Raw genomic sequence first — 56,329 nt, 5'->3', positions numbered from 1 at the left:
ATCAGAAGAAAGCTCTCCAAGGTCGCGCGCGGGCTGGTCGTATCGGGCGGCGAGATCGGATTTTCGATCATCCGGGTCTGACGAAGCTGGATATCCTCGTCGTCGGTGGCCCCCGGTTGGCCTGCATTTTGCGCCTGGGCCGCGCCCAGAAGGCCCGATAACGCCATGAGGAGGAGCGCAAAGATCAGGCGGCTGAAGCCTGTTGCAGTCGTTCCTGATTGCTTCATCGTCGCCCCCTTGGTTTTTCGCGAAACACCTCAATAGGCTTCTTTTGCGTAACGGAGCGAATCTTTACGGTCAAATCCTTTACTCCCTGTTACGAGTTTGGAACCTCGTCACTGAGAAAGAATTCGACTCGATAAGGTGTATTTTAGACCCTCTTATCAAGTGATCTTGGCGTGCAAATGACTCGGGAAATAGAGCCGCCAGCCGTGCTTGCGGTTTGGTGGTCCTGAAGGATTCTATGCGGTTTCGATCTGGCGGAATCCCTGCGATGCCGTCGCCCGCTGGTAGCCCTTGGTCGTCCGCAGGCATACCCAGAACAGTCTAGCTTGGAAAAATCAAAAACCCCCGGAAACCAAGGGTTTCCAGGGGTTTTTTGCCTATCCGGCAATGGTGCCCAGGAGAGGACTCGAACCTCCACGTCTGTACAGACACTAGCACCTGAAGCTAGCGCGTCTACCATTCCGCCACCTGGGCAGGTGCCGTGAGGCGGGTCTCTAAGGCTCTTCTCGGGGGGTGTCAAACGGAAAAAACACCGCCGTCGACTTTTTTCTGATTTTCTTTTCGGCAGAGGGCGCGGCAACCGCGACCGATCCGGGCAGGATGCGGGGTGGGGTGCTTTTTCCGCCTTGTTCCTATGGGCTTGGGGCGCTAGATCGGGGACGAACCGATGAGCAGGAGCATTGCCATGTCGAAACTGGTCACCATTTACGGCGGATCGGGCTTTGTCGGACGTTACATCACGCAACGGATGGCAAGAGCCGGCTGGCGCGTGCGCGTGGCTGTGCGCCGTCCGAACGAAGCGCTTTTCGTGAAACCCTATGGCGCCGTCGGCCAGGTCGAGCCGGTGTTCTGCAATATCCGCGATGACGCTTCGGTCGCCGCCGTGATGCAGGGCGCGGACGCGGTCATCAACTGCGTCGGCATCCTGGCGAAATCGGGCAAGAACACCTTTGAGGCCATCCATGTCGAGGGCGCCGAGCGGATCGCCCGGCTTGCCGCGCAGGAAGGCGTTGCGCGGATGGTCCATATTTCCGCCATCGGTGCCGATACGGCGGCCGCCAGCGATTATCTGCGCAGCAAGGGCGAAGGCGAAGCCGCCGTGCTGCGGCATATGCCCGACGCGGTGATCCTGCGCCCCTCGGTGATCTTCGGGACGGAAGACGAATTCTTCAACCGCTTCGGCGCAATGACCCGCAAGGGGCCGATCCTGCCGCTGGTCGGGGCAGAGACGAAATTCCAGCCGGTCTATGTCGATGACGTCGCCAAGGCCGCTGAACTGGCCGCGACCGGCGCTGCCGCTCCGGGCGTTTACGAACTGGGCGGGCCGGGTGTCGCCACCCTGCGCCAACTGATGGGTCTGCTGCTGCAAGAGGTCTATCGCCGTCGCATCGTGATCGGCCTGCCGTTCTGGCTTGGTGGTCTGATCGCCCTTGGTGGCGATCTGGTGCAGGGGCTGAGCCTGGGGCTGATCAGCAACAAGACGCTGACTCGCGATCAACTGCGCAGCCTGAAGGTGGACAGCGTGGTGTCCGCCGGCGCCAAGGGGGTCGCTGACCTCGGCATCGAGCCCGCCAATCTTGAGACCGTGCTGCCGGAATATATCTGGCGCTTCCGTCCGACCGGCCAATACGACGATATCACCCGCTCGGCCCGCCAACTGCGGCCCTGAGCGGTTTCGAAAGCCCGTAAGAAAACCCGCGATCCGGCCGGATCGCGGGTTTTTTGATTCTGTGGGGTCTTTTACCTATAGGCGACGACCAGCAGCACCACGCCCAGAATCACCCGGTAGATCACATAGGGGGTGAAGCTGACGCTGCGCAGCAGCCGCATCATCAGGCTGAGCGCCAGCAGGGCGGAGCCAAAGGCGAAGACCGCCGCGATGGCGCCGTCGCGCGCGGCGGCCAGATCGGCATGGGCCGCGACCTCTCCGCCCAGCAGGATGCCCGAGGCGGCGATGGTCGGGATCGACATCAGCATCGACAGCCGCGCTGCCTCGGACCTTGTATAACCAAGCTGACGCCCGGCGGTGATGGTGATCCCCGATCGTGAGGTGCCCGGGATCAGCGCCACCGCCTGCCACAGCCCCATGATCAGCGCATCCTTGAGCCCCCAGTCGGTGCCGGTCTTGATGCTGGCGCCGGTCTGGTCGGCCCAATAGAGCACGATGCCGAAAATCAGCATGGTCCAGCCGATCACCGCGACCGAGCGCATCGCGTCGCTGAGTCCGGTGACATTCAGGATCAGCCCGATGATCACCACGGGAATGGTCGCGACGATCAGGCTGAGCGACAGTTTGGCGCCGGGGGTATCCACCTTGCCGCGCATCAGGCGGGGCAGGCCGGCAAAGCCTTCGGCAACATCCCGCCAGAAATAGAGCGTGACGGCGGCCAGGGTGCCGAGATGGACGGCCACGTCGATCACCTGGCCCTGGTCGGCAAGCCCGGTGAGCTGCGGCAAGAGAATCAGGTGGCCGGAGGAAGAGATCGGCAAGAATTCGGTAATCCCCTGAATCACAGCGATTAGGAGGAGTTGCAGGATTGGCATGGGAGGAAGGGCCCCGATATGGATGGGTTCAGGCCCGGATCATATAAGTATTTGCGCTAAAAAGGAAAGTTTGGATTTAGGTCCGGATTGGTACCTATAATTCGATCAAATTGGTGTGCCCGGGTGGGGTGGAGGTCAAAAAAAGTGAAACAAGGTCAGTGTTGCTGACTTTTAATCTGGATCGGCTTCTCATATACGGTCCCGGCTAAGCTATCATGGAGTCCGAACCGTGGCCAAAGAACCGATGCTGAAATTCGTCGACATCCAGCGGGACATGCCGTCGAAGCGCACTGCGGAAGAGCGCAAGAAGGACTTTCATGAGATCTACGCCGAGTTCGCCGCCGCCAAGGCGACCGAGCAGGCCAGTCGCTGCAGCCAATGCGGCGTGCCCTATTGCCAGGCACATTGCCCGCTGTCGAACAATATCCCCGACTGGCTGCGCCTGACTGCGACGGGTCGCTTGGCCGAGGCCTATGAGATCAGCCAGGCCACCAACACCTTCCCCGAGATCTGCGGCCGCATCTGCCCGCAGGACCGCCTGTGCGAAGGCAATTGCGTGATCGAACAGTCCGGCCATGGCACCGTCACCATCGGCGCGGTCGAGAAATACATCACCGACACCGCCTGGGAAAAGGGCTGGGTCAAGCCGGTCTCTCCGATCACGGAGCGGACCGAAAGCGTCGGCATCATCGGCGCCGGCCCCGGCGGGCTGGCCGCGGCCGACATGCTGCGCCGCGCTGGTATCCAGGTCACCGTCTATGATCGCTATGACCGCGCCGGCGGCCTGCTGACCTATGGCATCCCCGGCTTCAAGCTGGAAAAAGACGTGGTCATGCGCCGCAACCAGTTGCTGGCCGACGGCGGCGTCACCTTCGTGATGAACTGCAACGTGGGCGATGACATCTCGTTCGACGAAATCCGCGCCAAGCATGACGCGGTGATCATCGCCACCGGTGTCTACAAGTCGCGCGATCTCGAAATCCCGAACAGCAGCGCCAAGGGCATCGTCCGGGCGCTCGATTTCCTGACCGCCTCCAACCGCAAGAGCTTCGGTGACGCGGTGGAAGAGCATGACAACGGCACGCTCAGCGCCGAAGGCAAGCGCGTGGTGGTGATCGGCGGCGGCGACACCGCGATGGACTGTCTGCGCACCTCGATCCGCGAGGGTGCGGTCAGCGTCAAATGTCTCTATCGCCGTGACAAGGCCAACATGCCGGGCTCGCAGCGCGAGGTGAAGAACGCCGAGGAAGAGGGTGTGCACTTCGAATGGCTGAGCGCGCCCAAGGGCTTTACCGAAGCGGATGGCAAGGTCGCCGGCGTGATGGTGCAGAAGATGCGCCTGGGCGCCCCCGATGCCAGCGGCCGTCAGGCGCCCGAGGTGATCGAAGGCGCCGATTACATCGAAGACGCCGACCTGGTGATCCAGGCGCTGGGTTTCGAGCCCGAGGATCTGCCCAAGCTCTGGGGGGTCGACGGGCTGGAGGTGACCCGCTGGGGCACCGTCAAGGCGCAGTTCACCACCGGCGCCACCGCGCTCGACGGTGTCTATGCGGTCGGCGATATCGTCCGCGGCGCCTCGCTGGTGGTCTGGGCGATCCGCGACGGGCGCGACTGCGCTCAGGCGATCATCGACCGCCTTGCCGCCCCTGCCGCCGTCGCGGCGGAATAATCACGAAGGACCCCGGGGGGTACGCCCCCCGTCTGACCGGGTCAGGCCGTCTTGCAGCAAAATACCGCTCCGCGGCGATCCGGTCAGGTGAACTGACCTAAGCTTGGGAAACCGGGAATGACGGATCGAAACGGACAATGCATGTGCGGCGCGGTGACGCTTTCCGTGCGCGACGTGCCACGCGATTTCGGTGCCTGCCACTGCACCATGTGCCGCCGCTGGACCGGCTCGGCGCTGTTGGCGGTGACGGTGCCCGAGACCTCGGTGACCTGGACCGGGACCGAGGCCATCCGCACCATCCAGTCGTCGGATTGGGCGGAACGCGCCTGGTGCGACCGTTGCGGCACGGGGCTGTGGTATCGGGTGACCGCAGAGGGGCCGCACAAGGGAAATTACGAGCTGCCGATCGGGCTTTTCGACGATTCCAACGGAATGAACATGAACAGCGAGATTTATATCGACCTCAAGACCGATGCCTTCGCCTATGCCGGCGAGCGCAAGCGGTATACCGAGGTCGAGACGCTGGCCCTGTTCGGTATCGACGGGGGCGCGGAATGAGTTTGCGTCAGCTTGACCGCAGCAGCGATCTGCCGATGGAGCCTGGCCTGCGCGCGGCCCGGGAGCAGGCCTTTCTTGGCGAAATGGACCGGCTTGCCGGCTGGTTTCCCAAGGCATCGACCTGGGGCGAGGATTATCAGAACCTGCGCCCGTCGCTGGATGCCGAGATCGTTTCGCCCGAATATGGGCGCGAAAGCTTCCGCCGCGAGGTGGTGCGGCGCCTGGTCGAAACCGCGGCCGCCATCGCCGCGAACAAGCCCGCCGGTGCCAGCCATGCCCGGGTCGCCGCGATCATCGACTGGCCGCTGCTGGTGGGGTCGGAGATCTGCGTGTTCTTTGATCGTGCCTATGAACACGATTTCGCCCCCGAGACCGAGCGCGAGCATGGCCGCAGCTATTGGCCCGGCGGCTGGGTCAGTTCGGAGGAGCCCGAGGGCAACCTCTTCGACCAGCTAGATATTCCGATGCCCAGCGGATTTGCCGCCCGGGGCATCGCCCTGACTGAATACAGCAAAGATACTGATCACACCTACCGCTATGAACGCTGGGTGGCGATGGAAACCCTGGAAAGGATCGCCTGATGACCAAATTTGATGAAAACTGGGTCCGCGCCGAGGAAGCCAAGCGAAAGTGGATGGCGGAGAACGCTCTCTATTCCGAGGAGGATGAGCATTCCTCCTGCGGCGTCGGTCTGGTGGTGTCGATCAACGGGCAGAAAAGCCGCAAGGTGGTTCAAGCCGGGATTCAGGCGCTCAAGGCGGTCTGGCACCGGGGTGCGGTCGACGCCGATGGCAAGACTGGCGATGGCGCTGGCATCCATGTGCAGATCCCGGTTCCCTTCTTCTATGATCAGATCCGCCGCACCGGCCACGAGCCCAACCATGATGAGCTGATGGCGGTCGGTCAGGTGTTCCTGCCGCGCACCGACTTCGGCGCCCAGGAAACCTGCCGGACCATCGTGGAAACCGAAGTCCTGCGCATGGGCTATTATATCTATGGCTGGCGCCACGTGCCGGTGAACATCGGCGTACTGGGCGAAAAGGCCAACGCGACACGGCCGGAAATCGAACAGATCCTGCTGTCGAACTCCAAGGGCGTTGACGAGGAGACCTTTGAGCGCGAGCTTTACGTGATCCGTCGCCGGGTCGAAAAGGCGGTTGCGGCCGCCGGGATCCATGGGCTCTATATCGCCTCGCTGTCCTGCCGGTCGATCATCTACAAGGGGATGATGCTGGCCCAGGACGTGGCCGAGTTCTATCCCGATCTCAAGGACGGTCGTTTTGAATCGGCCTTCGCGATCTATCACCAGCGCTATTCCACCAACACCTTCCCGCAGTGGTGGCTGGCCCAGCCCTTCCGCATGCTCGCCCATAACGGCGAGATCAACACGCTGAAGGGCAACCTGAACTGGATGAAGAGCCACGAAATCCGCATGGCCTCGGCCACCTTCGGCGAGATGGCCGAGGACATCAAACCGATCGTTCCGGGCGGGTCGTCGGACTCTGCGGCGCTCGACGCGGTGTTCGAGGTGCTGGTGCGCGCGGGCCGCAAGGCGCCGATGGCGAAAACCATGCTGGTGCCGGAAAGCTGGTCGCAGCAGGCGGTGGAGCTGCCCAAGGCCTGGCGCGACATGTATTCCTATTGCAACTCGGTGATGGAACCCTGGGACGGTCCGGCCGCCCTGGCGATGACCGATGGCCGCTGGGTCTGCGGCGGGCTTGACCGCAACGGTCTGCGGCCGATGCGCTATGTCGTCACCGGTGACGGCCTGCTGATCGCCGGCTCCGAAGCCGGGATGGTCGTGGTCGACGAAAAGACCGTGCGCGAAAAAGGCGCGCTGGGCCCGGGCCAGATGATCGCCGTCGACATGGAAGAGGGCAAGCTGTTCCACGATACCGAGATCAAGGACAAGCTGGCCGCCAGCCAACCCTTCGGCGACTGGGTCAGCAAGATCAACGATCTTGATCAAGAACTGGCGCGCGTCACCGAAAAGCCGCTGTTCTCCGGGGCGGAGCTGCGTCAACGGCAGATCGCGGCCGGCTATTCGATGGAAGAGCTGGAACAGATCCTGGCGCCGATGGCCGAGGACGGCAAGGAAGCGCTGGCCTCGATGGGCGATGACACGCCCTCTGCGGTGCTGTCGAAACAATACCGTCCGCTCAGCCATTTCTTCCGGCAGAACTTCAGCCAGGTGACCAACCCGCCGATCGACTCGCTGCGCGAATATCGGGTGATGTCGCTGAAGACCCGCTTCGGCAACCTCAAGAACGTGCTGGACGAGGACAGCAGCCAGACCGAGATCATCGTTCTGGAAAGCCCCTTCGTCGGCAACACCCAATGGGAAGAGGTGGTGCGCCATTTCAACGCGCCGCTGGTCGAGATCGACTGCACCTTTACCGCCGGTGAACCCGGTTCCCTGCGCGAGGAACTGGTCCGCATCCGGGCCGAAGCCGAGGATGCGGTCCGCTCGGGCGCCGGCCACCTGGTGCTGACCGATCAGCATTCGGGGGCCGACAAGGCGCCGATGCCGATGATCCTGGCCACCAGCGCGGTGCACAGCCATCTGATCCGCAAGGGTCTGCGCACCTTCTGTTCGCTGAACGTGCGCGCCGCCGAATGTATCGACCCGCATTATTTCGCGGTGCTGATCGGTTGCGGCGCCACCGTGGTGAACCCCTATCTGGCCGAGGATTCGATCGCCGACCGGATCGAGCGTGGCCTGCTTGAGGGGACGCTGACCGAGAATGTCGCGCGCTATCGTCACGCCATCGACCAGGGCATGCTGAAGATCATGGCGAAGATGGGGATCTCGGTGATCTCCTCCTATCGCGGCGGCCTGAACTTCGAGGCGGTGGGCCTGTCCCGCGCCATGTGCGCCGAATATTTCCCCGGCATGCTCAGCCGGATTTCCGGCATCGGCGTCAGCGGCATCCAGCACAAGATCGAAGAGGTGCACGCCAAGGGCTGGGCCTCGAATTCCCAGGTGCTGCCGATCGGCGGGTTCTACAAGGCGCGCAAGTCGGGCGAAACCCACGCCTGGGACGCGCAGGGCATGCACATGCTGCAGATGGCCTGCAACCGGGCATCCTATGAGATGTGGAAGCAATATTCGGCCAAGATGCAGTCGAACCCGCCGATCCATCTGCGTGACCTGCTGGACATCAAGCCGCTGGGCAAGGCGATCCCGCTGGAAGAGGTGGAAAGCATCACCGCGATCCGCAAGCGGTTCGTGACCCCGGGCATGTCGCTGGGCGCGCTCAGCCCCGAGGCGCACAAGACGCTGAACGTCGCGATGAACCGCATCGGCGCCAAGTCGGACTCGGGCGAGGGCGGCGAGGATCCGGCGCATTTCGTGCCGGAACCGAACGGCGACAACCCCTCGGCGAAGATCAAGCAGGTGGCCTCGGGCCGTTTCGGTGTCACCGCCGAATACCTGAACCACTGCGAAGAGCTTGAGATCAAGGTCGCCCAAGGGGCGAAACCGGGCGAGGGCGGCCAGCTTCCGGGCATGAAGGTGACCGAGCTGATCGCGCGTCTGCGCCATTCGACCAAGGGGGTGACGCTGATCAGCCCGCCGCCGCACCACGACATCTACTCGATCGAGGACCTCGCGCAGCTGATCTATGACCTCAAGCAGATCAACCCGCGCGCCAAGGTGACGGTGAAGCTGGTCGCCTCCTCGGGCGTCGGCACGATTGCCGCGGGCGTCGCCAAGGCCAAGGCCGACATCATCCTGATCTCGGGTCACAACGGCGGCACCGGGGCGTCGCCGGCGACCTCGATCAAATATGCGGGTCTGCCGTGGGAAATGGGCCTGACCGAGGCGCATCAGGTGCTGGCGATGAACCACCTGCGCGACCGGGTCACGCTCAGGACCGATGGCGGGCTGCGCACCGGCCGCGATATCGTGATGGCGGCGATGATGGGGGCCGAGGAATTCGGCATCGGCACCGCCGCGCTGATCGCGATGGGCTGCATCATGGTGCGTCAGTGCCAGTCGAACACCTGCCCGGTGGGCGTCTGCACCCAGGACCCGAAGCTGCGCGAAAAGTTCACCGGCAACGCTGACAAGGTGGTCAACCTGATCACCTTCTACGCCCAGGAAGTGCGCGAAATCCTCGCCTCGATCGGGGCGCGGTCGCTGGGGGATGTGATCGGCCGCGCCGATCTGCTGACCCAGGTCAGCCGTGGTTCGGCGCATCTGGACGATCTCGACCTCAACCCGCTGTTGATCACCGTCGATGGCGCGCATGAGATCGTCTATAACCGCGACAAGCCGCGCAACGTGGTGCCCGACACGCTGGACGCCGAAATCGTCCGCGATGCCGCCCGCTTCCTCAAGGACGGCGAAAAGATGCAGCTGTCCTATGCGGTGCAGAACACCCATCGGACCGTCGGCACCCGGACATCGAGCCTGATCGTGCAGAACTTCGGCATGCGCAACGCCTTCCAGCCTGACCATCTGCATGTGAAACTGCAGGGCTCGGCCGGCCAGTCGCTGGGCGCCTTCGCGGCTCCGGGTCTGAAGCTCGAGGTGTCGGGCGATGCCAATGACTATGTCGGCAAGGGGCTGTCGGGGGGCACCATCGTGGTGCGTCCGCCGATGATGTCGCCGCTGATCGCCGAAGATAACACGATCATCGGCAACACCGTGCTCTATGGGGCGACCGACGGCTATCTGTTCGCCGCCGGCCGCGCGGGCGAACGCTTTGCGGTGCGGAACTCGGGCGCCAAGGTGGTGATCGAGGGCTGCGGCTCCAACGGGTGCGAATACATGACCGGCGGCATCGCGGTGATCCTGGGCGACATCGGCGCCAACTTCGGTGCCGGGATGACCGGGGGCATGGCCTATCTCTATGATCCCGAAGGCAAGGCGGCGACCGTGATGAACATGGAAACCCTGGTGGCCTGCCCGGTGACCATGGACCATTGGGAGCATGAGCTGAAAGGCCTGATCGAACGCCACGCGGCCGAGACCAACAGCCGCAAGGCCACCGCGATCCTGCAGCATTGGGAGCTGGAAAAGACCAACTTCCTGCAAGTCTGCCCGATCGAGATGCTCAAGCACATCCCGGTGCCGCTGAGCCGCGAGACCGAGGCGATGCCGGCGGAGTAATCCGGACGGGCCTGACCAAGATCGGAGAACCCCGCCCCTGTGGCGGGGTTTTTCTTTGCGCCTGAAGCGCGGTCAGATACCCTGTCCCGCAGGCTGCTGCGGCCCGATCCCCAGGCCAGACCCGCAGGGCCCCGCCAACCGGCTTGACCGGCCCGCGCCGGACGGGCAAGCAGGGCGCATGGCGAAACAGGTGACATCGAAAAAGACCGGCAAGGCCTCTGCCCCCGCCCGGGTGGTCAGGCAGCCGCTGCGCTGGCTGCGGCGCTGGGCGATCCGGATCGCGCTGGTGCCGGTGGTGCTGATCGTCTTTCTGGTGCTGCTCTTCACCGTGGTGAACCCGCCGATCACCCTCACCATGTGGCAGGAACACGCGAAATACGGCCGGCTTGAGCGGGAATGGAAACCGCTGGAGGATATCGCGCCGGTCATGGTGCGGTCGGTGGTGGCGGCCGAGGATGCCAATTTCTGCCTGCACTGGGGGTTCGATGTCACCGCCATCCGCGCCGCGCTTGATGACGGCGGTGCCCGCGGCGCCTCGACCATCAGCCAGCAGGTGGTCAAGAACGTCTTTCTCTGGCAGGGGCGCAGCTGGGCCCGCAAGGCGCTCGAGACCCTGATCACCCCCTTGGTGGAAATCGTTTGGTCCAAGCGCCGCATCCTCGAGGTCTATCTGAACGTGGCCGAAACCGGCGAGGGGGTCTTCGGGGTCGAGGCCGCGGCGCAGAAGGCCTTTGGCGTGCCGGCTGCGAAACTCACCGCCCGCCAGGCGGCGCTGATCGCCGCGATCCTGCCGTCGCCGCGGTCACGTTCGGCGGCGAAACCCTCAGATCGGGTCAACCGTCGTGCCAAGGCGATCATGGATGGCGCCGCCACCATTCGCGCAGATGGACGCGCGGCCTGTTTCGAGGATTGAAAATCTGTCCCCATAGGGGCTATTGGTAGTCCACCGCTCCCAACCGATATTGATGTCAAAATGACCACGGCTCGTCTGTTCCACGTTCCCCTCTCTCCCTTCTGTCGCAAGGTCCGCCTGGTCCTGGCCGAAAAACGGATCGAGGTGGAGCTGGTCGAGGAGCGATATTGGGAGGCGAGCCCCGATTTCCTGCGCCGCAACCCAGCCGGCAAGGTGCCGGTGCTGCGTCTCGATGGCCGCACCATGGCCGAAAGCGCCGCGATCTGCGAATATCTCGAAGAAACCCGACCAGATCCGGTGCTGATGCCGCGCGATCCCGCCGAACGGCTCGAGGTGCGCCGGCTGATCGGCTGGTTCGACGACAAGTTCCACAGCGAGGTGACCTCGAAACTGCTCTATGAGCGGGTGAACAAGAAGGTCAGCGGCAAGGGCTATCCCGACAGCGGTAACGTCAAGGCCGGGTCCAAGGCGATCAAATATCACCTGGATTACATGGATTGGCTGCTGGACCATCGCCGCTGGCTGGCCGGCGACAACATGACGCTCGCCGATTTCGCCGCCGCCGCGCATCTGAGTTCGCTCGACTATATCTCGGACGTCGACTGGAACCGCTCCGCCGTGGTCAAGGACTGGTACGCCAAGATCAAATCGCGTCCGGCCTTCCGGTCGATCCTGGCCGATCAGGTGCCGGGGTTCCGCCCGCCACCGCATTACACCGACCTGGATTTCTGACCCTGACCGGCGCCGCCCGCGCAGGAAGCCCGAGGCCGCCTTGTCCGTGACCGACCCGATTGCCCTGAAACAGAGACTGGTTGACCAGGCCCGGGCCGAAGGCTTCGTGGCCGCGCGTATCTGCCGCCCCTGGGATATCCCCGAGGTGCCGGCCCGGCTCGAGGCCTTCCTGCAGGCGGGGTATCATGGCCAGATGGGCTGGATGGAGGAGCGCAGCCATTGGCGCGGCGATCCGCATCAGCTCTGGCCCGAGGCGCGCTCGGTCCTCATGCTGGCCGAAAGCTATACCCCCGACCACGATCCGCGCGCCATCCTGACGCAACCCGACCGTGGCGCGATCTCGGTCTATGCGCAGAACAAGGATTACCACGATCTGGTCAAGAAGCGGCTCAAACGCCTGGCGCGCTGGCTGATCGCGGAAGCGGGGGGCGAGGTGAAGGTCTTCGTCGATACCGCCCCGGTGCCGGAAAAGCCGCTGGCGCAGGCCGCCGGCCTCGGCTGGCAGGGCAAGCACACCAACCTGGTCAGCCGGGACTTCGGCAATTGGGCCTTTTTAGGCTCTGTTTTCACCACGCTGGAGCTGCCCGCTGATGCGCCGGAACGTGACCATTGCGGTTCCTGCACCGCCTGCCAGACCGCCTGCCCGACCGATGCCTTCCCGGCGCCCTATCGGCTCGACGCGCGGCGCTGCATTTCCTACCTGACCATCGAATACAAGGGGCCGGTGCCGGAAGAGCTGCGCGGAAAGCTCGGCAATCGCATCTATGGCTGCGATGATTGTCTCGCCGCCTGCCCCTGGAACAAATTCGCGGTGGCTGCCAGTGACATCCGCTATGCCGCGCGCGACGATCTCAGGGCGCCCCAGCTCGCCGATCTCGCCGGGCTCGACGACGCGGGTTTTCGCGCCCGCTTTTCCGGCTCGCCGATCAAGCGGATCGGCCGCGACCGCTTCATCCGCAACGTGCTCTATGCCATCGGCAATTCCGGGGATCAGAGCCTGATTTCGGCGGCCCAGCCTCTGGCCGACGATCCCGACCCGGTGGTCGCGGAGGCCGCCCGCTGGGCGTTGGCCCGGCTTGGCTCTTTTTCTAGCTGAAAATATCCTCGGGGGGCGCGGGGGGCAGACCGCCCCCCGTCTCCCGTTGTCAGACCTTATTCCGCCGCCCGTTTCGGCAGCACCCAGCCGGGACGCGGGAAATGGCAGGTATAGCCGTTGGGGTGTTTCACCAGATAATCCTGATGTTCCTCCTCGGCCTGCCAGAAATCGCCCACCGGCTCCACCTCGGTCACCACGCGGCCGGGCCAAAGGCCGGAGGCGTCGACATCGGCAATGGTGTCCAGCGCCACCGCCTTCTGCGCCTCGTCGACGTAATAGATGGCGGAGCGATAGCTGAGCCCGATGTCATTGCCCTGACGGTTCACCGTGGTGGGGTCGTGGATCTGGAAGAAGACCTCGAGAATTTGGCGATAGCTGATCTTTTCAGGGTCGAAGGTGATCTCGATCCCCTCGGCATGGGTGCCGTGGTTGCGATAGGTGGCATTCGGGACATCGCCGCCGGTATAGCCGACGCGGGTCGCCATCACCCCGGGCAGCCGCCGGATCAGATCCTGCATCCCCCAGAAACATCCCCCCGCCAGCACGGCGCGTTCGGTCTTGGCCATTCTCTTATCCCTCCACCTGGTCCAGATAGGCGCCATAGCCCTCGGCCTCCATCTCCTCGCGCGGGATGAACCGCAGCGAGGCCGAGTTGATGCAATAGCGCAGCCCGCCACGATCCCGCGGCCCGTCGGGAAAGACATGCCCCAGATGGCTGTCGCCATAGTGCGACCGCACCTCGGTGCGGATCATGCCGTGCGAACGGTCCTCGATCTCGACCACATGGGCCGGTTCGATCGGTTTGGTGAAGCTGGGCCAGCCGCAATGCGACTCGAACTTGTCGGCCGAGGCGAACAGGGGTTCCCCCGAGACGATATCGACGTAAATCCCCGGCGCGGTGTTATAGAGCAGCTTGCCGGTGCCCGGCCGTTCGGTCCCGGCCTCCTGCGTGACGAAATATTCCTCAGGCGACAGGGCGGCGATGGCGGCGGGGTCTTTGCTGTATGTGGTCATGCATGATCTCCTGCGCGTCTTTGATGCATTAGATGGGTCGGTTTCGCCAGAAGCAAAGGGATCTTCGCTAGTCTTTGGTCGGCACGGCCGCGGGGGCCGGCTGGCGGGCGAGTTGCACGGCGAGGATCCCGGCGGTGACGATCAGCACGCCGACCAGATCCAGGGACCCCAGCCGCTCCCCCAGCAGCGCGGCGGCGATGGCGACACCGAAGACGGGGTTGAGGAAATGGAAGGTCGCCGCGCGGGTGGCGCCGATCCGGTGCAAGAGCAGCACCCAGACATAGGTGGCCGCCAGCCCCGGCACCAGGGTGGTATAGGCGAAGGCGGCGATCCAGCGGGGGCTGAGGGTGATGTGGAACTCCTCGGTCAGCGGCGCGGCGATGAACAACAGCGCCGCCCCCACCAGCATCTGCAATCCGACGATCATCATGAAATTCCCGCCTGAGGTCGCCTTGCGCACTGCCAGTGTCGCAAAGGTCAGTGCCAGCACGCCGAAGCCGCAGAGGATCACGCCGTGAAGATCGGCGCCGGCGCCGATCCGCGTGCTCATGATCAGACCGACACCGGCAAAGCCCAGGATCAGTCCCAGAAACCCCAGCGGGCGCAGCCGCTCGCCCAGGATCAGCCAGCTTGCCAAGGCCACCAGCAGCGGCATGACCGAGGCGATGATGGTGGCGAGCCCGGCCTCGACCGTCTGCATGGCGATGAAGTTGAGCCCGAGATAGAGCGCGTTCTGGCAGAGGCCGAACAGAAGGGTAGCGATCCATTGCGGTCGCGTCAGCCGCAGGCTCTGCCCCATCAGTAGGGCGATGATCACCCCCAACAGTCCGGAGATCAGGAACCGCAGCGCCAGCGAGAACAGGGGCGAGGCATCGGCGACGATGATCCGCGCCGAGGTGAAGGCCGAGGACCACATGAAGGCAAAGGCGAGCCCCATGAAGATTGCGCGCGTGTCCACTTGGCCTCTCCCCCCGGTTTCCTCGCCCCGACAGGGCTAGAGATCGCAGGGGGCGAAGGCAAGGGGGGCTCAGGCCGCCTTTTTGCGAAGCACCAGAAGCGTCATCATGCCGAGCGGCGGCAGTGCCTTCTTGTCCTCGATTTCCAGTATCTCTTCGCCCAGCACGGTTTCGATGGCGAAATCGGAATGCCAGCCCAGCACGTTGGCGAAGGGGGCCGAGACGCGTTCGAGCACGGCCAGGGGCCCTTCCTCGCGCTTGAAGTGGTTGGATATCACCACCTGGCCACCGGGTTTGCAGACCCGGGCGATTTCCGACATCACCCGGCGGGGCTCCGGCACCACCGACAGCACGTGCATCGCGGCGACAGTGTCGAAATGGTCGTCGGGAAAGTCGAGCTGGCGGGCGTCCATCTGCCTCAGCTCGGCCACCTGCCTCAGCCCCAGCCGCGTCACCTTCTTCTTGGCCTGGGCCAGCATCTCTTCACTATAGTCGATGCCGGTCACCTGCAGTTCGGGCTTGTAGAACTGCAGCGCCAGCCCGGTGCCGACGCCGACTTCCAGCACCGTGCCCGTGCCGGCGTTGATGTGATCGACCGCGCGACGCCGCCCGTCGTTTGTAATGGCCCCGAAGGTCTTGTCATAGACCGGCGCCCAGCGGGCGTAGGAATTTTGAACGGCTTTGATGTCCAACGAATTAACCCTTGTGGCTCTTGATGGAAGGCTTGGTCAGCACGCCCCAGAGCAGCATGCCGGCATAAGCGAAACTGAGCACCACCAGCGTGATCCAGAAATAGATCAGCAGCGCCGCTGCAAAGAGGGCAAAGGCGACCAGAAAGAATTTCACGTTCTCGCGGGAAATCTTCGCCGTCTTGAACGACCAGGTCGGCATCCGACTGATCATCAAGAGGCCGATCAGCGCGGTATAGAGACCGATAAGCCCTGAGGGCAGCCGCGGCAGGGCGGGAAAGGCGAAGGCCAGAAACAGCGGCAGCATCACCAGCAGCGCCCCGGCGGGGGATGGCACCCCCTGGAAATAGGCGCCCGAACTGTTGCCCTCTTCGGATTTGGACGAGACGTTGAACCGCGCCAGCCGCATCACGCAGCAGACTGCATAGACCAGCACGGCGATCCAGGCGGCGTTGCGCATGTCCTGCAGCGCCCAGTAATAGATCACCAGCGGGGGGGCGACGCCGAAGTTCAGGAAATCGGCGAGCGAATCCAGTTCGGCCCCCATCTTGCTGTCGCTGCCGAGGATACGGGCCAGCCGCCCGTCGAGCCCATCCAGCACGCAGGCGGCCAGGATCAGCTTGACCGCCAGCGCCACGTCGCCGGCGATGCCGAAGCGGATCGCGCTGAGCCCGGCGCAGATCGCCGCGATTGTCAGCATATTGGGCAGAAGCTGGACCAGCGGGAACTTGTCAGCAGAACTTTCCGGCATAGCGCGTCCCCTATTGCGCCGGGGCGACGGTCAGATCGGCGATCACCGTCTCGCCTGCCACCATGGTCTGACCAAGGCTGACCAGCGGGTCCACACCCTCGGGCAGATAGACATCGAGGCGGGAGCCGAAGCGGATCAGGCCGAAGCGTTCGCCGGTCTGCAGCCGGTCGCCCGGCTTGGCGAAACAGACGATGCGGCGCGCCACCAGGCCGGCGATCTGCACCACGGCGATCTGCCGCCCGTCGCCCATGCGGATCGCCAGGCTGTTGCGTTCATTGTCGGTGCTGGCCTTGTCGAGCGAGGCGTTGAAGAACGTGCCCGGCCGATAGGCGATGGCGGTGATCTCACCGGCGACGGGGGTGCGGTTCACATGGCAGTTGAAGACGTTCATGAACACGCTGACGCGGGTCAGGGCCACATCCGGCAGCCCCAGTTCGGCCGGCGGCACGGCCGGTTCGATCAGCGACACGATACCGTCCGCCGGGCTGACGATCAGCCCGGGGCGCTGCGGCGTGACCCGTTCGGGATCGCGGAAGAAGTAATAGCACCAGACGGTCAGCCCGACGCCGATCCAGCCCAGCGGATCCCAGATCAGGAACAGCAGCAGGGTGACGACGGCAAAGGCCGCGACAAATTTGATCCCTTCCCGGTGCATCGGTTTGACGAAGGTATCTAGCATATTCATGTCGCGCTTCCCATGGGGCAACTGGTGGATCACTCATAAGTCGCCAGGATCTGAAGGCAAGTGTATTTCGGAGCCAGGCATCGGGACGTGAGGGAAATTGCCGCCCGAAGTGGCGGCCGGCCGGCGACTGTGGCGTCGGGACGAGCGCGCGGTTGCGGCGCTGGAACGACGTGCCTCGGCTTGAGGCAGAGTCTAATAGACGACGATGCCGCTGCGTTTGGCCTTTTCCTCGGGTTCGACGTGAATGGTGGTGATGCTGCCCGGCAGCAGCCTGTCCAGCGCCGCCTCGACCCGGTCGCAGACTTCATGCGCCTCATGCACGGTCGAATCTCCGGGCACCACCAGGTGAAACTCGATGAAGATGGCGCTGCCGGCCTGGCGGGTGCGCAGATCATGCGCCTGATAGGCTCCGGTGGCCTCGGTGGCGATGACCTTGCGGATTTCCTCCAGCATGTCCTCGGGCAGGGATTCATCCATCAGCCCGCCGACCGATTGGCGCATCACCCCCCAACCGGCCCAGAGGATGTTCAGCGCCACCAGCACCGCCATCAGCGGATCGAGCCAGGGCAGCCCGGTCACGACCGCGATCACCACGCCGAAGGCCACCCCGATGGAGGAGATCACGTCGGTGCGCAGGTGCTTGCCATCGGCCACCAGTGCCGGCGAGCGCAGCTTGCGGCCCTCGTTGATCAGCATCCAGCACCAGAATGCGTTCAGCATGCTGGCGGCGCCATTGACCAGAAGGCCGGCGACCGGCGCCTCGATCACCCGGGGGGCAAAGAAGGCGCCCCAGGCCTCGTGCAGGATGGCGAGCGCCGCGGCGACGATCATCACCCCTTCCAGCACGGCCGAGAACAGCTCGGCCTTGTGGTGGCCATAGGGGTGGTTCGCATCCGGCGGCCGGCTGGCATAGATCACCGCGAGCAGGGCGGCGGCGGCGGTGGCGACATTGACGATGCTTTCCAGCGCGTCCGACATCAGGGCCACCGAGCCGGTCATCTTCCAGGCCAGAATCTTGATGCCCAGCACGGTAATGCCAACGAACAGGCTACCTAGCGCAAGTATGGTCGTGCGGTTCATATGCGTCGCTCCTGCGCTGGGACCGGGGGATCGCGTGGCATCGGATCCTATTGGGCGGGGCGCCGCACCTAAGGGATCGGGACGGCAGAGGCAAGGGCCGCAGGCGCAAGGCCGCCCTGCAAATAAAAAGGGCCGCCTGAGGGCGGCCCTGTAACCTTCGGTCCAGCCGGGCCGATCAGCCGTTGACGCTGTCTTTCAGGGCCTTGGCGATGGTCATCTTCACGACCTTGTCGGCTTCTTTGGTGAACTGTTCACCGGTGGCGGGGTTGCGCACCATCCGCTCGGGACGCTCACGGCAGTAGATCTTGCCAATGCCCGGCAGGGTCACGGCGCCGCCTTCGGACACTTCACGAGTGATCAGCGCGGCGATCGCATCCAGCGCGGCGCCTGCGGTTTTCTTGTCAGCGCCCATTTCTTCGGCCAGGGCGGCGACAAGCTGGGTCTTGGTCATCGGCTTGGTTGCCATTTCTTTATCTCCTTCGACTGCCCGATCTTGGGCCTCATCGCGTGAACTTAGCGCTATGTCGCGGCTTAACACAACGCATGGGAGGGAAAATCAAGCCCAATTCCGCCGGTACGGCCGGTTTTCGCCCTTATAGGAAAGGGGTTTCGTCGAAAGAGCGCAATTTCCGGCTGTGCAGGCGTTCCAATGGCATGGTGCGCAGGATCTCCATCGCGCGGATGCCGATGTTCAGGTGCCGCGACACCTGCGTCTTGTAAAAGTCCGACGCCATGCCGGGCAGCTTCAACTCTCCGTGCAGGGGTTTGTCCGAGACGCAGAGCAGCGTGCCATAGGGCACCCGGAAGCGATAGCCATTGGCGGCGATGGTGCCGCTTTCCATGTCGAGCCCGATGGCGCGCGACTGGCTGAGGCGCTGCACCGGCCCGCGCTGGTCGCGCAGTTCCCAGTTGCGGTTGTCGAGCGTGGCAACCGTGCCGGTGCGCATTACCCGCTTGAGGTCATAGCCCTGAAGTTGCGTCAGTTCCGCCACCGCCTGTTCCAGCGCCACCTGGATTTCGGCCAGCGCCGGGATCGGCACCCAGACCGGCAGATCGTCGTCCAGCACCTTGTCCTCGCGCAGATAGGCATGGGCCAGGACGAAATCGCCAAGCGCCTGGGTGTTCCTGAGACCGGCGCAATGGCCGACCATGATCCAGGCATGCGGCCGCAGCACGGCGATATGGTCGGTCGCGGTCTTGGCGTTCGACGGGCCCACCCCGATGTTGACCAGGGTGATCCCGTTGCCATCCGGCCGCTTGAGGTGAAAGGCCGGCATCTGCGGGATCTTGCCGGCAGGTTCCAGCGCCTCGTCAGGGGCGAAGATTTCGGCATTGCCGGTGCTGACGAAGCTGGAATAGCCGCTGTTCGGATCGGCGAGTTGCGCCCGGGCGTATTCCTCGAAGGCGCTGACATAGAACTGATAGTTGGTGAACAGCACGTGGTTCTGGAAATGTTCGGGATCGGTCGCGGTGTAATGGCTGAGCCGCGCCAGCGAATAATCGACCCGTTGCGCGGTGAAGGGGGCCAGCGCGCCCACCCCGTCGGCGGGTTGATAGGTGCCGTTGACGATATCGTCGTTGGTGGTGTTCAGGTCCGGCACGTCGAAGATGTCGCGCAGCACGAATTGGGTGGCGCCCTCCTGCGGGACCGCGATGGCGGCGTCATTGGCCACGGCGAAATGCACCGGCATCGGCGTGGTCGAAGGCCCCACCGTCACCGGCACCCCGTGGTTGTCCAGCAGCAGGCCGATCTGCTGTTTCAGATAGTTGCGGAAGAGATCGGGACGGGTGATCGTCGCCGCATAGGTGCCGGGGGCGGGGACATGACCAAAGCTCAGCCGGCTGTCGACATGGGCGTGGGTCGTGGTGGTGATGCGGATTTCAGGGTAATAGGCCCTGATCCGTGCCGCTGGCGCCCCCTTGGCCATCACCTGGGTGAAGCGGGTGCAGAGGAATTCCACCGATTGGCGATAAAGCGCCTCCAGCCGGGCGACGGCGGCGGCGGGGTCGGTGAACTGTTCCGGGGCGGCGGTGATGGGGGTGTCGAGTGCGATCATGACAGCGGTTCGAAAAGCGGAATTTTCTGGAAGGTGCGGACGTCGATCAGCCCCAGGTCCGAGATGCGAAGCTCGGGGATGACCACCAGCGCCAGCAGCGAATGCTGCATATAGGCGTTGTTGAGGCTGCAGCCGCAATCCCGCATCGCCTGCATCAGAACGGCGGTCTTTTCGGCGACCTCGGCCGCCGGCGCGTTCGACATCAGCCCGGCGATCGGCAGTTCGACCAGCGCCAGCTCCTCGCCCTCGCGGAACAGGGTGATGCCGCCGCCGACCTCGGCCAGCCGGTTGGCAGCCTGCGCCATCTGGTCGCGGTCAGTGCCCACCACGATCATGTGGTGGCTGTCATGCGCCACGGTCGAGGCCATCGCCATCCGGCCGGTATAGCCGAAGCCCGAGACGAAGGCATTGGTTACCACGCCGGTCGCCCGGTGCCGCTCAACCAGGGCGATCTGGCAGATATCCCCCTGCTCGGCGGTCTCGACAAGCCCGTCGCGCACCGGCAGATCGGCCTTCAGCGCCTTGGTCGGGGCCTGGTTCTCGATCACGCCGATGACATTGGCGCGCACCGCATTGGCGCCTTCGGGCGCGGCGATCTCGAAATCCCCGGGGCTCAGCTCATGGCCCAGATGCACCGTGTTGCGCGCGCTGTCGGGCCAGTCGTAATGCGGGCAATCGACCAGACAGACACCGTTTTCCGCCACCAGCCGACCACGGGCAAAGACCTGCTCGATCGGCAATGTGGTCAGATCCGAGGTCAGGATCACATCCGCCCGCCGTCCCGGCGTCAGCGAGCCCAGTTCGCGCTCCAGCCCGAAATGGGTGGCGGTGTTGATCGTCGCCATCTGCAGCGCCACCAGCGGGTCGCAGCCACAGGCGATCGCATGGCGCACCACCCGGTTCATATGGCCGTCGTGCACCAGCGTGCCGGAATGGCAATCGTCGGTGCACAGAATGAAGTTGCGCGGGTCGAGCCCCTTTTCGGTCACTGCGGTGATCTGGGTTTCGACATCGTACCAGGCGGAGCCCAGCCGCATCATCGACCGCATGCCCTGCCGAACCCGCGCGATGGCGTCAGTCTCGCAGGTGCCTTCGTGATCATCGGCGGGGCCGCCGGCGACATAGCCGGCGAAATCAGGCCCTAAATCAGGCGACGCATAATGGCCGCCCACCGTCTTGCCGGCACGCTGGGTTGCGGCGATTTCCGCCAGCATCTTGGGGTCGGCCGCCGCCACGCCGGGGAAATTCATCATCTCCCCCAACCCGATGATGCCGGGCCAGACCATCGCCTCGGCCACATCCTCGGCCGAAATCTCGTATCCGGTGGTCTCCAGCCCCGGCGCGCTGGGCGCGCAGCTGGGCATCTGGGTGAAGATGTTGATGGGCTGCATCAGCGCCTCGTCATGCATCATCCGCACGCCCCTCAGCCCCAGCACATTGGCGATCTCATGCGGATCGGTGAACATGGTGGTGGTGCCATGCGGGATCACCGCGCGGGCGAATTCCGCCGGCGTCAGCATACCGCTTTCGATATGCATATGCCCGTCGCAGAGACCGGGGATCATATAGCGCCCCCTGGCCTCGACAATGTCGGTCTCGGGGCCGGTGCAATAGGAGGCGTCGGGCACCACGCAGGCGATGCGGCCGGCGGCGATGGCGATGTCATGGCCGGGCAGCACTTCGCGGCTGTGGACATTGACCCAGGCGCCGCCCTTGATCACCAGATCGGCGGCCTCGCGGCCGGTGGCGACCGCGATCAGGCGGGCGGCCACATCGGGCCAGGCGGGAAAAGCTTTCTGTTCCATGGCCCAGTTTGTTGCCAAGTCGTGGGCGGGCGCAAGCCCCGGCGTCACCTGTTGCGAAAGCTTCATCCCTGCTTGCGCGCCTGCCGCAGACAGGAAAATCTGCGGCATGGATTACGAAACCGCATCCCCGCGGCCTTCGGACGATCCCTGCGCGGTATCGGGCTGAACCTGCTCCTCCGCGATGTGGCGGCGGAAGTGGCCTTTCTAGAGACTGTTTTCGGCCTGACATGTCATCGCGTCAGCGCCGATTTCGCCATCGTCACCTATGGCGATCAGCGGTTTCAACTGCACGCGGATCACATCTATCATTCCAATCCGCTGCTGGGGCTGCTGCCGGAGACCCCGCCGCGCGGCGCCGGCATCGAGATCCGCCTTTACGACAGCGACCCCGACCAGGCCGCGACCCGCGCCGGGGCCTTCGGCGCCACGCTGCTGCAGCCGCCCACCGACAAGCCCCACGGCCTGCACGAGGCCTATATCCTCTGCCCCGATGGCTATTGCCTGGGTGCCGAGCCGGGAGATCTAGAGCCTGATCCGGGGGAATTTGATGACGATTGCCCCCACAAGCGCGTGGATGAAATACTGACCCGGCCAAGGCGATCCGAGGGCAGGACATATCTTTCATGCCTCCGGCGGGGATATTTACAGCTAGAAAAAGGCTGGATGAAAAGACGAGGCGCGCCTCTTGGCGACGCCCCGTCGAAAAGCCGATAGGCCTTTTCCTAGCGCGGTCATCGGCGTCCCCGCCTGTACCGCAGATTTGAGCCTGCGCCGCTATGATTAATGCTGGGTTAAAATCAGAGTGCGCCGCTGGCGCCTTTTTCTAGCTTTAAATATCCCCGCCGGAGGCATCGCGCGCGCAACGCGCGATTTTCCGCGGGTGGGGCCCCGATGTCTCTGGTCGGGTGCGTCATGCGGGGCGCGGACCTGAAGACGCTGAGCACGCAAGGCTTGCGCCTCGGCGGACGGTTGCGCATCAAAGGGGGATGATGAGAACACTTCTGTGCATTGGAACGGGCTATTCGGCGCAGGCGCTGGCGCGACGCCTGTTGCCCGAGGGGTGGCGGGTGATCGGCACCACCCGCAGCGCGGAGAAGGCGCGAGTCCTGGCCGCCGAGGGGATCGAGCCGCTGATCTGGCCGGGGTACGGCCCGCTGCCGGCGCTGGCCGAGGCGAGCCATCTGCTGATCTCGGTGGCCCCGGGGCCCGAGGGGGAGCCGGTCCTGGCAGCGCTGGGGGCGCAAATCGCCGCGCAGGCCTCGCGCTTTGACTGGGTCGGATATCTCTCGACCACCGGGGTTTACGGCGATCATCAGGGGGGCTGGGTGGATGAGGGCACGCCGCTGATGCCATCGACCGAGCGGGGGCGGCAGCGGCAGAGGGCAGAGGCTGCCTGGGCGGCGATCCCTGGTCTGCCGCTGCATATCTTCCGTCTGGCCGGCATCTACGGGCCGGGGCGGGGGCCCTTCGCCAAGGTCCGCGCCGGCACCGCGCGGCGGATCGTCAAGCCGGGCCAGGTGTTTTCGCGCGTCCATGCGGAGGATATCGCCCAGGTACTGGCCGCCTCGATCGCGCGGCCGAATCCGGGGGCGATCTATAACGTCTGCGATGACGATCCGGCCCCGCCCGAGGCGGTGATCGCCCATGCGGCAGAGCTGTTGGGCCTGCCCTTGCCGCCGGCCGAGGATTTCGCGACCGCCGAGATGACGCCGATGGCACGCAGTTTCTATGCCGAAAGCAAGCGGGTGCGGAACGACCGCATCAAGCGCGAGCTGGGGGTGACGCTGATCTATCCGGATTATCGGGCCGGGCTGGCGGCGCTGTTGGCAGAGGAGCAGGACGACTGAACCGTCAGCCGGGCACGTCTTCCCCGAGGCCCGGACCAGAGCCGCCGCCCCGGAAGGCGACGGCGGATGTGCGGCGCAGGGTCAGCGGGGCAGCCGGCTTTCGACCAGTTTGACCCAGTAGGACAGGCCGAAGGGAATCGCCTCGTCATCGAAGTCATAGGCCGGGTGGTGCAGCGTGGCGCTGTCGCCATTGCCGATGGCGATGAAGGCGCCGGGGCGGGCCTCCAGCATGAAGGAGAAATCCTCGCCCCCCATGGTCGGCGGCAGCTCGGTGATCACCGCAGCCTCGCCCGAGACCGATTGCGCGGCGGCGATCGCATGGTCGGTTTCGGCGTCGTGGTTCCGGGTGACCGGGTACATGCGGTGGTAATCCACCACCGCAGAGCCGCCGTTGGCCACCGCGATCCCCTCGGCGATCTGCTTGATCTTGGCTTCGGCCAGATCGCGGGTTTCCGGTTTCAGCGTCCGGACGGTGCCGCGCATCATCGCGGTTTCGGGAATGATGTTATGGGCGGTGCCGGCGCGAAGTTCACCGATGGTGATCACAATCGGATCCAGCGGATCGACGACGCGCGAGGCGATGGTCTGCAGCGCGCCGATGATCTGACCGCCGATCACCACCGGGTCGATGCAGCGGTGCGGCGTGGCGGCGTGACCGCCCAGCCCCTGGATGGTGATCTCGAACTGATCGGCCGAGGCCATCATCGGGCCCTTGCGGATGGCGAAGGCGCCAATCGGCAGGCCGGGATAGTTGTGCATGCCATAGACTTCGCTGATGTCGAAGCGGTCCATCAACCCGTCCTCGACCATGACCTTGCCGCCGCCGCCGCCTTCCTCGGCCGGTTGGAAGATCAACGCGACCCGGCCGGCAAAGTTGCGGGTCTCGGCCAGGTGTTTGGCCGCGCCCAGCAGCATGGCGGTGTGGCCGTCGTGGCCGCAGGCATGCATCTTGCCCGGCACTTTCGAGGCATAGGGCCTGCCGGTCTGCTCGGTGATCGGCAGCGCGTCCATGTCGGCGCGCAACCCGATGGTCGGCCCTTCGCCGGTGCCGTTGATGATCGCGACCACGCCGGTGCGGCCCAGGCCGGTGACGATCTCGTCAACGCCGAAGTCCCTGAGCCTTTCGACCACCAGCGCGGCGGTTCCCTCGACGTCGAACAGCAGCTCGGGGGTCATGTGGATGGTCTGTCGCCAGCCGGCGACCTCGTCTTTGAGCTCTGCGGCGCGGTTCAATATGGGCATTGTCGTGTCACCTGTTAGCTGAGTTGTAATCCGTGTCGGCCGTGTCGGGCGATCATTCCAGGATCTGCTGGGCGCTGGGCGGTTTCAGCGGCCAGAGGGCGAGGGTTCCGATCACATTGGCGGCAATCAGGAACCAGGCGAGCGAAAGCGGATCGCCGGTGGTGGTGACCAGCCAGGAGGAGAACAGGGCCGCGGTGCTGCCGAAGATCGTTGTCGCCATCGCATAGGTGATCGACAAGGCTGCGGCGCGGACCTTGCGCGGGAAGCATTCGGGCAGCAGAACCAGACCGGGGGCGGCGCTGATCGCCTGCAGGGTCGACAGCACGCCGACGACCGTCAGCAGCGCCGGCAGCGTCTTGTGCCCGACCACATAGGCAAGCCCGGGATAGATCAGCACCAGAAGCAGCAGGCGCGGCCAGATCACCAGAGCGCGGCGTCCGAAACGATCCGACAGCGCGCCACCGATGAGCGACCCCAAGAAGGTCACCACGCCGGCGATCAACGCGGCCAGAACCGCCGTGGCCATCGGCATCTGCAGCGTCTGGATCGCATAGGTCACCATATAGCTGTTCAGGACATAGTTGGTGATGGTGCCGCCGCTGACCGTCAGCATGCAGATGATCATCAGCTTGCCGTGATCACGGAAGAGGGTGGTCAGAACCGCCCCCATGCTGTTGTGTTCCGCGACCTCGATGGTTTCGTCCATGTGGCGGCGGATGTACATGCCGACAGGCGCGATCAGCATCCCAAGCGCGAAGGGAACCCGCCAGCCCCAGCTTTGCATCGCCTCGGGCGACAGCGACAGGGTCAGCACGAAACCGATGGCGGCACCGGTGGCGATGGCAAGCCCCTGGCTCGCCAATTGCCAGCTGCCCATCAGGCCGCGTTTGCCGTGCGGCGCGCTCTCGATCAGGAAGGAGGTGGCGGCGCCCATCTCGCCACCGGCCGAAAACCCCTGCAGCAGCCGGGCACAGACCAGCAGCACCGGTGCGGCCAGGCCGATCTGCGTATAGGAGGGCGTCAGCGCCATGATCGCGGTTCCCAGCGCCATGAAGCTGATGGTCATGGTCAGCGCGGCCTTGCGCCCGGCGCGGTCGGCATAGGCGCCGATCATGACGCTGCCCAGCGGGCGGGCCAGAAAGCCGACCCCGAAGGTGGCCAGCGACAGCAGGATCTGGATATTGGGGTCGTCGGCCGGGAAGAATTCCTTGCCGATGGTCACGGCGAAGATCGAATAGACGATGAAGTCGAAGAATTCGAGCCAGTTGCCCAGCACCGTGCCGATGATCGCCTTGCGCGGCACCTTCTTCTGGCTGGTCGGAGCGACCTTGGCCGCGAAATCATCCGCTCGTGACTCCAAAGCACTGCTGTTCACGCTGAACCCCCTGTTTTTTCATGGATTTCGGCGGACTATCGTGCAAGAAGACCCTGAAAAAAAGTGAAATAAAGTTCACTAAAATTAACCTATTGGTTACGGGTTGAGAGGTGCATAAAGAATGGCTTTGAAGCTCGAAACCCGGATAAAATTCAGACATTTACGCGCGGTTCTCGCGGTTCACGAGCGGGGCAGTGTTGCCGCCGCCGCGCGGGAGCTGTGTGTTTCCTCCCCCGCGATATCGAAAAGCCTGGCTGAGGCCAGCGACATCCTGGGAACCGAGCTGTTCCACCGCAATGGCCGCCATCCGGTGATCACCGAGGCGGGGGAACGCTTGGTGCGCTTCGGTCGGCTGGTCCTGACCGAACTGGAGGAGCTTGAGGCAGAGCTGACCCTGCTGTCCCAGGGCAGCACCGGCTCTGTCACCATCGGAACCTCGACGCATCAGGCCAAGGGCTTCATCGCCAGGGCTTCGGAACGGTTGAAGGGGGGGCAGCCGCGGATCCTGATCCGCATGCAGGACCTTGAGCCCGTCGACATCCTGCCGCATCTGCGCGACGGGCGGATCGAACTGGCCTTCGGTGATTTCCAGCACGTCACCCGGGTCGACGACATCGACGGGGTAAAGCTGTTCGACTCGGAAACCGTGCTGGTGGCGAGCAGGGATCACCCGGCGCTGGCCCTGGCGGATCCCGATTGGGCGACGCTGACCAGCTACGCTTGGGCGTTGCCGCCCCATAGCCATGCGATGCGGTCGGGTTTCGAGACGCTCTGGGCGGAGCAGCAGGTGCCGCCCCCGGTCAACGTTCTTGAAAGCAGCTCGTTGCTGTCGGTTCCGCTGACCTTCGACAAGATGCAGCTGATCGGCCCGGCCCCCCGCGAATTGGCCGAGGCTTGGCTGCGCATGGGGCTGGTCGGCATCATCCCCCGATCGGTCTGGTTGGGGGGCAATCCGCAGGGGCTGCTCTGGTCGCGCGACCTGCCGCACTCGCCGGCGGTCAAATGCTTTCTGTCGATCTGCCTGCAGATGCTGGAGGCGGGCGGGGAACAGGACGTTCCCACCGCTTGAGGCCGTTCAACGCGGCGTCAGATGGATCCCGGCCAGGGTGCAGCGCACCGATCCGCCGGCATGTTCGATGCTGGGGATCGACAGGGGCACCGGCGTCGCGGTTTCGGAAATCGCCGCGATCTGGTCGGGGTCGAGCGTGATCACCCCGCGCCCCGAGTGTTCGAGTCGCGCCACCACGTCCCGGTGCCGTTCTGCATCGCTCAGCTCGCCGCCCGCTGCAGCATGCCAAAGAGATCGCGGGCATCGTCGGGGTCGGCGATGAGGTCGATCTCCTGATAGAAGCTCGTGCCCGCCAGCCGGTCGCGGATATAGCGCAGGGCCGAGAAATCCTCGATCGCAAAGCCGACGCTGTCGAACAGGGTGATCTGCCGGTCATCGCGGCGCCCGAGGGCGGCGCCGGTGATCACCCGCCACAGCTCGGTCACCGGGTGGTCGTCGTCCAGCTGCTGTATTTCGCCCTCGATTCGGGTCTGTGGCGGGTATTCCACGAAAATCTCCGACCGCAGCAGGATGTCACGGTGCAATTCGGTCTTGCCGGGGCAATCGCCGCCGATCGCGTTGATATGCACCCCGGCGCCGACCATGTTGTCGGTCAGGATGGTGGCGAATTGCTTGTCGGCGGTGCAGGTGGTGATGATCTGGGCCCCCTCGATCGCCGCCTCGGTGCTGGGGCAGGGGATCACCGTCACCCCCAGGCCGGCCAGGTTGCGCACCGCCTTTTCGGTCGCCCGCGGGTTGATGTCGTAAAGCTGCAGCCGGTCGATCCCCAGCACCGCCCTCATCGCCAGCGCCTGGAATTCCGCCTGGGCGCCATTGCCGATCATCGCCATCGTGCGCGCGCCCTTCGGCGCCAGATGCCGCGCCGCCATGGCCGAGGTCGCCGCCGTTCTGAGCGCGGTCAGCAGGGTCATCTCGGTCAACAGCACGGGATAGCCGGTTGCAACCTCGGCCAGAAGGCCGAAGGCGGTGACCGTCTGCAACCCCCCGGCGGTGTTCTTGGGGTGGCCGTTGACGTATTTGAAGCCGTAGACCTCTCCATCCGAGGTCGGCATCAGTTCAATCACCCCCTCGCGCGAATGCGATGCGATGCGCGGGGTCTTGTCGAAGACCTCCCAGCGGCGAAAGTCGGTCTCGATGGCGTCGGCCAGTTCCTTCAGCAAGGGCTCGATGCCGACATGATGCACCAGGCGCATCATGTTTTCGACGCTGACAAAGGGGATCAGGGCTTTTTCAGAGGGGGCGGGGGCCATGGGTCTCTCGGGTCTTGGCGATGTGAGAGACAGTATGAGGGGGGCGAGAGGTTGACCGATATATCAAACATGCGTTGTTTTCGTCAGTCTGTTGATCAATATTGACAGTCAAACTGTCAAAATCGCCAGTCATCCGCCATGCAGATCGCCAAATACATCCCTGATGAGCTTGACCGCCGCATCATCGCGCATCTGCGCGAGGACGGGCGGGCGTCTCTGTCTAAGCTGGCCGATGCGCTGGGAGTGGCGCGCGGCACGGTGCAGAGCCGGCTCGACCGGCTGCTCGACACCGGAACGCTGCTGGGCTTCACCGTCCGCGTGCGCGAGGATTACGACGACCGCAGCGTCGACGCGGTGATGATGATCGAGGTGGTCGGCAAATCCACCACGCAGGTGATCCGCAAGCTGCGCGGCCTGCCAGAGGTGCGCAGGCTGCACACCACCAATGGCAACTGGGATCTGATCGCCAATATTCGCGCCGCCAGCCTGTCGGATTTCGACCGGGTGCTGCGCGAGGTGCGGATGATCGACGGTATCTCGAACAGCGAAACCAGCCTCCTGCTCAGCAGTGTCTGAGCCGGCGGGTTTCGCGCATTACGGGGCGGGCGAGCCGAAGGTCTGTTAAGCGCGCTTTCCGCTGATCGACGCCACGCCTAGAACCTCAAGCACCTTGGCCTCGATCTGATCGGCGCCCATGCCGGCCTGGCGGTACATGTCTTCGGGGCTGGCCTGGTCGATGAAGATGTCGGGCAGCACCATGGCGCGGAATTTCAGTCCGCTGTCGAAGACGCCCGCATCGGCCAGCAATTGCGCCACATGAGAGCCGAAGCCGCCCACCGCGCCCTCTTCGATGGTGATCAGCGCCTCATGCTCCGCCGCGAGCCGCAGGATCAGATCGCGGTCGAGAGGTTTGGCAAAGCGCGCGTCGGCCACCGTCGGGCTGATGCCGCGGGCGGTCAGCGCCTCGGCGGCCTTCAGAACCTCGGCCAGATGGGTGCCGAAGGACAGGATCGCGACGCGGCCGCCTTCACGGATCATCCGGCCCTTGCCGATCTCCAGCACCTCGCCACGTTCGGGCAGTTCGACCCCAACACCCTCGCCACGCGGATAGCGGAAGGCGATCGGCCCCTCGTCATGCGCCGCGGCGGTGGCGACCATATGTTTCAGCTCGGCCTCGTCGGCGGCGGCCATCACCACCATGCCCGGCAGGTTGGCCATATAGGCGATGTCGAAGCTGCCCGCGTGGGTGGCGCCATCGGCACCGACCAGCCCGGCGCGGTCGATGGCAAAGCGCACCGGCAGCCGCTGGATCGCCACGTCATGCACCACCTGATCGTAACCGCGTTGCAGGAAGGTCGAATACATCGCGCAGAAGGGCTTCATCCCGCCCGCCGCCAGCGCGGCGGAAAAGGTCACCCCATGCTGTTCGGCGATCCCGACGTCGAAACAGCGGGACGGAAAGCGTTCGGCGAAAAGGTTCAGGCCGGTGCCGTCGGGCATCGCCGCGGTCACCGCGACGATCTTGCTGTCGCGGGTGGCTTCCTCGACCAGCGCCTGACCGAAGACCGACGTATAGCTTGGCGCGTTCGAGGGGGTCTTTTTCTGCTCCCCCGTCAGCACGTCGAATTTCGCCGTCGCATGGCCCTTGTCGCGGGCGCGTTCGGCGGGGGCGTATCCCTTGCCCTTCTTGGTCAGCGCGTGGATCAGGATCGGGCCCCGGGCGCGCGCCTTGACCATGCGCAGGATCGGCAGGATCTGGTTCAGGTCATGGCCGTCGATCGGCCCGATATAGGAAAACCCCAGCGCCTCGAACAGGGTGCCGCCCATGGCCATGCCCTTGAGCATGTCCTTGGCGCGCTTGGCGCCTTCGCGGAAGGGTTCGGGCAAAAGCGACACCGCCCCCTTGGCGGCGGCCTTCAGTTCCTGAAACGGTTCCTCGGCATAGAGCCGCGACAGATAGGACGACAGCGCGCCGACCGGGGGCGCGATGCTCATCTCATTGTCGTTGAGGATGACGATCATCCGTCTCTTCAGATGGCCCGCGTTGTTCATCGCCTCAAAGGCCATGCCGGCGCTCATCGACCCGTCGCCGATCACCGCGATGGCGTCGCCCAGCCCCTCGGGCACCACGCCGCCCAGATCGCGCGCCACCGAGAAACCCAGTGCGGCGCTGATCGAGGTCGAGCTATGCGCGGCGCCGAAGGGGTCATAGGGGCTTTCCGACCGTTTGGTGAAGCCCGACAGCCCGCCCTTCTGCCGCAGGGTGCGGATGCGGTCGCGTCGCCCGGTCAGGATCTTGTGGGGATAGCATTGGTGGCCGACGTCCCAGATGATCTTGTCGCGCGGCGCGTCGAAGACAGCATGCAGCGCCACGGTCAGTTCCACCACGCCGAGGCCGGCGCCCAGATGGCCGCCGGTCTCCGACACCGCCGAGATGGTCTCGGCCCGAAGCTCTCCGGCCAGTTGGATCAACTGGCTGTCGCTCAGCCGCTTCATGTCGGCGGGGCTGTGGATCTGGTCCAGCAGTGGCGTGTTCGGTCGGTCTGACATCTCTGGCGCCTCCTTCCGGGGCGGGGCTTAGCTGTCGCGCGAGATAACGAAGCGAGCGGCCTGCCGCAAGCATTGCGCCCCCGCGCCATAGGGCGCAAGTGCCGCATCGGCCTGATCGGCAAGCTCTGCGGCGCGGGCCTTGGCCCCGTCCAGGCCGAGCAGCGACACGAAAGTGGCCTTGCCGGCCTCGGCATCCTTGCGCAGGCGCTTGCCGGCCTTTTCGGCATCGCCTTCCTCGTCCAAGATGTCGTCGGCGATCTGAAAGGCAAGGCCCAAGGCGCGGGCATAATCGCTGAGCGGGCCGATATCGGCCCCGGCCAGCCGGGCACCGGCACAGGCCGACCATTCGATCAGCGCGCCGGTCTTGCCGGCCTGCAGCCGGGTGATCTGTTCAAGGGTCAGGGGCGTTTCGGTGGTCTCTGCCGCGATATCCAGCGCCTGACCCAGTACCATGCCACGGGCGCCGGCGGCGCGGGCGAGGCTGAGCGTCAGATCGGCACGCACCTGGGCATCGCCACAGTCCGGGTGACCGGCCAGTTCGAAAGCCAGCGCCTGCAGCGCGTCACCGGCCAGAACCGCAGTGCCCTCGTCCCATTGCACGTGCACGGTCGGGCGGCCCCGGCGCAGATCGTCGTCGTCCATGCAGGGCAGATCGTCATGCACCAGGCTATAGGCATGCAGCGCCTCGATCCCGAGCGCCGGCCAGATCGCCCGGGCCGGGTCGACCCCCAGCATCCGCGCGCTTTCCAGCACCAGGAACCCACGCAGCCGCTTGCCGCCCTCGCAGGCATAGCGCATCGCCCGGGTGACCGGCAGATCATCCAATCCGCCCATCACCAGATCGAATTGCGCTTCGATCCGGGCGGCGTCCTTCGCGATCTGAGCAGTGAACATTCAGAGCCCTTCGACCGGCTTGGTGCCTGTCGGTGCGCCGTCGCCGTCGAGCGTGATGGCGGCGACTTTCTCTTCCGCGCGCTTCAGCTCTTCCTCGCAGCGCTTCTTGAGCGCCGCGCCGCGTTCATAGAGCGCGATGGACTGGTCCAGCGCCACTTCGCCGCGTTCGAGCTGGTCGACAACGCGCTCCAGCTCTTTCATCGCCTGCTCAAAGCTCATCTGTTCGACGGGAATATCGGTCATCTCGCGGCCCTTGTCAGTTCTTCCACATGTGCTTTCGCCGAAGCGGCTGACGCGTTCAGATCATACCCGTTCTCCAAAGTCGAGACGAGGCGCCCGTCGCAGGCCATCTTGGCGCGGGGTCGCGGCCTTGCGACCCTGCGTTCCGCGCTATCTTGTGGATATGATGAGACCGCCGCGGCCGGCCGGCGATGAGTGCGCCGGCCAGACATTGTTGTCGCGCTTACTTGATCGGCGCCAGCAGCGGTTCGGCGGTCACCAACTGCCGCACGCCGTGGCTGTGATCTTCCTTGAAGACATTGCCCTGTTCGCCCCAGGCCATCACAGAGGAGAAGCTGACCTTGGAACATTCCGGTCGCACGCTCCAGGTCACTTGCAGGGGCGAGCAGGTCGCCTCGGTAAACGACGGGCCGGTGGTCGAGCCGAGGAATTCCACCGGGGTGCCGGTGCCGCTGGGCAGCTCCTTGGGCTGATAGAGCCCGTTGGCCATATGCCCGGCATAGACATAGTCCAGGAAATTGGGTGCGGCGTCGTCATTGACCACAAGGAAGACCTGCGTTTCGACCCGCAGCGAGGGGTTGGCGCAACTGTCGCTCAGGCAGGCGCCCAGCGTCGGGCCGGGGGCGACGTTGCAGGTGGTATAGACCCAATGCACCTCCATGGTGTCGCCGGGTTTGACCCCGTGATAGCCGCCATGGCCGTGGGTCGGATCCTCAAGCTCGGCCGCAGTCAGCTGATCGCTGCCGTTGCACTTGTAACCGCCATGTTCACCGTCACCGGCAAAGACCGAGAAACCGGGGCCCTTGTGTTCGGCATTGGTGTGGGTGTGAATGTTGCACAGGTTCATCGCGCTGGCCGCGGGCGCCATCGGGAAGGTGACCGGGTTGGTGCCGGCGTGATTGCTGATGTCACGCGGGGTCTGCGGCCCGAAGCCTTCGCAGATGTCGGCGGCGAAAGAGGGGGCGGCCAGCACCGATGCGGCGGTCAGACCAGCGGCAATGTGCAAGGTTAATGATTTTATCATCTTAGATTATCTCCCAAAATACTCAGTAAGCTCAATGCCCTGTATGCATGAGTTTTTCGGGGTCGCGGAAATATTCTTGCAGATAGAGTAAATGTTTTGGCCAGAATTCAATCTGGCGCCAGCATATATCCGGCGCCGCGCACCGTCTGCAGATAGCGCGGCTGCTTGGGGTCGGGTTCGATCTTGCGCCTGAGCCGGGTGATTTGCACGTCCACCGCGCGCTCCTGCGCCTGGCCGCGGTCGCGACCCAGATCCTCGACCAGCTTGGTCCGGCTGATCGCCTCGCCCGGCTGGGTCGAGAAGATGCGCATCAACTGGCTTTCGGTGGCGGTCAGCCGCACCAGATCTTCGCCCTGCCACATTTCGCCCCGGGCGATGTCATAGCGGATCGGCCCCAGATGCAGGATTTTCGGCACAGTCTGCATGCTGGGCGTCTCCGGCATCCGCCGCAGGATGGCGTTGATCCGAAGCAGCAGTTCCTTCGGCTCGAAAGGCTTGACGAGATAATCGTCCGCCCCGGCCTCGAGCCCGGCGATGCGGTCGTTGGTCTCGCCCCGCGCGGTGAGCAGCAGGATCGGCGTGTCCATCGTTTCGCGCAGCGATCGGGTCAGGCTGATCCCATCCTCGCCCGGCATCATCACGTCGAGCACGATCAGATCGAAGTCCAGCCCCTGAAGCAGCCGGCGCGCCTGTGCGGCGTCGCGGGCGCCAGTGACCAGAAACCCATGCCGTTGCAGGAATTTCTTCAGCAGCTCGCGGATCCGCTCGTCATCGTCGACGATCAGAAGATGCGGGTCGAGGGCATTCATCCGGTGGTATCCCTCAGTCTGGAGTAACAGCGGCGCATATCGGGATCCATCATCGCCTCGAGCACCTTTCGAAAGCCTGCCACCGCCTCTGGTCCCGCCTCGCGATAGGCCGCGCGCATACGGGCGCGCTGGGCGTCCGACAGCTTGCTTTCCAGGGCATGACCGTTGTCCGTCAGATAGAGGTGACGCTCGCGCTTGTCGATGGTGCCGACCCTGCTTTCCACCAGCCCGTCTTCGATCAGCGTCCTAAGCACCCGGTTCAGAGACTGCTTGGTGACGCCGAGGATGGTCAGCAAGTTGTTCACCGTGGTGCCCGGCGCGCGGTTGATGAAGTGGATGGCCCGGTGATGCGCCCGGCCGTAAGACATGTCAGACAGAATCCGGTCAGGATCGGCGGTAAAGCCGCGATAGGCGAAGAACATCGCCTCGATCCCCTGCCTGAGCTGCTCGTCCGTCAGGAACAGCAGGTTCTCGCCGGTCTGAACCTGCGCAATACGCCCATCCGCCATTCTCATCTAACCCCTCTCACCTCTTGTGGGCAGTTTACGTCAGTCTTGTTGACATTCCAAGACCGAAGCAGTATCGAATCGCATCTTTTGCGCAATAATATGTCCGAAATGGACATTGTTGACGCAATAAAGAGAAATAGTTTTTGAAAACTGCGCAAGTATGATGGAGGGCGTGAGATGTCGGCATATGATGACCGCGACGGCAAGATCTGGTTGGACGGCAAACTGGTTGAGTGGCGGGACGCGAACGTACACATCCTGTCGCACGCTCTGCACTATGCCTCTTCGGTGTTCGAGGGCGAGCGCTGCTATAACGGCAAGATCTTCAAGGGGGTCGAGCATTCTGAACGGCTGCGGAAATCGGCAAACTATCTGGATATGGAAATCCCCTATTCGGTCGAGGAGATCGAGGCGGCGAAATACGCCATGCTCGAGGCCAATGGCTGGACCGACGCCTATGTCCGTGCGGTGGCCTGGCGCGGTGCGGGCGACGACATGGGGGTCTCCTCGGCCCGCAATCCGGTGCGCCTGGCGGTGGCCGGTTGGGAATGGGGCGCCTATTACGGTGACGCCAAGATGCAGGGCGCCAAGATCGACATCGCCAAATGGAAGCGCCCCAGCCCGGAGACCATCCCGGTGCATGCCAAGGCCGCCGGTCTCTATATGATCTGCACCATCTCCAAGCATGAGGCCGAGGCGAAGGGTTTTTCCGACGCGCTGTTCATGGACTATCGCGGCTATGTCGCCGAATGCACCGGCGCCAATATCTTCTTCGTCAAGGATGGTGAGGTGCACACCCCCAAGGCCGACTGCTTCCTGAACGGGATCACCCGGCAGACCGTGATCGGCATGCTGAAGGACAAGGGCATCACCGTGCACGAACGCCACATCATGCCGGAGGAACTGGCAGGCTTCCAGCAATGCTGGCTGACCGGCACCGCCGCCGAGGTCACCCCGGTGTCGCAGATCGCCGATTACAGCTTTGAGGTCGGTGATCTGACCAAGAACATCGCGACCAGCTATGAAAAGCTGGTGCGGAGCTGATCCGCTCCGGTACTCGCGTATAGATAAAGTAGGCCCGGAGATCCTGCCGGGCCTATTCTTTTCCTCGCCTCTTCACGAACATCCGCCACGGTCGGTTCCTGCACGGTTTGATCCTCGGCCCGCAGCGAGATCAGCCGCTCGCCCCAGTCGGGGGATCGCTCAGCCCGATGGCAGAACCGCAGCGCGCGCCCCTTTCGATGCATGACCGTTCCAGCGATGCCTTCAGCGCGGTTGCCGGCCGTCCCAGGTCAGACGGGGGGGGGGGCGGCGTCGGTCCCCGAATGCAGCAGCCGGACAATCGCCCCAGGTGGCCGTGAGGCCACCGATCGCGTTGCGATAAATCTTTGCCACGATTTCATTTTTCGAAATTTTCGGTGCGACCCACTCAATCAATCCATCGACGATCTTTTCCGAAATGCGGATCGCTTTATGCGTAAATTAAATCTCTTCCGGCGATATTACCGCCCGCTGCCAATTCACCAATCCCGTGAGCTTGATGCAATTGGCGCCGGGCAGTGCTGTGATGAGTTGCTCCATCGTCATGGTCGAGAAATAGCAATTGTCCACCTCCACCTCGATCCGGGCGCGCCAGCCCCGGCCTCCCGCGCGGCCGGATCGGCCCGGGTCAGGGCGGGGCGGCGCCGACATTCGGTGGCAGAGAGGCGGGTCGACAAAGGGAATCTGCCGCTGAGCCGCCGGTGCTGCCCGGGAGGGGCGAGCCGTGGCCGCGGACAGACCACAGCATCTTGTGGTTAGAAGTTGTTCGCGCGCAAATGACTTGCATAAATCTTAGCAGAAGTCGCGAATGGACCATTAAATACCGCAAACGTGTTGCGTCACGCGGCTGGGCTTGTTTTAGTTTAGGGACAAGGCGGCACAGACCGCATAAAAACGAAAAGTGACGGGGAGCCTCTTTTGGCTGTAACATCAAGCAACGATGCGTTCGTTGAATTCGAACGCGTGCAAAAAAGCTATGATGGCGAGACTTTAGTCGTCAAAGACTTGAACCTGAAAATCCCGAAAGGCGAGTTCCTTACGATGCTCGGGCCGTCGGGGTCAGGCAAGACCACCTGCCTGATGATGCTGGCCGGGTTCGAGACCGCCACCCATGGCGACATCAAGCTTGGCGGTCGGCCGATCAACAACATCCCGCCCCACAAGCGCGGGATCGGCATGGTGTTCCAGAACTATGCCCTGTTCCCGCACATGACGGTGGCGGAGAACCTCTCCTTCCCGCTCGAGGTGCGGCGCATCGGCAAGTCCGAACGCGAGGCAAAGGTGAAACGCGCGCTCGACATGGTGCAGATGGGCGATTTCGCCGGCCGCCGCCCGGCGCAACTGTCAGGCGGTCAGCAGCAGCGCATCGCTCTGGCGCGGGCGCTGGTCTTCGAACCGGAACTGGTGCTGATGGACGAACCGCTGGGCGCGCTCGACAAGCAGTTGCGCGAACACATGCAGTTCGAGATCACCCGCCTGGCGCATGAGCTGGGGATCACCACGGTCTATGTCACTCATGACCAGACCGAGGCGCTGACCATGTCCGACCGTGTCGCCGTCTTCAACGATGGCCGCATTCAGCAAATCGACCCGCCGGCAGAGCTCTACGAAAGCCCGCAGAACAGTTTCGTCGCCCAGTTCATCGGCGAGAACAACACCCTGGAAGGGGTGGTGAAGCAGATCTCGGACGATCATGCGCTGGTGCAGCTCGACGGCGGCGAGGTGATCGACTGCAAGCCGGTCAACGTCAGCGAAGTGGGCCAGCGCACCAAGGTCTCGATCCGGCCAGAGCGGGTCGAGGTCAACAAGGACCGGCTGCAGGAGGGCGCCCACCTGCTCAAGGCCGAGGTTCGGGAATTCATTTACATGGGCGACGTGTTCCGCACCCGGATCAGCGTCGCCGGCAATGACGATTTCATCATCAAGTCGCGCAACGCACCGGATCAGGTGCGTCTGAAACCGGGCCAGCAGATTGAAATCGGCTGGCTGCCAGAGGATTGCCGCGCGCTCGACGCCTGAGGGCGGAGGCTCTGCCTCAGCAACAACCCCGGCGCTCAGACCGGGGAGTTACACGGAAACGGGAAGAACAGACCCGCATAACCTAACAAGGAGAGTGGAAATGAAATTGAAGTCCCTTGCCGCATTGGTGGCTTCCACCACCCTTCTCGCGCCGATGGCGATGGCCGAGGAGATGGCGAACGAACTGACCCTGGTGAGCTGGGGCGGCGCCTATCAGAAATCGCAGGTTCGCGCCTATGCCGAACCCTATATGGCGCTGCATCCCGAGGTGAAGATCATCTGGGACGAAAGCTCGAACGAAGCGGTGGCCAAGCTGCGCGCCCAGGCCGAGGCCAATAACGTCACCTGGGATCTGGTCGACGTCGAAGGCCCCGACAGCCAGCGCCTGTGCGACGAAGGCCTGGCGATGGAGGTCGATTTCGACACGCTGCTCGCCCCCGGCACCAACGGCTCGACCCCGACCACCGATTTCGGCCCGAGCCTGATCAACGATTGCTTCATTCCGCAGATCGTCTTTTCCACCACTTTCGGCTATCGCACCGATGTCGCCGACTGGAAGGGCAAAGTGCCGGACAGCCTCTGCGCCATCTTCGATCTCGAGAATTTCCCGGGCAAGCGCAGCCTGGAAAAGCGGCCGAAGAAGAACCTGGAATGGGCCCTGCTGTGTGACGGGGTCAAGAAAGAGGATCTCTATACCACCCTCGATACCCCCGAAGGGGTTGAGCGGGCTCTGGCCAAGCTCGGCACCATCAAGGATCAGGTGGTCTGGTGGTCCGCCGGTGCCGATACGCCGCAGCTTCTCGCCGATGGCGAGGTGGTGATGGGCTCGACCTATAACGGTCGTCTGTTCTCGGTCATCGAGGAACAGCACCAGCCGGTCGCCATGCTGTGGGACTGGCAGGTCTTCGACTTTGACGGCTGGGTGATCCCCGCCGGCCTGCCCGCCGATCGTCTGGCCCGGGTGAAGGATTTCGTCAAATTCGCCACCGATACCCAGCGTCTGGCCGATCAGGCGAAATACATCTCCTACGGCCCGGCGCGCGCCTCGTCGCAGCCGCTGGTCGGCAAGCATGCCGATCTGGGCATCGAGATGGGTCCGCATATGCCGACCAACCCGGCCAACCAGAAGAACTTCCTGGTCAACAACATCGAATGGTGGGCCGACAACCAGGACGACGTGGAAGCCCGCTTCCAAGCCTGGCTGGTCCAGTAAACCCGATCGGCGCGGGGGGCGGCGGCCTGTCCGCCCCCCCGCCCTTGGTGCGGCGCCCTCGGTGGCTGCCGCAAGTGGATGACCCACACCTGAAATTCTGATCCTGGAGGGCAAGGAATGACTGACAGCGCCGCCCCCGGCCCGATGCTGACCGCTGATGGGACGCCCCTGAAACGCAGCCTGAACCGCGCCCTGCGTCTGCAGAAGATGCGCGCGCTGGCCTTGGTGGCGCCGCTGCTGATCTTCGTGCTGATCACCTTTCTGGCGCCGATCGTCGACATGCTGTTCCGCTCGGTCGAAAACGACATCGTCGCCGACACGCTGCCCGAAACCGTCGTGGCGCTGAAGGGCTGGGATATCGACAGTCCCCAGCCCCCGGCCGAGGATGTCTATAACGCCTTCTACATCGACATGGTCCTGGCCGAGGAACAGAAGGAGCATACCAAGCTCGGCACCCGGCTGAACTATGAACAACCGGGCTTCTCCTCGCTGTTCCGCAAGGCGGGCCGGGCGGTGGGCAAGTTCGATACCGATGTCTACACAAAGCAATTCGTCGCGCTCGACCCCGGCTGGAAGGCGCCCGCCACCTGGGCCGCGTTGTTGTCGAAACAGCCGAACCGCACCGCCCTGCCGCTGACCGCCCGCACCTGGGACCGCTGGGCCGCCTATCTCGATGGCGAGGGGAAGGATCCGGCGAAGACCAAGATTGCCGATTTCCTGTTCACCGCCCTCTATCTCGACCTCGCCTCCGGCGCCGCCAAGGGCGCAGACGATCCGCGCATCGCCGCCACCGCCGCCGCCCTGCCGGGGTTCGAGACCGTCGATATCCGTGCCGAATTCGGCAAGGCCGATGCCGATTGGCTGAAGCCCGCCACCTGGCAGGTGATCAAGATCTTCTCGCCCCGCTATACCAACGGTTATTTCCTGAACGCGGTCGACCTGAAGAAGGGTCCCGATGGAATCGAGGCACGCCCCGAGAACCAGCAAATCTATCTGATGCTGTTCAAGCGGACCCTGTTCATGAGCCTGGTGATCACCCTCTCCTGCATCCTGCTGGGCTATCCGGTGGCCTGGATTTTGGCCAACCTGCCGTCGCGCACCGCCAACCTGCTGATGATCCTGGTGTTGCTGCCGTTCTGGACCTCGCTTCTGGTGCGCACCTCGGCCTGGAAGGTGATGCTGCAACAGCAAGGCGTGATCAACGACGTGCTGGTCTGGCTGGGGATCGTCGATGATGCGCACCGGCTGGTGATGATCAACAACCAGTTCGGCACCATCGTGGCGATGACGCATATCCTGCTGCCCTTCATGATCCTGCCGCTCTATTCGGTGATGCAGACCATCAAGCCGACCTACCTGCGCGCGGCGAAATCGCTGGGCGCCACCAACTGGACCGCCTTTTGGAGAGTCTATTTTCCGCAAAGCGTGCCGGGGATCGGCGCCGGCTCGATCCTCGTCTTCATCCTGGCGATCGGCTATTACATCACCCCCGAGATCGTCGGCGGCACCACAGGTACCTTCATTTCGAACCGGATCGCCTATCATATCTCCAGCTCGCTGAACTGGGGGCTCGGGGCGGCGCTGGGCTCGATCCTGCTGGGCGCCGTGCTGCTGCTCTATTGGGTCTACGACCGGATCGTCGGCATCGACAACGTGAAGCTGGGGTAAGCGCCATGACCAAGCATCTGACATCCCCGCACCACCCCACCGACCGGGAGGCCGAGAGATGAGCGCCCTGACCCCGATTTCCCGCAAGCCTGTTCGCTTTTACGTGCCGGTGGTTGCCGCCGCCGGGGCGCTGGCCGGGCTCTTCGTCGGAACCGCGCAGGGCAGCGGCCTGCTGGGAGTGCTGATCGGTGCGGTGCTGCTGGCGGCGCTGGCCTTTGTCGCGACCCGGCTGGTGCCCAGCGAAGCGGCGGCGCGCTGGGGGCTGGTGATCCTGCTGGCCCTGGGCGGGGGGCTGAGCGGAGGCTTACCCGGCGGCATTCTCGGCGCCGCCTTCGGCTGGTTCTTCGGCTGGTTTTCCTTCTGGCTCTCTGAAGGGCGCTATCGGGCAAAGCTTGTGCCCTATCTGACCCCGGGCCAGGTGCTTTGGCACTATGCCTTCCGGGTGATCTGCGGCGCCATCCTGGTGTTTCTGATCACCCCGATCCTGGTGGTGATGCCGCTCAGCTTCAATGCCGAGAATTTCTTCACCTTCACCCCCGAGATGCTGCGGCTCGACCCGGCGGGCTATTCGCTCAAGCATTACCGCGACTTCTTCACCAATGCCGACTGGCAGCAGGCGCTGAAGAATTCGGTGATGATCGCGCCGGTGGCGACCCTGCTTTCGGTCAGCTTCGGCACCTTGGCGGCGATTGGGCTCAGCTCGGAACATGTGCCGTTCCGCCGGACCATCATGGCGATCCTGATCTCGCCGATGATCGTGCCGCTGATCATCTCGGCGGCGGGGATGTATTTCTTCTATTCCCGTATCGGCCTGCAGGGCACCTATTTCGGCGTGGTGTTGGCCCATGCGGCGCTGGGCATCCCCTTTGTCATCATCACCGTGACGGCGACGCTGGTGGGCTTCGACCGGTCGCTGACCCGGGCGGCGGCGAACATGGGCGCCGATCCGGTCACCACCTTTTTCCGGGTGCAGATGCCGCTGATCATGCCGGGGGTGATCTCCGGCGGGCTCTTCGCCTTCATCACTTCCTTCGATGAGGTGGTGGTGGTGCTCTTCGTCGGCTCGGCGGCGCAGAAGACATTGCCCTGGCAGATGTTCATCGGGCTGCGTGAGCAGATCAGCCCGACGATCCTGGCGGTGGCGACGATCCTGGTGGGGATCTCGATCTGCCTGCTGACCACCTTGGAGTTGCTGCGCCGTCGCTCTGAGCGGCTGCGTGGCATGTCCCCGGGCTGAGCCGCAGGGCCATCCCGATGGACAGATGAGTATTTGAGCAGAGAAGAAGCAGGGGCGCGGGACCAGGACGATCCGGCCGAGGCGGGGCGCCACGTGCGGCGTCTTCTCTGTTAAAATCCCTCGCCGAAGGCACGCGCCCCGGCAGGGGCGCGTTGTGGGCTCAGCGCATCCGCTTCAGCAGATCGTAGGAGGGGTAGCCGTCGGGCAGGAGCCCGTTGGCGACCTGATAGGCACGCACGGCAGATATCGTCAGTGGCCCGATGCGGCCGTCGATCGTCCGGGTATCATAGCCGGCCAGCGTCAGCCGCTGCTGCAACTCCATCTTTTCGTCGAAGCTGAGGGTGCGGTCGTCGCGCGGCCAGGCCGAGCGGATCGGCCCGGCGCCGCGGATCCGATCGGACAGGTGCCCGACGCCGATCACATAGGCGTCGGCCGAGTTATAGTGTTCGATCACCGCGAAATTGTCGAAGATCATGAAGGCGGCGCCGCGGCCGCCGGCGGGCAACAGGATCGCCGCCTTGCCATAATCGCGCACCGGCGCCCCGTTCAGCCCGACCACGCCCAGCCGCGCCCAATCGGTGGGGGATCTGGTGATCTTGCGCTGGGCGAGCGCATAGTCGAAACCGCGCGGCAGCTTGACCTCCACCCCCCAGGGCTGGCCCTTGGTCCAGCCGAAATGCGCCAGATAGGCGGCGGTCGAGGCCAGCGCGTCGCTCGGGTCGTCCGACCAGATGTCGCGCCGCCCGTCGCCGGTGAAATCCACCGCATGTTCCAGGAAGGACGAGGGCATGAACTGGGTATGCCCCATGGCGCCGGCCCAGCTTCCGGTCATCTTGTCGGGGGTGATGTCGCCCGCCTGCAGGATCACCAGCGCGTCGATCAGCTGATCTTCGAAGAAATCGGCGCGCCGGCCTTCATAGGCCAGGGTGGCAAGGGAACGGATCACGCTGCTCTTGCCGCGGAAGGTGCCATAGGCGCTTTCCAGCCCCCAGACCGCCACCACGACCTCCTTGTCGACGCCATAGCGCCGTTCGATCCGGTCGAGCGCGGTGCGGTTCTTTTCCAGCGCCGCCTTGCCGTTGCTGATCCGCGCCTCGGAGGCGGCGCTGTCGAGGTAATCCCAGATCGGCTTGCTGAATTCGGCCTGATTGCGGTCGCGACGAATCACATCCTCGTCCAGCGTGACGCCGCGAAACGCGCGATCGAAGGTGTCGGGCCGGATGCCGCGGGCGGCGGCGCGGCCACGAAAGCCGCTGAGCCATTGGCTGAAACCGGCGGTTTCCTGGGCGCTGGGCATCGGTGGCACCTCGGTTGTGGCCTGTCGCTCGGGCCTGAGGGCCGGGCGCAGCGACAAGAGCGGCGGGAGCTGCGCCCCCGCTGCCGCCTTGTCGTCGGCCTTCACGAAGCTGGCCTGCTGAAAGCTGAGCGACGGCCGCTTTTCAGGGGAGAGGGATTGATCGACTGCCTCAGCCGTGACCGACGACCCGCCAAACAGGGCGAGGGTCGCGGCGCCAAACCAAACACGCATTTTTCTGTCCCGCTTTCGAGTGGGTTTTTCTGCTCGAAAGACAGTATACCGCGAAAGCCGGTTTCAAGAAAGTGTCACGACAGCGGCCCGGCGACGCAGCGCCGCTCGAGGCGGCTGACGGTCTTACTGCCGTCGGAGCTTGCGTTTCAGCTTGTCGGTCTTCTTCTTGGATTTCAACAGCTTGCGCTTGGGTGCGCCGCGCCGCGACGGGGCCGGGCCGCGCGGCAGCGGCTTGTCGCCCAGCGACAGCAGTTCGAACTGCAGCCCGCCGGTGACTGCCGTGGCCTCGGTCAGACGCACTGTGACCTGCTGGCCAAGCGCGATGGTCAGCCCGGTGTCCGATCCCATCAGCGTGCCGGCCTCGGCGTCGAAATGGAAGAATTCGCGGCCAAGCGTACGCACCGGGATCAGCCCGTCGGCGCCGGTTTCCTCCAGTTTGACGAAGGCGCCAAAGCGGGCGATGCCGCTGATCCGGCCGGCGAATTCGGTGCCGACCCGTTCCGACAGATAGGCCGCCAGATAGCGGTCGGTGGTGTCGCGTTCCGCCATCATCGAACGCCGCTCGGTTTCCGAAATATGCTCGGCGGTCTTCTCCAGCCTCTCGATCTCATCGGCGGTCAGCCCGTCGTCGCCCCAATGGTGGGCGGCGATCAGCGCGCGGTGGACGATCAGGTCGGCATAGCGCCGGATCGGAGAGGTGAAATGAGCATATTTCGCCAGCGCCAGGCCGAAGTGGCCGAAGTTCTCGGGGCTGTAATAGGCCTGTGTCATCGACCTGAGGGTCGAGATATTGATCAGCTCGGCCTCGTCAGTGCCGGCGGCCTGGTTCAGCAGCGCGTTCAGGTGACGGGTCTGCAGCACCTGCCCCTTGGCCAGGTTGAACCCGGCGCTCTGCGCGGTTTCGCGCAGCGCCTCCAGCTTCTTGGGATCGGGTTCTTCATGCACGCGGAACAGCAGCGGCGAGCGTTTCTCGGTCAGGGTCTCGGCCGCGGCGACATTGGCGAGGATCATGAATTCCTCGATCAGCCGGTGGGCGTCGAGCCGGTCGCGGAAGGCGACCGATTGCACCTTGCCGTCGTCGGCGAGGATGATGCGGCGTTCGGGCAGGTCCAGATCCAGCGGCTGGCGGATGTCCCGCGCCTGCTTCAGCGCGTTATAGGCGGCAAAGAGCGGCTTCAGCACATCGTCGAGCAGCGGCTCGGTGCGGTCGTTCGGGCTGCCGTCGACGGCCTCCTGCACCTCGGCATAATTCAGCGAGGCGACCGAGCGCATCAGCCCGCGCACGAACCGGTGGCCGATCTTGTGGCCCTTGGCGTCGATCTGCATCCGCACCGCAAGGCAGGCGCGCGGCACGCCCTCGTGCAGGGAACACAGATCGCCCGACAGCCGGTCGGGCAGCATCGGCACCACCCGGTCGGGGAAATAGCTGGAGTTGCCACGTTTCCAAGCCTCGCGGTCCAGCGCGCTGCCGGGGCGGACATAGGCGGCGACATCGGCGATGGCGACCCAGATCACATGTCCACCGGGGTTCTTCGGATCGTCGTCGGCCTGGGCGAAACAGGCGTCGTCATGGTCGCGGGCATCGCTGGGGTCGATGGTGATCAGCGGCAGGTCGCGCAGATCCTCGCGCCCGCTCAGCCCCACCGGCTTGCAGCGGTCGGCCTCTTCGATCGCGGCGTCGGCAAAGGCGTCGGGAATGCCATGCTGGTGGATCGCGATCAGCGACACCGCCTTGGGCGCGCTCGGGTCGCCCAGCCGGTCGACGATCCGCGCCCGCGGCAGGCCGATGCGGGATTTCGGCCCGGACTGTTCGGCCTCGACCAGCTCGCCATCCTTGGCGCCATGGCGGGCGTCTTCCGGCACCATCCATTCGTTGCTGCCGGATTTGTCGATCGGCACGATACGGCCGCCCTCCGCCCCCTTGCGGAAGATGCCGAGGATGCGGCGCGGGTTCGATCCGATGCGACGGATCAGCCGGGCCTCGTAATTGTGATCCTCTTCATGCACCTGCGTCAGCTTGGCGAGGACGCGGTCGCCCTCGCCCAGGGCGGGGTCCGAGGCGCGCGGGATCACCAGCACGATGGGTTCCACCCCATCGCCGTGCCATTCCAGCGGCCGGGCGAACAGATCGCCGTCCTGATTGGGCGCCTTGATCTGCAGCACCGTCACCGGCGGCAGATGGTCGGCATCGCGATAGGTGCGCTTGCGCTTTTCCAGATGCCCCTCGCCCTCAAGCTCCTTCAGCACGCGCTTGAGGTCGATCCGGTCCGATCCCTTGATCCCGAATGCCTTGGCGATGTCCCGTTTGGAGGACTGGGTGGGGTGGGCGGAAATCCAGTCGAGGATCTCCTGTTTCGAAGGGATGCGTGTCATGATTTCGCCCTATCACTTCGGTGTTGCGGCGTCATTTGAAATCGGTTGGCGGCGGGCGCAGGTCGGCGGCGCAGTCCACATCGCGCAGCCGGTCGACCAGGGCGACGCGCAGGCCGGAGAGGGTGGCGAGACTGTCGGCAAGCGCGTGTCGGCTGGACCAGCGGGCGCCGTTGAAGCTGTCGCGTGGCAGCCGGGCCGGGTGGCGGGCGCCGACCAGCCAGAAGCCGCCGTCCTCTGCCGGGCCGAAGACGGCGTCATGATCGCCGAGTGCGACAAAGGCGCGGGCGATATGGGCGCGGGTGATATCGGGAATATCCGATCCGATCAGGCAGACCGGCCCGCGGGCCGGGCCATCCGGCCGCCTCAGCCCCCGCAGCATCCGCTGCCCCAGATCGTCCCGCCCCTGCGGGCTGCGGATCAGATCGGCGGGCCAGAGCCGCGATCCCGTGGCCCGGTCCGGGGTGATCGCCAGCACGATCCGCCAGCGCCGATCGCGCAGCCGGCGGAGCAGGCGGGCGCAATGATGCCGGTACCACCAGGCGGCCGGGATCATGCCGATCTCCCGCCCCAGCCGGGTCTTGACCTGGCCCGGGCGCGGCTCTCTCAGCATGATGACCAGGGTTCCCGGCCTCACCCCGCCGCGCGCTCCATCGACTGATGCGGGATGCCCTCGTCGTCATAGACGGGCCCATAGGCCAGGAACCCCAGCCCTTCGTAGAATCCGAGGACCGAGACCTGGGCGCTGAGCCTGATCTTGTCGACCTTCGGGCCGGCCGCGATGGCGGCAAGGGCGGCGCGCATCAGCGCGGCGCCGAGCCCCTTGCCGCGTGCCGATTGGCGCAGGCAGACCCGGCCGATGCGGGCATCCGCCGCCTCATAGAGGATGCGCAGGGTGCCGATCGGCGCCTCCGCCTCCAGCATCAGCAGATGGGTGGCCTGATCGTCCGCCGCGTCGATCTCGCTCTCCGGGGTCACCCCCTGTTCGTCGACGAAGACCTCGAAGCGCAGGTCGTAGCAGGCCTGACGTTCGGCTGCTGTCCGGGCCTCGATAATCCTCACGCGAAGTAATCCTTGAGGATGCGGGAATAGATCGCCTTGAGCTGGCGAATTTGGTCGACCGGCACGGATTCGTCGACCTGATGCATGGTCTTGCCGACCAGGCCGAATTCCACCACCGGGCAATGCGCCTTGATGAACCGCGCGTCCGAGGTGCCGCCCGAGGTGGAGAGTTCCGGCGTCACGCCGGTTTCCGCCTTGACCGCCGCCGCCACCAGATCGCTGAGCGGGCCGGGTTCGGTCAGGAAGGCCTCGCCCGAAATCTTGATCTCGACGTCGATCTTCACCCCGAACTCCTCGGCCGCGCGCGCGGCCTCCTCGTTCAGCCAGGCGCTGAGCGAGGCGCCGCTGTGCAGATCGTTGAAGCGGATGTTGACGGTGCCGCGGCATTGCGCCGGGATCACGTTGCTGGCCGGGTTGCCGGTGTCGATGGTCACCACCGCCAGGGTCGAGGCGTCGAAATGATCGGTGCCCCGATCCAGTTCGCGGCTGGCCAGCCGGTCCATCAGCCGCGCCATCGCCGGCAGCGGGTTCTTGGCGCGATGCGGATAGGCGGAATGGCCCTGCACCCCGGTCACGGTAAACCAGGCCGACATCGACCCGCGCCGGCCGATCTTCATCATCTCGCCCATGGTATTGGGGCAGGTGGGTTCCCCGACGAGACAGGCGGCCATCGCCTCGCCGGTCTGCCCCATGTAATCCAGCAGCGCCACGGTGCCGTCCACTGCGTCGCCTTCCTCATCGCCGGTGATCGCCAGGATCACCGCGCCTTCGGGCGGGGTGGCGATGACGAAATCCACCGCCGCCGCGGCAAAGGCGGCGACGCCCGATTTCATGTCGGTGGCGCCGCGGCCATAGAGGATGCCATCGACCTCCTCGGCGCCGAAGGGCGGGTGGGTCCAGGCGGCGGCATCGCCGACCGGCACCACATCGGTATGGCCGTTGAAGCCGAAGGTTCGGGCATGACCCTTGTCACCCCAGCGGGCAAAGAGGTTCGCCACCCCGCCGCGATCCACCCGGGTGCAGTCGAACCCGGCATTGCCAAGCAGCCGTTCCAGCAGCACCAGCGCGCCGCCTTCCTCCGGCGTGACAGAGGGGCAACGGATCAGATCGGCGGTCAGGCGGACGGGGTCTATCGGGGCCATGGGATGAATTCCTGTGCTTGTGGTCACCCGCCGCCTGCCGGCGGGGCCAGTTGCCGCTAAATTGCGGCGAAAACCCGGTAATGCCAAGCCCGCGCCGGCTTCTGGCTGGATTGATCCGTGGCTTGATCTTGCTACCATGCCGGATAATGCGTAATCAGCGCGAAAAATCCGGGACAGATGAAACATCTTTTCGCCGCCCTTCTGCTGGCCGTGACGGTCCTGATCCAACCCGCCAGCGCCGAAACCCTGACCGTGACCACGGTCACCCGCTCTCCCTTTTCGATGGTCGAGGAGGGCAAGGATACCGGCTTTTCCATTGAATTGCTGCAAGCCCTGGCGAAATCGCTGGGCTGGGATTATCGCATCGAAAGGGTCGAGAAATTCAGCGACATGCTGGATGCGATCAGCCACAACCGCGCCGATCTGGCGATCGCCAATATCTCGATCACCTCGGCGCGCGAGGTGACGATGGATTTCAGCCAGCCGATCTTCGAGGCCGGGCTGCAGATCATGGTGCCGGTGGGGCAGAGCGGCGGGCCGTCGCTGTGGCGGGCGCTGATGTCGCGCGATCTTCTGCTGGCGATCGGCGTGGCCTTCCTGCTGTTGCTGGGGGGAGGCATGCTGATGTGGCTGTTCGAACGCCGCGCGCAGCCCTATTTCGACCGCCCGGCGAAAGAGGCCTGGTTCCCCTCCTTCTGGTGGGCGCTGAACTTGGTGGTGAACGGTGGTTTCGAGGAACGGGTGCCGCGCACGCTCTTCGGGCGGGTCTTCGGCGTGCTTCTGGTCGTCTCCTCGCTGTTCATCGTCTCGGTCTTTGTGGCGAAGATCACCGCCGTGATGACGGTGGACGCGATCAGCGGTTCAGTGAATTCGGTGAACGATCTTTACGGCAAGCGGGTGGCGACGATTTCCGGCTCTACCGCGGCGGGCTTCCTCGAACGGCGCGAGGTCGGCTATATCGGCTACGACGCGCTCGATCCCATGCTGCGCGCATTCGAGGCCGGCTCGGTTGATGCCGTGGTCTTCGATGCGCCGATCCTGGCCCATTATGCCACCCACGTCGGCCGCGACTATGGCAGCCTCGCCGGTCCGGTCTTCCTGCGCGAGAACTACGGCATCGCCTTCACCACTGGCAGCCGGCTGGTGGAAGACGCCAATCAGGCGCTGCTGGCGCTGCGCGAGAACGGCACCTACGAGCAGATCTATCGCAAGTGGTTCGGCGTCATGCAGTGAACTTTGCGCGTCGGGCCGCAAATCATGGCCCGCGCCAGGATGGCTGTGACCAAGACATGGATCGCCAGAGTGAGGCGGGGCCTCTTCCCTGCAAGAACACTCAAAATCCGCGGTGCGGAATAGCGCGGCGCGCTTAATTCAGCAGGCTGTCCGGTTCGAGCTGGTCGTCGCCGAAGAAGGGCACCATCTGCGCCACGATCACCGCGTTTTCATCCAGCGCCCGCTGCATCAGCGCGCGTTCCTCGGCGTCGATCTCGTGGCCCGCCTCTTCGCGTTCCTCCAGCGTGCCATAGCCGGTGACATCGAGCGGCGCGGTATCCGCCTGCTTCAGAATCGCCACGGTCTCGCGCACCGCCTCGGCCTCGTCGATGCCGGAGGCATAGCACATCAGCGCTGCCCCGGTCGCATCCTTGGGCAGGCCGTCACCGGCCTTGCGGCCGATCTGGACCAGCAGCGTATAGACTTGCTGGCGCGAGCGTTTCGTCTTCTCTGTCATGGCGCCTGCCTTAGCTCCAGCCGGGGGATGCGGTCAACCGTTACCTGAGCGCCGCAGATTGCATTCAAATTTTCGGAAAAAAAGTAAAGAAGTGCATATTTTTGCCCAAATCTTTATTCAGACTACGAGCATATGAACAGGCGGCGCCAAGCTGTCATCTATAACGATTGAGGCATACCATGGTTTCGGCAACTGAGCTTCCTATCGACACGTCCGCATCCGCGATGGACATGGCGGAGTCCATGTTCGGTTCGGGGATCGAGATCGTATCGGCCTCCTATACCGGGGCCACGGCGGCGTCGGGGATCTATTCGAACGGGGATGCGGTGGCGCCGCAGCTCACCCCTTCCGACACCGGGGTGATCCTGTCAACCGGTAAGGCCACGGATATCACCAACAGTTGGGGCAGCGCCAACCAGTCGGCCAGCACCACGACGCAACTGGGCACGGCAGGCGATTCCGACCTGAGCCAGCTTGCCGGCATGAAGACCTATGATGCCGCGGTTTTCGAGGCCTCTTTCGTGCCGGACGGCGATACGCTGACCATGCAGGTGGTGTTCTCCTCGGAAGAATACCTGGAATACGTCAACTCGGGCTTCAACGATGCGGTGGGGATCTGGGTCAATGGTGTCAAGGCCGAGCTGACGGTCGGCACCGGCGACATCACCATCGACAACATCAACAACGTCAGCAACTCGAACCTCTATCTCAACAACCCGGCCAGCACCGATCCCTACAACACCGAGATGGACGGTCTGACCGTCACCCTGACGCTGAAGGCGCCGGTGAACGTGGGCAAGGTCAACACCATCAAGATCGGCATCGCCGACGCGGGGGATTCGAAATACGACAGTAACTTGCTGATTGCGGGGGATTCGATTCAATGCGCGCTGATCGCGGGTGACGACGTCATCACGGTCGAGGGCGACTCGGGCACCTTTGACCTGCTGGCCAATGACGTCAGCCACACCGGCGCGACGCTGACCATCACCAAGATCAACGGTCAGGATGTCGTGGCCGGCCAGACCATCACCCTGCCCTCGGGCGAGGAGGTGACGCTGAACGCCGACGGCACGGTGACGATTCACCCCGACGGCGATGACGAGACCAATACCTTCACCTATGAGGTGACCGACAGCGAGGGCAATACCGATACCGCCTTCGTCAAGATGACGACGGTGCCCTGTCTGGTCGCCGGTACCCTGGTGGCGACGCCCGAGGGGCTGGTCGCGGTCGAGGACCTGCAGCCCGGTGATCTGGTGATGACCCGCGATGACGGGGCGCAGCCGCTGCGCTGGGTCGGGTGCGCCACCCGCGCGGCCGAAGGTCCTGACGCCCCGGTGGTGATCGAGGCCGGGACGCTGGGCGAACACGACCGGGTGGAACTGTCGCAGAACCACCGGGTGCTGCTGCGCTCGGCCCGGGCCGAGTTGCTGTTTGGCGAGAGCGAAATCCTGGTCAAGGCCAAGGATCTGCTGAACGACAGGACTGTCCGCCTGCGCCGCGACGGCTCTGCCGTGACCTATGTGCACCTGCTGTTCGACCGCCACCAGATCATCACCGGCAACGGGCTGGAAAGCGAAAGCTATCACCCCGGCGACGAGACGCTGGCAAGCTTCGATCCCGACACCCGGGACGAGCTGTTGCGGTTGATGCCCGAGGTCGCTGAGCAGGGGGCAAAGGCCTATGGCCCGACCGCGCGGATGTCGCTGAAAAGCTATGAGAGCCGGACGCTGCTGGCCGGCTGATTTCCGATCAGATCGGGAAGAGGAACAGGGGGCGATCCAGTCGGGTCGCCCTTCTCGTTTGTGGTGGCGGCGGTCAGTCCAACAGCAGGTTTTTCAGGACAGTCGAATGAAGGCTGGGGGAAGCCGAGGCGACAATCCCACCCTTTGATGTCAGCGACAGCGGTTGTCCCCGCCAGTCTGAAATCGTGCCGCCGGCCTCCTGCACGACCGCGCACAGGGCGCAAATATCGTAGGCGTCCAGATCGTTTCCGTTCAGGCAGACATCAATCAGCCCGCGGGACAGCGCGCCGTAAGCTGCGGCGCCACCGTCAAAGACCCTGACGCGCCCGGCCGATCTGAGCCTGTCGTAGCCGGCGGCGTTTTCGCCGGTGAAACTGTCCGGATTTGCCAGGCTGATGACGGCCGCGCCCAGATCGCGCTGGCCGCTGCTGTGGACGACACGGCCGCCGAAACGGCTGCCCTTGCCCCTCGCGGCGACGTAACGGGCGCCGGGCATGGGCAAATCTATGATGCCCAGAATCGGATCGCCGTCGCGGCAGACGCTGATCAGCGAGGCGAAGTTCAGCAACCCGGCTCCGAACTGGCGGGTGCCGTCAATCGGATCGAGAACCCAGGTAAAGGCGCTGCTGCCGCTGTCGGTGCCATATTCCTCGCCCAGGATGCCGTGCGCGGGAAACTGTCGGCGTATCCGCTCGCGCCACAGGGCTTCGATGGAGAGATCGGCCTGGGTGAGCGATGATCCGTCGGATTTGTAGCTGACCGCCAGATCGCCGCGCCATGTCTCGGCCGCCAGATCGGTTGCTGCCTCCGCAAGGCTCAGCGCCAGGGAGAGGAGGGGGGCGATATCATCCATGTGCCGGCCTTTCAGGAAATGGCGCCAGATAGACCGCGCAGGGTGACAATCGGATGACACTCTGGCGACGGTGGGGCCGGAACAACAAAAAAGGGCGGCCCCGGTGGGCCGCCCCGTTTTTGCGCCAATCGCGCTGGGTCAGTCGCGCAGCAGCTCGTTCACGCCGGTTTTCGACCGGGTGCGTTCGTCGACGCGCTTCACGATCACCGCGCAATAGAGGTTCACGCCGTTCTTCGACGGCATCGAGCCGGCGACGACCACGGAATAGGGCGGCACTTCGCCATACATGACTTCGCCGGTCTCGCGGTCGATGATCTTGGTCGACTGGCCGAGGAAGACCCCCATGCCCAGAACCGAGCCTTCGCGTACGATCACGCCTTCGGCCACTTCCGACCGGGCGCCGACAAAGCAATTGTCCTCGATGATCACCGGGCCGGCCTGCAGCGGTTCCAGCACGCCGCCGATGCCGGCGCCGCCGGAGATATGGCAGTTCTTGCCGATCTGCGCGCAGGAGCCAATGGTCGCCCAGGTATCGACCATGGTGCCCGAATCCACATAGGCGCCGAGGTTGACGAAAGAGGGCATCAGCACCGCGCCCGGCGCGATATAGGCCGATTTGCGCACCACGCAGTTCGGCACCGCGCGGAAACCGGCGGCGCCCCATTCATTGTCGCCCCAGCCCTTGAACTTGCTGTCGACCTTGTCCCACCAGCCGCCGCCCTGCGGGCCGCCGTCCTGCATCTCCATGTCCTTGATGCGGAAGCCCAGCAGAACCGCCTTCTTCGCCCATTGGTTGACGTGCCAATTGCCGTCTTCCTGTTTCTCGGCCACCCGCAGCTTGCCGGCGTCGAGCGCGTTCAGCGTGTCTTCGATGGCTTCGCGGGTCTCGCCGCCGGTCAGGGGGGTGATCTGGTCGCGGGTTTCCCACGCGGCTTCGATGGCGGCTTCCAGTTGGGCGTTGGACATGGGTCTCTCTTCCTGTGCGGTCGTCGGGTCAGATCGGCTATAGACCGGGACGCGCGCACTGGGCAAGATAACGATGGCCGCGACCGGGAAACGGCGCCTTCAGGCGGCTGAGAAGTGGGGCATGGCCTAGCCCGATCGTCGAGGTCGGCGCCGGCCCCGTCGGGGCGCTAGGCGCCGCTCATCGGGCCTGTTGATTTTCCCCGCGCGGGCCGCAGGGGAAAGGTGATCTTGTCCCTGGCGATAGCCTGCGTGGTGGCGGTGAATGTCGGGTTAAACCGCAAGCGGGCTGGTGCCGCGGTAACTCTGGCGCCGGGCAATTGCGCCGAACCAGCCCCGCAGCGCGGGATAGCCGGCGAGCATCTTCGCCCCGTCCGGGGCGGCGGCGAAGAAGCCCAGCATCGGGGCCAGATGGATATCCGCCAGCGTCAGCGCCTTGCCGGAAAGGATCAGCCCTTCAGCGGCGATATCTTCCAGCGCGGCGAGAACCCTCGGTGCGCGCTCCAGCCCTTCCGCAATGAGTGCTTCATTCGAGCGCTCCCCCTCCAGCGGCGCGAAGATCCGCTCGCCATAGACCTGTCGGACCAATGGCCAATACGCTTGCGAATCCGCGATCCCCTCGACCTGCACCATCCGCGCCAGGGCACGCGGATGGCTGGGCGTGAATCGCCCGCCGGCATGGGCGGCGTCGAGATAGCGCAGGATCGCTGCGGTCTCGTAGAGCCGAAAGTCTCCCTCCTCCAGAACCGGCACCGCGTTGAACGGATGCGGGATCGCGTCGGTGCCGGCGAAGGGATCGACCTCGATCATCCGCGTCTCGAGCCCGCATTCCGCCAACATCATGCGCACGCTCTGGCAGTAGGAGCTGGGCGGATAGGCATAGAGCGTCAGCCTGGCCTGCGGGGGGTTGGACATCGGCGGGTCCTCATGCGATCCGGGGGGCGAATCCCATGGTCCGGCAAGACGGCGCCGGGCGCAACGCAAGACTGGAGAGGCAGATGGCCAAACAGATCCACAGCATGATCCGCGTGTTCGACGAGGCCCGCTCGGTTGCCTTCTATGACAAGGCCTTCGGGCTGAAGGTCGCCGACCGGCTGGATTTTCCCGATTTCACGCTGGTCTATCTCAGCAATCCGGAAACCGAATTCGAACTCGAGCTGACCATCAACAAGGACCGGACCACGCCTTACGATCTGGGCGACGGTTACGGTCATCTGGCGGTTTCGGTCGAGGACCTGGAGGCCGAGCACGCCCGGTTCGAGGCCGAGGGCCTGGCGCCGCGCAAGCTGGTGGAATTCGCCCCGGGCGGCGAGGTGATCGCCAAGTTCTTCTTCGTCGCCGATCCCGACGGCTATCAGATCGAGGTTCTGCAGCGCGGCGGCCGCTATCTCTGATCCGGGGGGCAGCCCGTCAGGGCTGCCCGCACATCGCTCAGTCCAGGAAATCTTCGACCGAATAGCCCTGAATATAAAGCAGCGCGGTCAGATCGCCGAAGTTGACCCGCACGTCGCATTCCGCCGCCACTGCCGGCTTGGCGTGCAGCGCAACCCCGGTGCCGGCCCGGCCCAGCATGCCCAGATCGTTGGCGCCGTCACCAACGGCGATCACCTCGGCCTCGGACAGCCCGAGCCGCGCGGTCACCTGTTCCAGCGCCTCGACCTTGGCGGCGCGGCCCAGGATCGGCATCTGCACCTTGCCGGCCAGAACCTCGCCCTCGATGATCAGCGTGTTGGCGCGGTTCTCGTCGAACCCCAGCCAGGCCGCCACGGTCTTGGTGAAGGCGGTGAACCCGCCCGAGACCAGCACCGCATAGGCGCCGTTGCCGCGCATGGTGGCCAGCAGAGTCTTGCCGCCGGGCATCAGGGTGATGCGTTCCTCAAGCACCTGTTCGATCACCTGCGCCGGCAGCCCCTGCAACAGCGCGACCCGTTCGATCAGCGCGCCTTCGAAGTCGAGCTCTCCGTTCATCGCGCGGGCGGTGATCGCCTTCACATGATCGCCGACACCGGCCAGATCGGCCAGCTCGTCAATGCATTCCTGCTGGATCATGGTCGAATCCATATCGGCCAGCAGCATCTTTTTCTTCCGCCCCTCGGCGGGTTGCACCACCAGATCGACGCCCATCTTCTGCAGGTCGTTCCAGACGTCCCAGCGATTCTCCGGCACCTCGGGCAGCGAGAACTCCGCCGCGCGGCCGGGGGCCAGCCAGGTCGCCTCTCCGCCGCCCCAGGCGTTGCGCAGCGACGAAACGAGGGCGGGGTCCATTTCCGGCCCGGTGGGAGAGGTCATGAGGGTGGCGACAAACATCGGAGCGCTCCGGGATAACAATGCAGGATTCGCGCTGGTAATAGCGCCGCCACAGGGGCAGTTGCCAGCCCCTGCGGCATTCTCGCCCTCTATTCCGGGTCTCAGGGATCGCCGGTTTCCGACATCAGCACGGCGATGAACCGGGTGCTGGGCAGTTCGGCCAGGATGATCATCACCATGGCGGTCAGCGGAATCGCCAGGATCGCCCCCATCATGCCCCAGAGCGCGGTCCAGATCGCCAGCGACAGAAGCACGGTGAAGGGAGAGAGATTGACCGAACGGCCCAGGAACTTCGGTTCGATATAATAGGCAACGATCATCTGCGGCCCCATCAGCGCCACCAGCGCCAGCGCCGCATGGCCGAAGGAGGCGTATTGCACCAGGCTGGTGGCCACCGGGAAGGCCACCGCGATGACCGATCCGATATAGGGTATATAGTTCAGGATCGCGATCAGGATCGCCCAGAACACCGGAAAGTCGATGCCCAGCAGCCAGAGCACCCCCAGCGACACCACGCCCAGGATCACGTTCACCAGGGTCTTCGCCGCCAGGTATCCGCCGATCCTTTCGTTGATCTGGCGCACCACCTCGAGCGTGCGCTCGGCCTGCTGGCTGCGGTCGAGCGCGCTGCGGGTCTTTTCCGGCAGGCTGTCGAGTTCGGCGATGATGAAGATCGCATAGAGCGCGGCGGCCACCACCACCGATCCGGCATTGGTGATGGTGCTGAGCACGATCGGCATCAGGGTCGAG

Annotated in this window: 52 protein-coding genes, 1 tRNA gene and 2 pseudogenes (2 of these 55 cut by a window edge); 20 read left to right on the top strand and 35 right to left on the bottom strand. The window is 64.6% G+C overall.

Going from position 1 to position 56,329, the window contains the following annotated elements:
* Positions 1-227, bottom strand: partial view of a mechanosensitive ion channel family protein gene (locus ACN0V4_RS16055; RefSeq protein WP_417677906.1) — the beginning only. 1,627 nt of this gene lie to the left of the window's left edge; only the first 227 of its 1,854 coding nucleotides appear in the window; its start codon is at positions 225-227; the stop codon falls past the left edge of the window.
* Positions 228-613: 386 nt separating this feature from the next.
* Positions 614-699, bottom strand: a tRNA-Leu gene (locus tag ACN0V4_RS16050).
* Between the two features lie 211 nt (positions 700-910).
* Between ACN0V4_RS16050 and ACN0V4_RS16045 the strand changes: the two genes are divergently transcribed.
* Positions 911-1,894, top strand: coding sequence for a complex I NDUFA9 subunit family protein (locus tag ACN0V4_RS16045; protein WP_417678140.1), 984 nt, complete (start codon positions 911-913; stop codon positions 1,892-1,894).
* 71 nt (positions 1,895-1,965) lie between these two features.
* Here ACN0V4_RS16045 and ACN0V4_RS16040 read toward each other — a convergent pair whose 3' ends face one another.
* Positions 1,966-2,769, bottom strand: coding sequence for an undecaprenyl-diphosphate phosphatase (locus ACN0V4_RS16040; RefSeq protein WP_417677904.1), 804 nt, complete (start codon positions 2,767-2,769; stop codon positions 1,966-1,968).
* 229 nt (positions 2,770-2,998) lie between these two features.
* On the opposite strand from ACN0V4_RS16040, the gene ACN0V4_RS16035 reads away from it, so the two are divergent.
* The 7 genes from ACN0V4_RS16035 (at position 2,999) to queG (ending at position 12,853) form a co-directional block, all read left to right on the top strand.
* Positions 2,999-4,438, top strand: a complete 1,440-nt coding sequence (locus ACN0V4_RS16035) for an NAD(P)-dependent oxidoreductase (protein ID WP_417677902.1) — start codon at positions 2,999-3,001, stop codon at positions 4,436-4,438.
* 117 nt (positions 4,439-4,555) lie between these two features.
* Positions 4,556-4,996, top strand: coding sequence for a GFA family protein (locus ACN0V4_RS16030; protein ID WP_417677900.1), 441 nt, complete (start codon positions 4,556-4,558; stop codon positions 4,994-4,996).
* The gene (locus tag ACN0V4_RS16025; protein ID WP_417677898.1) at positions 4,993-5,577 is read left to right on the top strand and encodes a DUF3916 domain-containing protein; all 585 of its coding nucleotides are present in this window, start codon (positions 4,993-4,995) and stop codon (positions 5,575-5,577) included. The genes ACN0V4_RS16030 and ACN0V4_RS16025 overlap by 4 nt, the downstream gene beginning before the upstream one ends.
* Entirely contained in the window at positions 5,577-10,112 is a 4,536-nt protein-coding gene (gltB, locus tag ACN0V4_RS16020; RefSeq protein WP_417677896.1) for a glutamate synthase large subunit, read from the top strand. Before ACN0V4_RS16025 ends, gltB begins: the two co-directional genes overlap by 1 nt.
* A 178-nt stretch (positions 10,113-10,290) precedes the next feature.
* Entirely contained in the window at positions 10,291-11,025 is a 735-nt protein-coding gene (gene mtgA, locus ACN0V4_RS16015) for a monofunctional biosynthetic peptidoglycan transglycosylase (RefSeq protein ID WP_417677894.1), read from the top strand.
* A 60-nt stretch (positions 11,026-11,085) separates the two neighbouring features.
* Positions 11,086-11,757 (top strand): glutathione S-transferase family protein, encoded by a 672-nt coding sequence (locus ACN0V4_RS16010; RefSeq protein WP_417677892.1) that lies wholly within the window; start codon positions 11,086-11,088, stop codon positions 11,755-11,757.
* A gap of 46 nt (positions 11,758-11,803) precedes the next feature.
* Positions 11,804-12,853: a tRNA epoxyqueuosine(34) reductase QueG gene (gene queG, locus ACN0V4_RS16005; protein WP_417677890.1), complete on the top strand. Its 1,050-nt coding sequence runs from the start codon at positions 11,804-11,806 to the stop codon at positions 12,851-12,853.
* A 56-nt stretch (positions 12,854-12,909) separates the two neighbouring features.
* Here queG and msrA read toward each other — a convergent pair whose 3' ends face one another.
* The 10 genes from msrA to ade all read right to left on the bottom strand — a co-directional run bounded on the left by msrA (position 12,910) and on the right by ade (position 21,890).
* Positions 12,910-13,419 (bottom strand): peptide-methionine (S)-S-oxide reductase MsrA, encoded by a 510-nt coding sequence (gene msrA, locus ACN0V4_RS16000; protein WP_417677888.1) that lies wholly within the window; start codon positions 13,417-13,419, stop codon positions 12,910-12,912.
* A gap of 4 nt (positions 13,420-13,423) precedes the next feature.
* Positions 13,424-13,867: a peptide-methionine (R)-S-oxide reductase MsrB gene (gene msrB / locus ACN0V4_RS15995; protein ID WP_417677886.1), complete on the bottom strand. Its 444-nt coding sequence runs from the start codon at positions 13,865-13,867 to the stop codon at positions 13,424-13,426.
* 67 nt (positions 13,868-13,934) lie between these two features.
* On the bottom strand, positions 13,935-14,825 hold the full coding sequence (locus tag ACN0V4_RS15990; protein WP_417677884.1) for a DMT family transporter: 891 nt from the start codon (positions 14,823-14,825) through the stop codon (positions 13,935-13,937).
* Positions 14,826-14,894: 69 nt separating this feature from the next.
* Positions 14,895-15,515 (bottom strand): class I SAM-dependent methyltransferase, encoded by a 621-nt coding sequence (locus ACN0V4_RS15985; protein ID WP_417677882.1) that lies wholly within the window; start codon positions 15,513-15,515, stop codon positions 14,895-14,897.
* Positions 15,516-15,519: 4 nt separating this feature from the next.
* On the bottom strand, positions 15,520-16,263 hold the full coding sequence (gene pssA, locus ACN0V4_RS15980; protein WP_417677880.1) for a CDP-diacylglycerol--serine O-phosphatidyltransferase: 744 nt from the start codon (positions 16,261-16,263) through the stop codon (positions 15,520-15,522).
* 10 nt (positions 16,264-16,273) lie between these two features.
* Positions 16,274-16,948 carry a phosphatidylserine decarboxylase gene (locus tag ACN0V4_RS15975; RefSeq protein ID WP_417677878.1) on the bottom strand — a complete coding sequence of 225 codons (675 nt, stop codon included), beginning with the start codon at positions 16,946-16,948 and terminating at the stop codon, positions 16,274-16,276.
* Positions 16,949-17,140: 192 nt separating this feature from the next.
* Positions 17,141-18,028: a cation diffusion facilitator family transporter gene (locus ACN0V4_RS15970; protein ID WP_417677876.1), complete on the bottom strand. Its 888-nt coding sequence runs from the start codon at positions 18,026-18,028 to the stop codon at positions 17,141-17,143.
* A gap of 175 nt (positions 18,029-18,203) precedes the next feature.
* Positions 18,204-18,494 carry an HU family DNA-binding protein gene (locus ACN0V4_RS15965; RefSeq protein WP_417677874.1) on the bottom strand — a complete coding sequence of 97 codons (291 nt, stop codon included), beginning with the start codon at positions 18,492-18,494 and terminating at the stop codon, positions 18,204-18,206.
* A 127-nt stretch (positions 18,495-18,621) separates the two neighbouring features.
* Positions 18,622-20,085 carry an AMP nucleosidase gene (locus tag ACN0V4_RS15960; protein ID WP_417677872.1) on the bottom strand — a complete coding sequence of 488 codons (1,464 nt, stop codon included), beginning with the start codon at positions 20,083-20,085 and terminating at the stop codon, positions 18,622-18,624.
* Positions 20,082-21,890: an adenine deaminase gene (gene ade / locus ACN0V4_RS15955; RefSeq protein WP_417677870.1), complete on the bottom strand. Its 1,809-nt coding sequence runs from the start codon at positions 21,888-21,890 to the stop codon at positions 20,082-20,084. Before ade ends, ACN0V4_RS15960 begins: the two co-directional genes overlap by 4 nt.
* Positions 21,891-21,996: 106 nt before the next feature.
* Between ade and ACN0V4_RS15950 the strand changes: the two are divergent.
* Positions 21,997-22,416, top strand: a pseudogene (locus ACN0V4_RS15950) (VOC family protein).
* Between the two features lie 460 nt (positions 22,417-22,876).
* Positions 22,877-23,737, top strand: a complete 861-nt coding sequence (locus tag ACN0V4_RS15945) for an SDR family oxidoreductase (protein WP_417677868.1) — start codon at positions 22,877-22,879, stop codon at positions 23,735-23,737.
* Between the two features lie 81 nt (positions 23,738-23,818).
* On the opposite strand, the gene ACN0V4_RS15940 is transcribed toward ACN0V4_RS15945, so the two are convergent.
* Positions 23,819-24,979 carry a M20 aminoacylase family protein gene (locus tag ACN0V4_RS15940; RefSeq protein WP_417677866.1) on the bottom strand — a complete coding sequence of 387 codons (1,161 nt, stop codon included), beginning with the start codon at positions 24,977-24,979 and terminating at the stop codon, positions 23,819-23,821.
* Positions 24,980-25,031: 52 nt separating this feature from the next.
* Entirely contained in the window at positions 25,032-26,354 is a 1,323-nt protein-coding gene (locus ACN0V4_RS15935; protein WP_417677864.1) for an MFS transporter, read from the bottom strand.
* Between the two features lie 121 nt (positions 26,355-26,475).
* On the opposite strand from ACN0V4_RS15935, the gene ACN0V4_RS15930 reads away from it, so the two are divergent.
* Entirely contained in the window at positions 26,476-27,423 is a 948-nt protein-coding gene (locus tag ACN0V4_RS15930; protein ID WP_417677862.1) for a LysR family transcriptional regulator, read from the top strand.
* Between the two features lie 6 nt (positions 27,424-27,429).
* On the opposite strand, the gene ACN0V4_RS15925 is transcribed toward ACN0V4_RS15930, so the two are convergent.
* Both ACN0V4_RS15925 and ACN0V4_RS15920 read right to left on the bottom strand, forming a co-directional pair.
* The gene (locus ACN0V4_RS15925; RefSeq protein ID WP_417677860.1) at positions 27,430-27,600 is read right to left on the bottom strand and encodes an arginine deiminase-related protein; all 171 of its coding nucleotides are present in this window, start codon (positions 27,598-27,600) and stop codon (positions 27,430-27,432) included.
* 23 nt (positions 27,601-27,623) lie between these two features.
* Positions 27,624-28,673 carry an ornithine cyclodeaminase gene (locus ACN0V4_RS15920; protein WP_417677858.1) on the bottom strand — a complete coding sequence of 350 codons (1,050 nt, stop codon included), beginning with the start codon at positions 28,671-28,673 and terminating at the stop codon, positions 27,624-27,626.
* 138 nt (positions 28,674-28,811) lie between these two features.
* Here ACN0V4_RS15920 and ACN0V4_RS15915 point away from each other — a divergent pair, with 138 nt between their 5' ends.
* A complete protein-coding gene (locus ACN0V4_RS15915; RefSeq protein WP_417677856.1) occupies positions 28,812-29,249 on the top strand; it encodes an Lrp/AsnC family transcriptional regulator in 438 nt (145 codons plus the stop codon).
* 45 nt (positions 29,250-29,294) lie between these two features.
* Here the strand turns inward: ACN0V4_RS15915 and dxs are convergent, their stop codons facing one another.
* From dxs to ACN0V4_RS15880, 7 genes and pseudogenes are all read right to left on the bottom strand, one after another.
* Complete coding sequence (gene dxs, locus ACN0V4_RS15910; RefSeq protein WP_417677854.1) at positions 29,295-31,223, bottom strand: 1-deoxy-D-xylulose-5-phosphate synthase; 1,929 nt, start codon at positions 31,221-31,223, stop codon at positions 29,295-29,297.
* A 27-nt stretch (positions 31,224-31,250) separates the two neighbouring features.
* Positions 31,251-32,057, bottom strand: a complete 807-nt coding sequence (locus ACN0V4_RS15905) for a polyprenyl synthetase family protein (protein WP_417678138.1) — start codon at positions 32,055-32,057, stop codon at positions 31,251-31,253.
* Positions 32,058-32,117: 60 nt separating this feature from the next.
* A complete protein-coding gene (locus ACN0V4_RS15900) occupies positions 32,118-32,360 on the bottom strand; it encodes an exodeoxyribonuclease VII small subunit (RefSeq protein ID WP_417677852.1) in 243 nt (80 codons plus the stop codon).
* Positions 32,357-32,473: pseudogene (locus ACN0V4_RS15895) on the bottom strand (histone deacetylase family protein); the annotation flags it as partial. The gene ACN0V4_RS15900 and the pseudogene ACN0V4_RS15895, both read right to left, overlap by 4 nt.
* A gap of 107 nt (positions 32,474-32,580) precedes the next feature.
* The gene (locus ACN0V4_RS15890; RefSeq protein ID WP_417677850.1) at positions 32,581-33,381 is read right to left on the bottom strand and encodes a delta-class carbonic anhydrase; all 801 of its coding nucleotides are present in this window, start codon (positions 33,379-33,381) and stop codon (positions 32,581-32,583) included.
* Between the two features lie 107 nt (positions 33,382-33,488).
* Complete coding sequence (locus tag ACN0V4_RS15885) at positions 33,489-34,190, bottom strand: response regulator (protein WP_417677848.1); 702 nt, start codon at positions 34,188-34,190, stop codon at positions 33,489-33,491.
* Positions 34,187-34,699 carry a MarR family winged helix-turn-helix transcriptional regulator gene (locus tag ACN0V4_RS15880; protein ID WP_417677846.1) on the bottom strand — a complete coding sequence of 171 codons (513 nt, stop codon included), beginning with the start codon at positions 34,697-34,699 and terminating at the stop codon, positions 34,187-34,189. The genes ACN0V4_RS15885 and ACN0V4_RS15880 overlap by 4 nt, the downstream gene beginning before the upstream one ends.
* A gap of 177 nt (positions 34,700-34,876) precedes the next feature.
* Here ACN0V4_RS15880 and ACN0V4_RS15875 point away from each other — a divergent pair, with 177 nt between their 5' ends.
* The 5 genes from ACN0V4_RS15875 to ACN0V4_RS15855 all read left to right on the top strand — a co-directional run bounded on the left by ACN0V4_RS15875 (position 34,877) and on the right by ACN0V4_RS15855 (position 41,877).
* Complete coding sequence (locus ACN0V4_RS15875) at positions 34,877-35,743, top strand: branched-chain amino acid aminotransferase (protein ID WP_417677844.1); 867 nt, start codon at positions 34,877-34,879, stop codon at positions 35,741-35,743.
* 915 nt (positions 35,744-36,658) lie between these two features.
* Positions 36,659-37,759, top strand: a complete 1,101-nt coding sequence (locus tag ACN0V4_RS15870; protein ID WP_417677842.1) for an ABC transporter ATP-binding protein — start codon at positions 36,659-36,661, stop codon at positions 37,757-37,759.
* 100 nt (positions 37,760-37,859) lie between these two features.
* Entirely contained in the window at positions 37,860-38,972 is a 1,113-nt protein-coding gene (locus ACN0V4_RS15865) for an extracellular solute-binding protein (RefSeq protein WP_417677840.1), read from the top strand.
* 117 nt (positions 38,973-39,089) lie between these two features.
* Positions 39,090-40,640 (top strand): ABC transporter permease, encoded by a 1,551-nt coding sequence (locus tag ACN0V4_RS15860; RefSeq protein ID WP_417677838.1) that lies wholly within the window; start codon positions 39,090-39,092, stop codon positions 40,638-40,640.
* Positions 40,641-40,698: 58 nt separating this feature from the next.
* Positions 40,699-41,877 (top strand): ABC transporter permease, encoded by a 1,179-nt coding sequence (locus ACN0V4_RS15855; protein WP_417677836.1) that lies wholly within the window; start codon positions 40,699-40,701, stop codon positions 41,875-41,877.
* 160 nt (positions 41,878-42,037) lie between these two features.
* Here the strand turns inward: ACN0V4_RS15855 and ACN0V4_RS15850 are convergent, their stop codons facing one another.
* The 5 genes from ACN0V4_RS15850 to dapE form a co-directional block, all read right to left on the bottom strand.
* A complete protein-coding gene (locus ACN0V4_RS15850) occupies positions 42,038-43,405 on the bottom strand; it encodes a lytic murein transglycosylase (RefSeq protein WP_417677834.1) in 1,368 nt (455 codons plus the stop codon).
* Between the two features lie 123 nt (positions 43,406-43,528).
* Positions 43,529-45,778: a ribonuclease R gene (rnr, locus tag ACN0V4_RS15845; protein ID WP_417677832.1), complete on the bottom strand. Its 2,250-nt coding sequence runs from the start codon at positions 45,776-45,778 to the stop codon at positions 43,529-43,531.
* Positions 45,779-45,809: 31 nt separating this feature from the next.
* On the bottom strand, positions 45,810-46,388 hold the full coding sequence (locus ACN0V4_RS15840) for a TIGR04282 family arsenosugar biosynthesis glycosyltransferase (protein WP_417677830.1): 579 nt from the start codon (positions 46,386-46,388) through the stop codon (positions 45,810-45,812).
* 20 nt (positions 46,389-46,408) lie between these two features.
* Positions 46,409-46,837 carry a GNAT family N-acetyltransferase gene (locus ACN0V4_RS15835; protein ID WP_417677828.1) on the bottom strand — a complete coding sequence of 143 codons (429 nt, stop codon included), beginning with the start codon at positions 46,835-46,837 and terminating at the stop codon, positions 46,409-46,411.
* On the bottom strand, positions 46,834-47,979 hold the full coding sequence (gene dapE, locus ACN0V4_RS15830) for a succinyl-diaminopimelate desuccinylase (RefSeq protein WP_417677826.1): 1,146 nt from the start codon (positions 47,977-47,979) through the stop codon (positions 46,834-46,836). The genes ACN0V4_RS15835 and dapE overlap by 4 nt, the downstream gene beginning before the upstream one ends.
* A gap of 177 nt (positions 47,980-48,156) precedes the next feature.
* Here dapE and ACN0V4_RS15825 point away from each other — a divergent pair, with 177 nt between their 5' ends.
* Positions 48,157-49,212, top strand: coding sequence for a transporter substrate-binding domain-containing protein (locus tag ACN0V4_RS15825; RefSeq protein WP_417677824.1), 1,056 nt, complete (start codon positions 48,157-48,159; stop codon positions 49,210-49,212).
* Positions 49,213-49,345: 133 nt separating this feature from the next.
* Here the strand turns inward: ACN0V4_RS15825 and ACN0V4_RS15820 are convergent, their stop codons facing one another.
* Positions 49,346-49,708 (bottom strand): hypothetical protein, encoded by a 363-nt coding sequence (locus ACN0V4_RS15820; protein WP_417677822.1) that lies wholly within the window; start codon positions 49,706-49,708, stop codon positions 49,346-49,348.
* A 242-nt stretch (positions 49,709-49,950) separates the two neighbouring features.
* Here ACN0V4_RS15820 and ACN0V4_RS15815 point away from each other — a divergent pair, with 242 nt between their 5' ends.
* Positions 49,951-51,456 carry a choice-of-anchor L domain-containing protein gene (locus ACN0V4_RS15815; protein ID WP_417677820.1) on the top strand — a complete coding sequence of 502 codons (1,506 nt, stop codon included), beginning with the start codon at positions 49,951-49,953 and terminating at the stop codon, positions 51,454-51,456.
* Positions 51,457-51,529: 73 nt separating this feature from the next.
* Here the strand turns inward: ACN0V4_RS15815 and ACN0V4_RS15810 are convergent, their stop codons facing one another.
* The 3 genes from ACN0V4_RS15810 to ACN0V4_RS15800 all read right to left on the bottom strand — a co-directional run bounded on the left by ACN0V4_RS15810 (position 51,530) and on the right by ACN0V4_RS15800 (position 54,187).
* Positions 51,530-52,309 carry an inositol monophosphatase family protein gene (locus ACN0V4_RS15810; protein ID WP_417677818.1) on the bottom strand — a complete coding sequence of 260 codons (780 nt, stop codon included), beginning with the start codon at positions 52,307-52,309 and terminating at the stop codon, positions 51,530-51,532.
* Positions 52,310-52,447: 138 nt separating this feature from the next.
* Entirely contained in the window at positions 52,448-53,275 is an 828-nt protein-coding gene (dapD, locus tag ACN0V4_RS15805; protein WP_417677816.1) for a 2,3,4,5-tetrahydropyridine-2,6-dicarboxylate N-succinyltransferase, read from the bottom strand.
* A 270-nt stretch (positions 53,276-53,545) separates the two neighbouring features.
* A complete protein-coding gene (locus ACN0V4_RS15800) occupies positions 53,546-54,187 on the bottom strand; it encodes a glutathione S-transferase family protein (RefSeq protein ID WP_417677814.1) in 642 nt (213 codons plus the stop codon).
* A gap of 83 nt (positions 54,188-54,270) precedes the next feature.
* Here ACN0V4_RS15800 and ACN0V4_RS15795 point away from each other — a divergent pair, with 83 nt between their 5' ends.
* Positions 54,271-54,666 carry a VOC family protein gene (locus tag ACN0V4_RS15795; RefSeq protein ID WP_417677812.1) on the top strand — a complete coding sequence of 132 codons (396 nt, stop codon included), beginning with the start codon at positions 54,271-54,273 and terminating at the stop codon, positions 54,664-54,666.
* A gap of 37 nt (positions 54,667-54,703) precedes the next feature.
* On the opposite strand, the gene serB is transcribed toward ACN0V4_RS15795, so the two are convergent.
* Both serB and ACN0V4_RS15785 read right to left on the bottom strand, forming a co-directional pair.
* Positions 54,704-55,579, bottom strand: coding sequence for a phosphoserine phosphatase SerB (serB, locus tag ACN0V4_RS15790; protein WP_417677810.1), 876 nt, complete (start codon positions 55,577-55,579; stop codon positions 54,704-54,706).
* A 101-nt stretch (positions 55,580-55,680) separates the two neighbouring features.
* On the bottom strand, positions 55,681-56,329 hold the 3' portion of the coding sequence (locus ACN0V4_RS15785; RefSeq protein ID WP_417677808.1) for an AI-2E family transporter. Its footprint extends 407 nt past the window's final position; only the last 649 of its 1,056 coding nucleotides appear in the window; its start codon lies beyond the right edge, outside the window; the stop codon is at positions 55,681-55,683.

It is taken from the genome of Pseudodonghicola sp. (assembly GCF_048268305.1).
In the GTDB taxonomy this organism is placed as follows: domain Bacteria; phylum Pseudomonadota; class Alphaproteobacteria; order Rhodobacterales; family Rhodobacteraceae; genus Pseudodonghicola.
The sequence above is the reverse complement of the archived record's forward strand: the minus strand, read 5'-3'. Positions and strand labels throughout refer to the sequence as shown.

What these genes read in the sequence shown, in the direction of transcription:
- ACN0V4_RS16045 (WP_417678140.1), top strand. Translation starts at nt 911, where the DNA reads ATGTCGAAACTGGTCACCATTTACGGCGGATCGGGCTTTGTCGGACGT.
- ACN0V4_RS16040 (WP_417677904.1), bottom strand. Translation starts at nt 2,769, where the DNA reads ATGCCAATCCTGCAACTCCTCCTAATCGCTGTGATTCAGGGGATTACC.
- ACN0V4_RS16030 (WP_417677900.1), top strand. Translation starts at nt 4,556, where the DNA reads ATGACGGATCGAAACGGACAATGCATGTGCGGCGCGGTGACGCTTTCC.
- ACN0V4_RS16025 (WP_417677898.1), top strand. Translation starts at nt 4,993, where the DNA reads ATGAGTTTGCGTCAGCTTGACCGCAGCAGCGATCTGCCGATGGAGCCT.
- gltB (WP_417677896.1), top strand. Translation starts at nt 5,577, where the DNA reads ATGACCAAATTTGATGAAAACTGGGTCCGCGCCGAGGAAGCCAAGCGA.
- mtgA (WP_417677894.1), top strand. Translation starts at nt 10,291, where the DNA reads ATGGCGAAACAGGTGACATCGAAAAAGACCGGCAAGGCCTCTGCCCCC.
- ACN0V4_RS16010 (WP_417677892.1), top strand. Translation starts at nt 11,086, where the DNA reads ATGACCACGGCTCGTCTGTTCCACGTTCCCCTCTCTCCCTTCTGTCGC.
- msrA (WP_417677888.1), bottom strand. Translation starts at nt 13,419, where the DNA reads ATGGCCAAGACCGAACGCGCCGTGCTGGCGGGGGGATGTTTCTGGGGG.
- msrB (WP_417677886.1), bottom strand. Translation starts at nt 13,867, where the DNA reads ATGACCACATACAGCAAAGACCCCGCCGCCATCGCCGCCCTGTCGCCT.
- pssA (WP_417677880.1), bottom strand. Translation starts at nt 16,263, where the DNA reads ATGCCGGAAAGTTCTGCTGACAAGTTCCCGCTGGTCCAGCTTCTGCCC.
- ACN0V4_RS15975 (WP_417677878.1), bottom strand. Translation starts at nt 16,948, where the DNA reads ATGAATATGCTAGATACCTTCGTCAAACCGATGCACCGGGAAGGGATC.
- ACN0V4_RS15970 (WP_417677876.1), bottom strand. Translation starts at nt 18,028, where the DNA reads ATGAACCGCACGACCATACTTGCGCTAGGTAGCCTGTTCGTTGGCATT.
- ACN0V4_RS15965 (WP_417677874.1), bottom strand. Translation starts at nt 18,494, where the DNA reads ATGGCAACCAAGCCGATGACCAAGACCCAGCTTGTCGCCGCCCTGGCC.
- ACN0V4_RS15960 (WP_417677872.1), bottom strand. Translation starts at nt 20,085, where the DNA reads ATGATCGCACTCGACACCCCCATCACCGCCGCCCCGGAACAGTTCACC.
- ade (WP_417677870.1), bottom strand. Translation starts at nt 21,890, where the DNA reads ATGGAACAGAAAGCTTTTCCCGCCTGGCCCGATGTGGCCGCCCGCCTG.
- ACN0V4_RS15945 (WP_417677868.1), top strand. Translation starts at nt 22,877, where the DNA reads ATGATGAGAACACTTCTGTGCATTGGAACGGGCTATTCGGCGCAGGCG.
- ACN0V4_RS15940 (WP_417677866.1), bottom strand. Translation starts at nt 24,979, where the DNA reads ATGCCCATATTGAACCGCGCCGCAGAGCTCAAAGACGAGGTCGCCGGC.
- ACN0V4_RS15930 (WP_417677862.1), top strand. Translation starts at nt 26,476, where the DNA reads ATGGCTTTGAAGCTCGAAACCCGGATAAAATTCAGACATTTACGCGCG.
- ACN0V4_RS15920 (WP_417677858.1), bottom strand. Translation starts at nt 28,673, where the DNA reads ATGGCCCCCGCCCCCTCTGAAAAAGCCCTGATCCCCTTTGTCAGCGTC.
- ACN0V4_RS15915 (WP_417677856.1), top strand. Translation starts at nt 28,812, where the DNA reads ATGCAGATCGCCAAATACATCCCTGATGAGCTTGACCGCCGCATCATC.
- dxs (WP_417677854.1), bottom strand. Translation starts at nt 31,223, where the DNA reads ATGTCAGACCGACCGAACACGCCACTGCTGGACCAGATCCACAGCCCC.
- ACN0V4_RS15905 (WP_417678138.1), bottom strand. Translation starts at nt 32,057, where the DNA reads ATGGGCGGATTGGATGATCTGCCGGTCACCCGGGCGATGCGCTATGCC.
- ACN0V4_RS15900 (WP_417677852.1), bottom strand. Translation starts at nt 32,360, where the DNA reads ATGACCGATATTCCCGTCGAACAGATGAGCTTTGAGCAGGCGATGAAA.
- ACN0V4_RS15890 (WP_417677850.1), bottom strand. Translation starts at nt 33,381, where the DNA reads ATGATAAAATCATTAACCTTGCACATTGCCGCTGGTCTGACCGCCGCA.
- ACN0V4_RS15885 (WP_417677848.1), bottom strand. Translation starts at nt 34,190, where the DNA reads ATGAATGCCCTCGACCCGCATCTTCTGATCGTCGACGATGACGAGCGG.
- ACN0V4_RS15880 (WP_417677846.1), bottom strand. Translation starts at nt 34,699, where the DNA reads ATGGCGGATGGGCGTATTGCGCAGGTTCAGACCGGCGAGAACCTGCTG.
- ACN0V4_RS15875 (WP_417677844.1), top strand. Translation starts at nt 34,877, where the DNA reads ATGTCGGCATATGATGACCGCGACGGCAAGATCTGGTTGGACGGCAAA.
- ACN0V4_RS15865 (WP_417677840.1), top strand. Translation starts at nt 37,860, where the DNA reads ATGAAATTGAAGTCCCTTGCCGCATTGGTGGCTTCCACCACCCTTCTC.
- ACN0V4_RS15860 (WP_417677838.1), top strand. Translation starts at nt 39,090, where the DNA reads ATGACTGACAGCGCCGCCCCCGGCCCGATGCTGACCGCTGATGGGACG.
- ACN0V4_RS15855 (WP_417677836.1), top strand. Translation starts at nt 40,699, where the DNA reads ATGAGCGCCCTGACCCCGATTTCCCGCAAGCCTGTTCGCTTTTACGTG.
- ACN0V4_RS15850 (WP_417677834.1), bottom strand. Translation starts at nt 43,405, where the DNA reads ATGCGTGTTTGGTTTGGCGCCGCGACCCTCGCCCTGTTTGGCGGGTCG.
- rnr (WP_417677832.1), bottom strand. Translation starts at nt 45,778, where the DNA reads ATGACACGCATCCCTTCGAAACAGGAGATCCTCGACTGGATTTCCGCC.
- ACN0V4_RS15840 (WP_417677830.1), bottom strand. Translation starts at nt 46,388, where the DNA reads ATGCTGAGAGAGCCGCGCCCGGGCCAGGTCAAGACCCGGCTGGGGCGG.
- dapE (WP_417677826.1), bottom strand. Translation starts at nt 47,979, where the DNA reads ATGGCCCCGATAGACCCCGTCCGCCTGACCGCCGATCTGATCCGTTGC.
- ACN0V4_RS15825 (WP_417677824.1), top strand. Translation starts at nt 48,157, where the DNA reads ATGAAACATCTTTTCGCCGCCCTTCTGCTGGCCGTGACGGTCCTGATC.
- ACN0V4_RS15820 (WP_417677822.1), bottom strand. Translation starts at nt 49,708, where the DNA reads ATGACAGAGAAGACGAAACGCTCGCGCCAGCAAGTCTATACGCTGCTG.
- ACN0V4_RS15815 (WP_417677820.1), top strand. Translation starts at nt 49,951, where the DNA reads ATGTTCGGTTCGGGGATCGAGATCGTATCGGCCTCCTATACCGGGGCC.
- ACN0V4_RS15810 (WP_417677818.1), bottom strand. Translation starts at nt 52,309, where the DNA reads ATGGATGATATCGCCCCCCTCCTCTCCCTGGCGCTGAGCCTTGCGGAG.
- dapD (WP_417677816.1), bottom strand. Translation starts at nt 53,275, where the DNA reads ATGTCCAACGCCCAACTGGAAGCCGCCATCGAAGCCGCGTGGGAAACC.
- ACN0V4_RS15800 (WP_417677814.1), bottom strand. Translation starts at nt 54,187, where the DNA reads ATGTCCAACCCCCCGCAGGCCAGGCTGACGCTCTATGCCTATCCGCCC.
- ACN0V4_RS15795 (WP_417677812.1), top strand. Translation starts at nt 54,271, where the DNA reads ATGGCCAAACAGATCCACAGCATGATCCGCGTGTTCGACGAGGCCCGC.
- serB (WP_417677810.1), bottom strand. Translation starts at nt 55,579, where the DNA reads ATGTTTGTCGCCACCCTCATGACCTCTCCCACCGGGCCGGAAATGGAC.